Below are 57,030 nucleotides of genomic sequence, written 5' to 3'. Positions count from 1 at the left end.
CTCGACCGCCTCGTCACCCCGCTGCCCGACGAGCAGCTCGCCGACTCCGGCCAGGCCGGCGCACTCGACAGCCTGACGGACCGCGAGCGCGAGGTGCTCGTCCTCATGGCTCGTGGGCGGTCGAACCAGGAGGTCGCGAGCGATCTCTTCGTCGCGGAGGCGACCGTGAAGACGCACGTCGGGCGGATCCTGTCGAAGCTCGGGGCGCGCGACCGCGTCCAGGCGGTCGTCACGGCGTACGAGACGGGCCTGGTCCGTCCCGGGGAGTGATCCCGTGCGGGCGTCTCCCCCTGCAGGATGACGTGCTGGGTGCACCGACCACCCCGTGGCGGGACGCACGGACGGTTCCGGCGTCACTAGCGTGGGAAGCGCGCCGGAGACGGCGGCCCTCCTCCTGCGGGTCGCGTCTTCGGCGTCCAGCCCGCACGCACGCACCGTGCACCGTCGCCGCAGCACGCCTGCGCCGAGATCTTGGAGTCTCCCGTGGATACGACCGTCTACCAGTCCCCGACGCCGCCGAGCGGTGTGCCTGCCGTCCGCGCTCGTGCGCTGACGAAGCTCTACGGGAAGGGCGAGGGGACGGTCAAGGCCCTCGACGGGGTCGACGTGGACTTCGCGGCCGGGCACTTCACCGCGATCATGGGACCGTCGGGGTCCGGCAAGTCGACGCTCATGCATCTCCTGGCAGGGCTCGACACGGCGTCGTCCGGTCACGCGTTCATCGGCGACACGGACGTGACCGCGCTGTCGGACAACGAGCTCACCGCGCTGCGCCGGGACCGGGTCGGTTTCGTGTTCCAGTCGTTCAACCTCCTGCCGATGTTCACGGCCGAGCAGAACATCCTCCTGCCGCTCACCCTCGCGGGCGCGAAGGTGGACGCCGACGTCAAGGAGTGGCTCGCGACGCTCGTGAGCACCCTGGGCCTCGGTGACCGGCTCTCGCACCGCCCGGCCGAGCTCTCGGGTGGTCAGCAGCAGCGTGTCGCGATCGCGCGGGCGCTCATCGCCCGTCCCGAGGTGGTCTTCGCGGACGAGCCGACAGGAAACCTCGACTCCCGGTCCGGCGCCGAGGTCCTGAGCTTCCTGCGCCGCTCCGTGCGGGAGCTCGGCCGCACGATCATCATGGTGACGCACGACCCCGCCGCCGCGGCCTATGCCGACCGCGTCGTCCTCATCGCCGACGGCCGGATCGCGGGAGAGATCGACAACCCCACCCCGGAGTCGGTGCTCGCGGGCCTCGACGCGCTGCGGACGTTCGAGTCGACGGCCGGCACGCGCACCTCGCAGGTGACCGCCTGATGTTCACGCTCACCCTCGCGCAGATGCGACGGAGCGTCGGGCGGCTCACGGCCGCCGGGATCGCGATCGTCATCGGTACCGCCTTCGTCGCGGCGACGCTCCTCGCCGGGGACGTCCTCAAGCGGGCGAGCTTCGACTCGATCGCCGCCGCCTACGCCGACTCCGACCTCGTGCTCGTGGCCGGTGGAGAGGGAGGGTTCTACCCGGACAGCCTCTCGTCCGACGACCTCGACGACCTCCGCGCCGTCGAGGGCGTCACGGCCCTCGACGGCCTGGGGCGGACGTACACGACGTTCAAGAAGGGTGGCCAGCAGGCGAGCCTCCCCGTGATCGCGACGGGCAGCAACCCGTCGCTGCAGCCGCTCGTCGCCGCGAGCGGCCGGATGCCGGCCGCGTCGGGCGAGGTCGCCCTGCCGGAAGACACCGCCGAACGCCTCGACGTCAGCGTGGGGGACGAGGTCGGCCAGGCTCGCTCCTCCTACATCGAGGACGAGGACTCACCGGGCGACGGCATGTGGGCGGAGCAGACGGTCACCATGGTCGTCGTGGGCCTCCTCGACGACCCGAACGGGGCGTTCTCGATGGAGGGCGGCGCCGCAGTCATGGCGGAGGAGGACATCCTCGACGAGCTGGGCGGCTTCGACGGCTCCGTACCGACGTTCACCGGCGCCGTCGTCGCCCTCGACGCCGGAGCCGACCGTGAGCAGGTGCGCGCAGCGCTCACCGCCGTCGCGCCGGACGACTACGACGTCCTCACGAAGGACGAGGCGGCCGCCCGCAGCGTCGCGTCGCTCACCTCCGACGCGGACATCTTCACAGGCACGATCCTCGCGTTCGCGGCGATCGCGCTGCTCGTCGCAGCCCTCGTCATCGCGAACACCTTCCAGGTGCTCGTCGCCCAGCGCACCCGAACGCTCGCGCTCCTGCGCTGCGTCGGGGCGACGAAGGCGCAGCTGCGCCGCTCCGTGGTGCTCGAGGCGGCCATCCTCGGCGTCGTGGCGTCGGTGGTCGGTATCGTCCTCGGTTCCGCCCTCGTCCAGGTCGCGGTGACGGTGCTCAACCGCATGGACCTCGACATCCCCGTCCCGACCATGATCACCCCCACGCTCGCGTCCGTGCTCGTTCCGCTCGCCGTGGGAACGATCGTCACGGTCGTCGCGAGCCTCGTCCCGGCCCGCGCCGCGACACGTGTCGCACCGCTCGCCGCGCTGCGCCCCGCAGACGCCCCGACAGCCACGGGGACCGCCGGCAAGGTCCGCGTCGGGATCTCCCTCGTCCTCGTCCTCGGCGGTCTCGCGATCGGCGTCGGAGCGATGCTCGTCACCGACCGGCTCGCGGAGCTCGCGCTCCTCGCCGGTGTGCTCGGCGGGAGCATCTCGTTCGTCGGGATCCTGCTCAGCGCGGTGTACTGGGTACCGACGGTGGTCAGGCTCGCCGGTCGACCGCTCTCCCAGCGCGGTGCGAGCGCACAGCTCGCCGCGGCGAACACGACGCGCAACCCCCGCCGCACGGCCGCGACCAGCACCGCGCTGCTCATCGGCGTCACCCTCGTGGCGATGATGTCCGTCGCCGCAGCGACCGCCCGGTCCTCGCTCGACGGCACTCTCGACGACACGTACCCCGTCGACGTGTCCGTCGGCTCCGACTCCTACACGCCAGAAGGCGAGGCGGCCTTCCCGCTCAGCACCGCGCTCCTCGGAGAGCTCGCCGGCGTCGACGGCGTGGAGCACGTGACCAGCCTCGAGGCAGCACAGGTGTCGATCCGCTGGGACGGCCAGACCCTCGACCTCGAGACGCTCCGCGGCGTCACCCCGGACGATGCGCAGGCCGCCGTCCGCTCGCCGGAGTGGTTCGACGGGCTCGCCGACGGCACGGTCGTCGTCCCGCAGAGCTTCGCCGACGCGTACGCGATGCCGACAGGCACGACGCTCGAGATCACCGGGGCGAGCGGCACTCGCACCCTCGAGACGATGGTCTCCGACCTCCCGGGCTACGCGCTCGTCGTGACACCGACGACGCTCGCCGAGGTCGACGACGCCGCAGAGGTCACGCGGGCCTGGGTGCTGCTCTCCGACGTCGGCGAGGCCTCGACGACGATCGACGGCATCCGCGAGGCGCTGTCCGAGGACGCTGTGGAGATCTCCGGGGCCGCGCTCGAGCGGGCGACGATGCAACAGGTCATCGACACGATCCTCGCGGTCATCGTCGGTCTGCTGGCCATCGCCGTGCTCATCGCCCTCATCGGCGTGGCCAACACGCTGTCGTTGTCGGTGCTCGAGCGCCGACGGGAGTCGGCCACGCTGCGGGCCATCGGCTTGAGCAAGAGCCAGCTGCGCAGCACCCTGGCGATCGAAGGGATGCTCATCGCCGGTGTCGGCGCCGTCGCCGGCGTGGTCCTCGGGCTGGGGTACGGATGGATGGGCTCGGTCGTGGTGCTCGGCTCCTTCGCCGACATCCACCTCACCGTCCCGTGGGTGCAGCTGGCGATCCTCGTGGTCGTCGCCCTCGCCGCCGGCCTGCTCGCGTCGGTCCTGCCGGCCCGCAGCGCGGCACGCACCTCGCCCGTCGAGGCGCTCGCGGTGGAGTGAGACGTCGGCCCGGGCACGCGCTCACGCGCCTGTCCGGGCTGACGGACGGAGAGCCGGGGCGCCGGCCTGTGGACGGGGGACTTCTCCCCCGGCACCACGAGCCGCCGTACCGGCTCTCCGTCCGTCCACCCCACACTCACCACGTGCCCGCACCTCTTCTCTCCCCCTCCGACCGTCCGCCCGGTATCCCCGTGACCATCCACCCGGGCCAGGACCTCCACCTGCGGACCGGGCTGCCGCTCGGTGCCCTCCGAGGTGCCGTCGCCGTCGCGACCGGCCGCGTCGAGCTCCTCGACGCACGGCTCTACGTCGGAGACCGCGCTCTCGACGAGCACCACGTCGTGGGACACCCGCCGCTCGTCGCGGGCGCGCTCCTGCGGACCGCGCCCGCTGCCCCCGACCCGACGTCGAGCGCGCTCGAGGCGCCTCTCCATCTGGCGTACCTCGCCGGCCCGCGGGCCGGGTTCCTCCACCCCGTCGTCCCGGGAACAACCTCGCCCTCGACCGGAGCGGTCGTCCCGGGCGTGCGCGTCCGCGTCCGTGCTGGTCGCCGAGACCGCCACCATGTCCGTGTCCGTGTCCGACCAGAGCCGTCCTCACAGGTCACCGTCGTGCAGCGCACCGGGCACACCCGGCGGCTCCGACGCCTGCGGCTGCGACGCTGGACCCCGTGGAAGCCCGGCACGTCGCTCGAGGTGACCGATGCCGCCGGCCGGACGACGAGCCGGACCGAGCTCCGGGAGCGCCCGGCCCTCGCGGAGGTGACCTTCGGCGCCCTCAAGAGCTCCCTGGTCGACGACGCCACCGGTCGAGCGCCCACCCCGGACGCGACCCCCCGGTCCGCCGGCGCGCTGCTCACCACGGCCCTGCTCCCTGCGGTCGCCTCCGTCGCCCTCGCCGTGGCGCTGCGCAACCCGGTGTTCGCGGTCATGGCGCTCGTCGGTCCGCTCGTGGTGCTCGGCCCCGTCGTCGCTCGCCGACGGCGCGCACGGCTGTCCGGGTCCGTCTCCGGTTCCGGGACGCCGACCGCCTCCCGTGCGCAGCACACCGGTCGCCCCTGTCCTCGTGCAGGCCTCCGACCCGCGGACCTGCTGACGGCGGCGCGACCTCCTGGCACGAGGCGACGCCCCGGGGGTGCCCAGCACCGGTCGACGGTCCGTCGGGACGGTCGACCACACAGCGCTGCCCGGCGACCTCCGTGGAGGCTGCCTCGCCGTCGTCGGTCCCCGCCGCGCGGTCGTGTCCCACGTCGCTCGGACGGTCGTGGCCCTCCACGCCACGGGCCGTGCAGCGCGCATCGTCGTGCTGACGTCCCCCGGTCGGGCCGCTACCTGGTCGTGGGCACGGTGGATCCCCGGCACCGTCGCGTGCCTGGCGTCTGCCGAGCACCCCCTGCCGTCGGGGCCCGGGACGCTCCTCGTGGTCGACGCCGACCGGACACCCGAGCTCAACGCCCTGCTCGGCGGGTGGCACGCCGCCCACGGTGAGAGTGCCGCGCTCGTCGTCCTCGGCGAGGACGCCGGCTCCGTCCCCTCCTGGTGCTCGGCCGTCGCCGTCGTGACCCCAGAGACAGTGACCTGGACCTCACCTGGTCACGTCACCGAGCGCACGCCCTTCGAGGGAGTCGGCCCCGGATGGCTCGACGAGTACGCCCGCCGGGTCGGTGCCCTCACGAGCACCTCACGCTGGGCCCACCTCGACGACCCGGGCGAGGGGCGCAGCGGGACCCGCCCGCCCCACGACCAGGCGCCGCCCCGCTCCGCAGCGCTCCTCGACGCCCTCGGACACGTCCTCGACGGCGCAGTCCTCGACGCCCCGGGCAACGTCGACGACCGCACACCGTCTCCCTCCGACCCGCTCGTCACGGCGATCTCGAGACGATGGGCGTCCGGCGCACCGCACGACCTCCGCGCCACCGTGGGGGTCGGCAACGACGGACGCCCCGTGACGCTCGACCTCCTGGCCGACGGCCCGCACGCGCTCGTCGCGGGGACCACCGGAGCAGGCAAGTCCGAGCTCCTCCAGACGATCCTCCTCACCCTCGCGCTCCGCGCCTCCCCCGACGACCTCGCCATCGCGCTCGTCGACTACAAGGGCGGCGCAAGCTTCGGCGCGTGCGTCGACCTCCCGCACGTCGTCGGTCAGGTCACCGACCTCGACCCCGGCATCGTCGAGCGCGCGCTCGACGGCCTCCGGGCCGAGCTCCGCCGACGCGAGCGCCTCTTCGCGACGGTCGGCTCGACGAACCTCGACGACTACCGCGACGCTCCCGACCGCCCGGAGCAGCTGCCCCGGCTGCTCGTCGTCGTCGACGAGTTCCGCGCGATGGCCGACGACCACCCGCTCTTCATCCCCGGCCTCGTCCGGATCGCCGCCCAGGGCCGGTCGCTGGGCGTCCATCTCGTGCTCGCGACCCAGCGCCCCAGCGGCGCGATCACACCCGACATGCGGGCGAACATCTCCTTGCGGATCGCGCTCCGGGTCGCGGACGACGCAGACTCCGTCGACATCATCGGCTCGTCGGGCGCCGCCGCGATCCCGGCAGACACCCCGGGTCGAGCCCTGGTCCGTCGCGGTCTCGCCGCGCCCGAGACCGTCCAGACCTATCACGCCGGTGGCTCGACGAGCCTGCACGGCGGGACAGCCTGGGTGACACCGCGATGGGACGCCACCGACGGGTCCTCCTGGTCCTTCCCCGAGCCGTCCACCACCTCCGACGCCCCACCCTCCGACCCTGCGCGAACGGTCGTCGACGCTGCTCGTGCGGCTGCCCGAGCGCTCGCGGTGCGAGCACCCCGCGTCCCCTGGACACCCGAGCTGCCTGCCCGGATCGACCGGGATGCGCTGCCGTGGACGAGCGACACGACCTCCGCCCTCCTGCTCGGCACCGCCGATCACCCCGAGTCGCAGCGTCACGAGCCTGTCGCCTGGGACCCCGACGCGGGCCACCTCCTCGTCCTGGGCCGCGCCGGGACCGGACGCACGACCGCGCTGCGTACGGTCGCCCACGCGGCGCGCGCCACCGGCTGCATCGTCCACCTCGTCGGCCCGAGCGCACTCCTCCCGGGCCCGCGGTCGACCGTCGGCACCGTCACCGACCGGTCCGACCCGCGATGCCTCGCCCGGCTGCTCACGCTCCTGCTGACCACCACGCCGGAACCGGCGGACGACCCCGCGCGGCCGCCGAGGAAGCACGTGCTCGTCATCGACGGCCTCGAGGACGTCCAGCGCGCGCTCTCCACCGTGCACCGCGGCGCAGGAGCCGACCTCCTCACGTCCCTGCTGCGTGACGGCGTCTCCCGCGGGATCCATGTCGCGGTCTCCTCCGCCGGGGTCCCCTCGTCCGCCGTGTCGGCGCTCCTGCCCCAGCGTCTGATCTTCAGCGGACGAGAGAAGCACGACGACGTCTACCTCGGGATCCCGTCCGGTCTCGCGGGCCGGGGCGGCCTCCCCGGGCGGGCAGTCGTCGTCGGCCGAGGACCAGCGGTCCGCTGTCAGGTGGCCGTCACGCCACCGGGGCCCGTCCGGGAGTCGGGTCCTCGAGAAGCCACGGACGAGGACGCTGCCGACCCAGACCTCCTCCGGTGGACGATCGCGCCCGTGCCGCGCTCGGTGAGCCCGGCCGAGCTGACGAGCACCCCCCACGGGATCCTGCGTCTCGGGACGGGCGGGGATCGCGCGACGACCACAGGGCTGTCGCTGGGTCGCGGCTTCCTCGTCTGCGGCCCGCACGGCTCCGGCCGGTCGGCGACGCTCGCCCTCGTCGCGCGGTCGGTCTCGCCAGGGGTCCAGGTCGTCGCGGTCCTCAGCCGTGACCCGCACGTCGCGGCTGCCGCGGCGGAGGTGGGATGCGCCCTCGTCCTGTCGACGCACACACCGCGGTCGGCCACCGAGCTGGTCGAGGGACTGGCGCGCGCATGCGCCACGCATCGTTCTCTCCCTCAGGGCACGACGTCCGACCCGCCGCACCGTGTCGTCGTCGTCGACGACCTCGACGCTCTCGTCCAGACGTGCCCGGCGGCGGTCGACGCGGTCCAGCGCTACGTCGAGGAGACACCCGGGACGGCTGTCGTGGCCGCCGCGACGACCACCGCCGCAGCCGGGGCGTTCCGCGGCCTCCTCGCCGAGCTCCGTGCCGCGGGCCGCGGTATCGTCCTCGACCCGGGCACCCCCGGGAGCTCCGAGACCTTCGGTGTCGACCTCGGCTGGGCAGCCGAACCGGACGTCCATCTCCCTGGGCGAGGCGCCGTCGTCGACGGCCGTCGCAGCTGGATCGTCCAGCTCGCCCACGAGAGCGAGGAGGCTGGCTGACCGACGGCGCACGAGCCGCGGTCGCGAGGTCCGAACGGGCAAGGTCCGAACGTGCCAGGTCCTGCGGTCAGTCCTCGTCGGCGAACGGCAGCGTGTCCCGCCGGGTGTAGCGGGCGACGGCCGGGAGCACGAGCCCGACGAACGTCGCTCCCGCCACGCCCGCCACGACGGCAGGGAGCGCACGCAGGCCACCCTGGACGAGGCTCAGCGCGACGAGCAGCGCGAGGATCTGGAGGGTCATCGCCGGGCCTCGGACCCAGGACAGGCCGACGAGGAGACCCCGGGCGCAGGCTCCGAGGAGCCAGCCGACCAGGAGGGCAGCGACCGCGAGAGCGAGAGCCAGGCCCACGGCCCTGTCTCCGCCACCGAAGAGGTCGAGCACGCCGACGACCGCGAGACCGGCGAGGACGAGCGCCTCGACCCCGAGTGCGGTCGCGACCCACGTCACCGCTGCCGGACGCGGGGCTCCCGGACCGGATCGACCAGCAGGATCGTCGTCCGCCGGAGCGGTGGAAGGGTCGTCAGCCATGGTTGAGGCGAGAGTAGCGCACGGAGCCCGCCGCACGCCTCCGCGCCCAGGCCGGTCTCGACCGGGAAGCAGCCCGCCAGCACTCGAGAACGGCGGAATTCCGCAGTTCCGGTCGGGTGAAGCCGACGGCTTATACCCCAGTCGAGCGGACTTGATGACCAGCAATGTGACCAAGGCCTCACCGGTCATCTGCTAGAAACCTCGTCGTAACCCTTGTGCACCCCTCGGTCGGGGTGTGAACCTAGTTACCAGCAGTTACAACCACCCCCTGTGCGCGCCACCCGACTTTTTCGCGGGTCGGCGCCCCCTGCCTAGGAGATCCCATGGATTGGCGTCACCGCGCAGCATGCCTTGATGAAGACCCCGAGCTGTTCTTCCCGATCGGCAACACAGGTCCTGCGATCCTCCAGATCGACGAGGCGAAGGCCGTCTGCCGTCGTTGCGACGTCGTCGACACGTGCCTCAAGTGGGCCATCGAGTCCGGTCAGGATGCAGGCGTCTGGGGCGGACTGTCCGAGGACGAGCGACGCGCGCTCAAGCGTCGGACCGCTCGCGCACGCCGCGCCAGCTGACGCACCGCAACCGCAGAAGAGGCCCGTCCCGCAAGGGGCGGGCCTCTTCTGCGTCTTGTCTCCCGCCCAGTCCGTGCAGGACAGCTCCGTCGAGGCTGTCTCCGGTCAGGCAGGGTCGCGTCTGGTCAGGCGCGGACGCCACGCAGCTCGATCGAGACGGTCACGACCGTGCCGCCCTCGGCTCGCGCCGCCCACTCGATGGACCCCTGGAGCTCGTTCGTCACGAGGGTCCTGACGATCTGCGTGCCGAGCCCGCCGGTCGGCGTGGGCCCCGCCCCCATGCCGACGCCGTCGTCGGAGACCGTCACGAGCAGGTGCGTCCCGTCCCGCTGCGCGTTGATCTCGACCGTCCCGCCACCCACCTTCGTCAGTCCGTGCTCGACCGCGTTCGTCACGAGCTCGGTGAGGACGAGCGCCAGTGCCGTCGCGTCCTGCGCGGGCACGAGACCGAACGAGCCGCTCGCCACCGTGCGCACGCTGACGTCCGCCGACGCGACGTCGGCCGCGAGGCGCAGGGCACGGCCGACCATGACGTCGAACTCCACCTCTTCGTCGAGCGTCTGCGACAGGCTGTCGTGGACGAGGGCGATCGTCGCGACGCGTCGCATCGCCTCCTCGAGCGCCTCCTTGGCCTCCGGCAGCTTCATCCGGCGGGCCTGGAGACGCAGCAGGGCAGCGACGGTCTGGAGGTTGTTCTTCACCCGGTGGTGGATCTCCCGGATGGTGGCGTCCTTGGTGATGAGCTCGCGCTCGCGCCGACGCAGCTCCGAGACGTCGCGGCACATGAGGACGGCACCGATCCTCTGGCCGCGGTCCGTCAGCGGCACGGCGCGCACCGACAGGCACACCCCGCGCGACTCGATCTCCGTGCGCCACGGTGCGCGCCCCATGACGACGAGCGGCATCGACTCGTCGACCGGCATCTTGTGCTCGATGAGGTTCGCCGTGACCTCGATGAGGGACTCGCCGACGAGCGCGCCGATGACGCCGAGCCGGTGGAAGCAGCTGAGCGCGTTCGGGCTCGCGTAGAGCACCTCGCCCTCCGAGTTGAGGCGGATGAGACCGTCGCCGACGCGCGGCGCCCCACGCCTCGGGCCCGTCGCCGCATCAGGGTAGGGGAAGTCGCCGCACGCGACCATGCTCATGAGGTCGTCCGCGGCCTCGACGTAGTTGAGCTCCAGCCGACTCGGTGTCCTGCCGCTGCCGAGGTTCGTCTGGCGGGCCACGACAGCGATGGCATGACCCTTGTGCACCACGGGCACGGCCTCCTCGCGCACCGCGTAGGTGCCGAACCAGCGCGGCTCCCGGGAACGCTGCGTCGTCTCCTCCGCCATCGCCCTCTCGAGCTGGGGGCGCAAGCCCTCGGGAGCGAACGTCCCGACGATGTCGTCGTAGTGGACGGTCGCGCCCGTGCTCGGTCGGCACTGGGAGACCGCCACGTAGCCGCCGTCACCGGTCGGCAACCACAGCACGAGGTCGGCGAACGCGAGGTCCGAGATCTGCTGCCAGTCACCGACGAGCAGGTGGAGCCACTCCACGTCGGGCGCTGCGAGGCTGGCGTGCTTGGATACGAGATCACTCATGGTCGACACACCTCAGAGCCTACGCACCATCGGCGGGCACCGGACCCGACGCACCTCGAACGACGTTGGGTAGGCTCGTGTGACGAGACCGCCCGAAGGAGAATCCGATGCGCATCAGCATTGACCTGCAGTTCCCTGTGGCGACGGACGCGGTCGTCCGACTGGTCAACGACGAGGACTTCATCCGCTACCGGGCGCAGCGGACAGGCTCACGGATCGTCCAGGTGGACGTCACCTCAGGGGCGGACGGCAGCTTCACCTCCGCCGTGCGTCGGACGATCTCGAGCGACCTCATCCCTCCGCACGTGCGCCCGGTGGTCGGCAGCGAGCTCGAGATCCGCCAGACCGAGGCGTGGGCCGAGCCGCACGCCGGCCCGCAGGGCGACCGTCACGGCACCGTCGCCGTCGACATCACCGGTGCACCGGTGCGCATGACCGGGTCCATCCTGCTCTCGCCGTCCGACGACGGGTCCGTCATGACGTACTCGGGTGAGATCAAGAGCTCGCTCCCCCTCTTCGGAACTGCTGTGGAGAAGGCTGCCGCCGACGCGATCGAGCAGGCTCTCCTCGAAGAAGCTCGGTGCGCTGCGTCGTGGATCGCCGGCGACCGCGACATGTGACACGGGAGCGCTCGGGCGCTCGCTCTGCGTAACAATTTGGCATACGTCGACGCGAGCGCAGCCCTCCGACCTGCGGTTATAGGTTTTCCGCAAGCGTTTCACCGCTCTGCGCCGGACGGCTGCTTGACAGTGTGGGATCGCTCCCACGAGGATCACCACTAACGCATGGGAGCGCTCCCAAGAGACTGGGATCACACTCGTGCACGCTCGACGAGACGGACCCACCCCCGTGTCCGTCTCGTGAACTTCACTGACAGGAACCCGCGGCAGCGGTGCCGCACCCGTCGACAAAGGAGTCCTCGACATGACACGTAGCACCCGTACGCGCCGACTGACCACGGTGGTCGCCGGCGCATCCATCTTCGCCCTCACCCTCTCCGCATGCTCCGACAGCGACGCGGGTGGCGAGGACGCCGACGGCAAGATCACCCTCACCGTCGCGACGTTCAACAACTTCGGGTACACCGACGAGCTCCTCGCCGAGTACACGGCAGCGAACCCCGACATCACCGTCGAGCACGTCAAGGCCGCCGAGTCGGGCGACGCCCGCACCAACCTCACGACGCGTCTCGCCGCCGGTGGCGACGGCCTCGCGGACATCGAGGCCATCGAGATCGACTGGATGCCGGAGCTCACGCCGCTCGCGGACCGCTTCGAAGACCTCGACGCACCCGAGGTCGAGGGCCGCTACCTCGACTGGAAGCTCGAGCAGGGCATGGCCGAGGACAAGCTCATCGGGCTCGGCACGGACATCGGCCCGGAGGCCATCTGCTACCGCTCCGACCTCTTCGCCGCAGCCGGTCTGCCGACCGACCGCGCCGCGGTCGCCGAGCTCCTCGGTGGCGAGAACGCCACGTGGGAGAAGTACTTCGAGGTCGGTCGCACCTTCACGGCTGCCTCCGACTCCGCCTGGTACGACTCCGCCGTCGCCATCATGCAGGCCCAGGTCGGCCAGCTCGAGGCGGCGTACGAGGACCCGGAGACCGGAGAGGTCATGGACCTCGCCGAGAACACCGAGATCAAGGAGCGCTACGACACGATCCTCACGGAGTCCGCGGAGCTCTCCGCGAACCTCGCCATGTGGGGAGACGACTGGAAGGCCGGCTTCCAGAATAACGCGTTCGCCACGATGATCTGCCCGTCCTGGATGACCGGGTCCATCGAGTCCGAGGCCGGCGGCGTCGTCGGCTGGGACGTCGCTGACGTCTTCCCCGAGGGTGGTGGCAACTGGGGCGGGTCCTTCCTCACCGTCCCGTCGTCGGGCAAGAACGTCGACGAGGCCAAGAAGCTCGCCCTCTGGCTGACCGCTCCCGAGCAGCAGCTCAAGGCGTTCACCGAGGCCGGCAACTTCCCGAGCCAGGTCGAGGTCCAGACGGACGAGGCCCTGCTCGCCACGACGAACGACTTCTTCAACGACGCGCCGGTCGGCGAGATCTTCAAGGCTCGCGCCGAGGCCGTCAACCCGGTCCCGCCGTTCAAGGGCCAGGCGTACTTCTCGCTCCAGCAGATCGTCAACGACGCCCTCAACCGGGTCGACGTCGACGGCACCGACGATGCCGCGAGCTCATGGGACAAGGCGATCACGAGCTTCAACGAGCTGGGTCTCTGATCCTCGTCGGCTGAGCTGAGCACCACCTGAACGACACACATCGGGCGCCGCCGGACAAGCACCACCCGGCGGCGCCCGATGCATCACGCCCCTGCTCAACGACGCGGGCCCGGCCCGCGCATGCCAGAAGGAACCCCATGGCCGTCCTGTCGCCACCCAAGCCCTCGCGCGAGGTCGATCGCGCGCCGCGGCGCATCGCCTTCAGCCAGACGGCGGGCAAGTGGGATGTGAAGCTCTCTCCCTACCTCTACATCTCGCCGTTCTTCATCCTCTTCGCGATCACGGGGCTCTTCCCGCTCCTCTACACGGCGTACGTGTCGGTCTTCGACTGGCACCTCCTGTATGGCAAGGGCGACTTCGTCGGTATGCAGAACTACGCCGACGTCGTCGAGATGCCGAGCTTCTTCAAGGCGCTGCGCAACACCTTCTCGATCTTCCTGCTCTCGTCCGTCCCGCAGGTCGTCGCCGCGCTCATCCTCGCCGCTCTCCTCAGCGCGAACATCCGCGCGAAGACCTTCTGGCGCATGGGTGTCCTCATCCCCTACGTCGTCGCCCCCGTCGCCGTCGGCCTCATCTTCGGCCGGATGTTCGCCGACGAGTCCGGCATGATCAACGCGCTGCTGGCCACGGTCGGCATCGACGCGGTCCGCTGGCACGCCGAGGTCCTGCCCAGCCACTTCGCGATCGCGACGATGGTGAACTTCCGGTGGACCGGGTACAACACCCTCATCTTCCTCGCCGCGATGCAGGCCATCCCCCGCGAGCTCTACGAAGCCGCGATCCTCGACGGCGCCGGCCGGCTCCGGCAGTTCTTCTCGATCACGATCCCGCAGCTGCGCCCGACCCTCATCTTCGTCATCATCACCGCGACCATCGGTGGGCTGCAGATCTTCGACGAGCCCCGCATGTTCGACTCGACCGGCCGTGGCGGCTCGGACCAGCAGTGGATGACCGTCACGATGTTCCTCTACGAGCTCGGATGGGGGCCGCAGAAGAGCTTCGGCCGTGCCTCAGCCGTCGCGTGGATCCTCTTCCTCATCATCGTGGTCATCGGCCTCATCAACTTCATGATCACCAGAAGGATCTCGTCGACCGGCGAGACCGCCCCCAAGCAGCGCAAGCGCTCCAGCTCGAGCAACCGGAGGAAGCGATGAGCTCCATCCCCGTCATCGCCCAGACAGCAGGCAAGGGCGCAGCCCGCTCCGCGGCGCGTCGACGCGTCAAGCTCGCAGGTCCCGACCGCCGTCCCGGGTGGGTCACCTACGCGATCCTCAGCGTGGTCATCCTCATCTCGGCGTACCCGATCTACTACACGCTCCTCCTCGGGTCGACCGATCAGACGACCATCGCGGCGAACCCGGTGCCGAGCCTCATCCCGGACGGTCAGCTGTTCGAGAACTTCCAGCGCGTCTTCGAGTCGAACATCCCGCTCATGAAGGGCTTCGTCAACTCGGTGATCGTCGCTGTCATCCAGTCCGTCTCGGTGGTCGTCTTCTCGACGCTCGCCGGCTACTCCTTCGCGAAGCTCCGCTTCCGTGGCCGCGGCCCGCTCCTCGTCTTCGTCATCGCGACGATGGCGATCCCGGTCCAGCTCGGCATCGTGCCGCTGTTCATCGTCATGTCCGAGCTCGGCTGGTCCGGCAAGCTCATCGCCGTGATCGTCCCTGGGGCGGTGACCGCGTTCGGTGTGTTCTGGATGACGCAGTACCTCGAGAGCGCGCTGCCGTACGAGCTCATCGAGGCCGCACGTGTCGACGGGGCATCGATGATCCGGACCTTCTGGCACATCGCCATGCCCGCCGCACGACCCGCTGCGGCGATGCTCGCGCTCTTCACCTTCATCAGCAGCTGGACCATGTTCTTCTGGCCCTTCATCATCCTCGGGTCGAACAACCCGACCCTCCCGATGGTGATCCAGCTGCTCAACGCGAACTACTTCACGGACTACGCCCTCATCATGTCCGGGGTGCTTCTGTCCACGCTTCCGCTGATCTTCGTTTTCATCTTCGCGGGCCGCCACCTGGTCGCCGGCATCATGCAAGGAGCAGTCAAGGGATGACGTCCACCTCGAGCACCTCCGACCCCGCCGGCCCCCTCACCTTCCCCGAAGGATTCATCTGGGGAGCCGCCACGGCCGCCTTCCAGATCGAGGGCGCGGGCCACGTCGACGGACGTCGCGACTCCATCTGGGACACCTTCTGCACGGTCCCAGGAGCCGTCCTCGACGGTCACGACGGCGAGGTCGCGTGCGACCACTACAACCGGTACGACGCCGACACGTCGCTCATGCAGAGCATGAACATCGGCGCCTACCGCTTCTCGACCTCGTGGTCGCGCGTCCGCCCCGACGGCGTCGCCGGCCCCGGCGGCATCAACCCGAAGGGGATCGACTTCTACTCGCGCCTCGTCGACTCCCTCCTCGAGAAGAACATCCTTCCCTGGCTCACGCTCTACCACTGGGACCTGCCGCAGGCTCTCGAGGACAAGGGCGGCTGGGCGAACCGCGACACGGCGTACCTCTTCGCCGAGTACGCGGTGACGATGCACGAGGCTCTCGGGGACCGTGTCGGGGTGTGGACCACGCTCAACGAGCCGTGGTGCTCCTCGTTCCTCAGCTACACGGCCGGTGTGCACGCGCCGGGCCGCCAGTCGCGACCGGACGGCCTCGCGGCAGCACACCACCTCATGCTCGGGCACGGGCTCGCGACGCAGGAGCTGCGCTCGCGAGCAGCGGACGCCAACCTCGGGCTCACGCTGAACTTCACGGTCGCGGACCCCGTCGACCCCTCGAGCCCCGAGGACGTCGATGCCGCACGCCGCATCGACGCGCAGTTCAACCGCGTCTTCGCCGACCCCGTGTTCAAGGGTGCCTACCCGGTCGACCTCCTCCAGGACCTCGACGAGGTCGGTCTCGCCGACGGCTTCCTGTCCCTCGTCAAGGACGGCGACCTCGAGATCATCTCGACACCGATCGACACGCTCGGCGTGAACTATTACCACGGCGAGGCCGTGAGCAAGACCCCGCCGACCTCCGCCCTCGTCGGAGACGCGCCGGTCGAGCGCCCCACCTCGTCGCCCTACCCGGCGGCGGACGGTGTGTACGTCCACCCACGAGGCCTCCCCGTCACCGACATGGACTGGGAGATCCAGCCAGAAGGACTCACGCGCCTCCTGCTGCGCCTGCAGGAGGAGTACACGGGCCCGGCGGGCGCCCGGCTCTTCGTCACCGAGAACGGCTGCGCGTACGACGACGTCGCCGACGCGGACGACTACGTCGACGACCAGAACCGCCTGGACTTCTACGACGTCCACCTGCGGGCGACGCACGACGCCATCGCTCAGGGCGCCGACGTCGGCGGGTACTTCGCCTGGTCCCTCCTCGACAACTTCGAGTGGGCGTGGGGCTACCACAAGCGCTTCGGCATCGTCCGCGTGAACTACGAGACGCAGGAACGGACGATCAAGGCCAGCGGGGCATGGTATGCAGAGGTAGCACGCACGAACACGCTGAACGCCGCCGCGGACGTCACCCTGTAAGAGAGCAGCTCTGCTCGACACCGGTTGACGACGACGTCGGCCCTGAGGAGACCAATGAGTACGCACGTCCCCACGCTGGAGGAAGTGGCGCAGACGGCCGGAGTCTCACGCTCCACCGCCTCGCGCGCCATCAACGGCGGTTCTCGGGTCTCCCCAGAAGCACAAGCGGCAGTCGACGACGCGATCGCCCGGCTCGGGTACATCCCGAACCGGGCGGCGCGCTCGCTCGTCACCCGCCGGACGAACTCCATCGCGCTCGTCGTCCCCGAGCCGGACGAGCGGGTGCTCAGCGACCCGTTCTTCGCGGCGACGCTGCGCGGGATGAACGCGTCGCTCAAGGACACCGACCTCCAGCTCGTCCTGCTCATCGACAAGCCCGGCGAGAGCAGCGGGCGCATGGGTCGGTACCTGCGCAACGGCCACGTCGACGGGGCGATCGTCGTCTCGCACCACCGCAAGGACGACCTCGAGAGCGTCATCGACGTCTCCCGGCTGCCGGCGGTGTTCGTCGGTCGCCCGTTCAAGGTCTTCCCCGGACTGCGGTTCGTCGACGTCGACAACTTCGCCGGGGGTGTCCTCGCCACCCAGCACCTCGTCGACCGGGGCCGCACGAACATCGCGCACATCTCCGGACCGACCGACATGACGGCCGGCGAGGACCGTCAGGCCGGTTGGCGCCACGCGCTGACCGGCGCGGGGCTGCCCGAGGGGCCGCTCGCCGGCGGGGACTTCACCACCGCGGCCGGCATCGTGGCGATGGAGGCCATCCTGGCTGCCGACCCGACGGTCGACGCGGTCTTCGCCGCCTCCGACCTCATGGCCGTCGGGGCGCTGCGCGTCCTCGCGAAGCACGGGCGGTCCGTCCCTGACGATGTCGCGGTCGTCGGCTACGACGACCTCGGCGTCGCCGAAGGCACCGTCCCCGCACTCACGACGATCTGCAACCCGGTCGTCCGCATGGCCCGGTACGCCACGGACGAGCTCTTGGCGAGGCTCGGCGTCCTGCGCACGGGGGACCTCGACGACCCACCCGCCGACATCTCGTCCGTCGTCATGGACGACGGCCACATGGTGCTCGCCCCCGAGCTCGTGGAACGCTCCTCGACCTGAGCGCGAACAGTCGGCCTGCGTGCCTGCCCGGCCCGGGGCAGACTGGAGCGATGACCACACCATCTCCCACTCCCACCACGCCTCTGCCCGGAGGAGACATCCCCCTCCTGGGCTTCGGCACCTGGCAGTCCGAGGGCGACGACGCATACAGGTCCGTGCTGCACGCTCTCGAGACCGGCTACCGGCACATCGACACCGCGACGGCCTACGGCAACGAGGAGCAGGTCGGTCGCGCGATCGCCGACTCCGGCGTGCCGCGCGACGACATCTTCGTGACCACCAAGCTGCCGCCGGACAACGCCGGGAAAGAGCGTGAGACCCTCGAGGCATCGCTCCAGAAGCTCGGCCTCGCTGCCGTCGACCTCTGGCTCGTCCACTGGCCTCCCCACGCGAAGGCGAGCCCCGAGGTCTGGCAGCAGTTCCGCGAGCTGCGCGACGAGGGCTTGGCCCGGTCGATCGGCGTGAGCAACTACTCCCCCACGCAGATCGACGAGCTGACCGAGGCGACGGGCGAGACCCCGGCCATCAACCAGATCCCCTGGAGCCCCACCGACTACGACGCCACCCTCGCTGCCGAGCTCGGTGCACGCGGCGTCGTCCTCGAGGGCTACAGCCCGTTCAAGCGCACCGATCTCGACGACCCGGTGCTCGCCCAGGTCGCTGCTGCCCACGGGGTCGAGCCTGCGCACGTCGTGCTCCGCTGGCACATCGACCACGGCTTCGTCGTCATCCCGAAGTCCGTGACGCCCGAGCGGATCGCCTCGAACTTCCGCGCCCTCGAGATCACGCTCGGCGCGGAGGAGATCGCGCTCGTCGACGGCCTCGGCATCGCCACGGAGGTGGCGGAACGGTAGTTTGACCGTAGGCCGGACCAGGCCGAGCAGACCGCCCTCCGACAAGGAGCCCTAGTGACCACACGCACGGTGACATCCACCCCGCAGCCGCTCGCCACGTCAACGAGGCCGACTCCCGCGACGACCTCGCCCGCATGGGCGAACGCACTCGGCCAGCTCACCGGGGCCGTCGAGATCCTCGGGTACGGCGAGGGGCTGCACGAGATGCTCGCGACACCACGCCGCGAGATCAACGTCGCCGTCCCGCTCCGGCGCGACGACGGCCGGGTGGAGCTCTTCCACGGCTTCCGGGTCCAGCACAACATCTCCCGCGGACCGGGGAAGGGCGGTCTGCGCTACCACCCGAGCGTCGACATCGACGAGGTCCGTTCGCTGGCGATGCTCATGACGTGGAAGTGTGCGATCGTCGAGCTCCCCTACGGCGGTGCCAAGGGCGGGGTCGGGATCAACCCGCACGAGTACAGCCAGGCCGAGCTCGAGCGGGTGACCCGCCGCTACACGAGCGAGATCATGCCGATCATCGGCCCGGAGCACGACATCATGGCGCCCGACATGGGCACCAGCGAGCAGACCATGGCCTGGGTCATGGACACGTACTCCGTGAGCAAGGGCCACACGATCCCGGCGGTCGTCACGGGCAAGCCGCTCGCCGTCGGCGGGTCGCTCGGTCGTCCGACGGCGACGTCACGCGGAGTCGTCCACGTCACCCAGTCGGCGCTGGCCGAGGCGGGCGCCGAGCTCGCGGGAGCGACGGTCGCCATCCAGGGTTTCGGCAAGGTCGGGTCGCACGCCGCGGCGATCTTCGCCGACGAGGGTGCGCGCGTGGTCGCCGTCACCGACGAGTTCGGCGGGGTGCACAACCCTGCGGGACTCGACGTCACGCGGCTGTTCGAGCACGTCGGGGCGACAGGTTCGGTCGTCGGTTTCGACGACGCGGACCCCATCGACAACACACGCCTGCTCGCCCTGGAGGTCGACGTCCTCGTCCCCGCCGCAGTCGACGGGGTGGTCAACGCGCAGACCGCACCCCACGTCCGGGCAAGGTTCGTCGTCGAGGGCGCCAACGGTCCCACGACCTCGGAGGCGGACGCGATCCTCGCCGCGCAGGGCACCGTCGTCGTGCCGGACATCCTCGCCAACGCGGGTGGTGTCGTCGTCTCCTACTTCGAGTGGGTCCAGGCGAACCAGGCCTACTGGTGGACGCTCGCGGAGATCGAGGAGAAGCTCGCCGGTCGGATGCGCTCTGCGTACGCGGACGTCGCGGGGCTGGCTCAGCGCGAGGGGCTGACCCTGCGTGACGCGGCCCTCGTCATCGGGGTCAAGCGGGTCGCGGAAGCACACCAGATCCGCGGGCTCTATCCCTGACGGTCGCCGCGCCCCTGGCAGCCCACGGCAGCGCACCTACGCACGCTGATCGACCCGGTCGGGGCTCCCCGACCGGGTCGATCGTCACTGGTCGGACTGCGGCTGGCGGTCGGCCCAGGCGTGGAGGTCGGTCCGCGGCCCGGTGAAGAACGGCAGCTCCTCACGCACGTGACGCCGCGCCTCGGTGGCCCGCAGGTCACGCATGAGGTCGACGATGCGGTCGAGCTGCGCAGCCTCGAACGCGAGGATCCACTCGTAGTCGCCGAGCGCGAAGGCCGAGACCGTGTTGGCCCGCACGTCCTTGTAGCCCGCGGCAGCGATGCCGTGGTCACGGAGCATGGTGCCACGCTCCTCCGGAGGCAGCAGGTACCACTCGTAGGACCGCACGAACGGGTACACGCAGATGTAGTCGCCCGGAGCCTCGTCGGCCATGAACGCCGGGATGTGGCCGCGGTTGAACTCCGCCGGGCGGTGGAGCGCCGCCACGGACCACACGGGCTCGAGGTGGCGGCCGAGCTCGGAGGCACGCAGGCGCTGGTAAGCGCCCTGGACGGACTCGATCGTGGGGCCGTGCCACCACACCATGAGGTCTGCGTCCGAGCGCAGCCCACCGACGTCGTACCAGCCGCGCACCGTGAGCTCCGTCTCGGCGCCCGTCGCCTCGCCACCGACCGCGGCGAGAGCGTCGTCGACGAGCGCACGGCGCTCGTCCGCGTCCACCGGGAGCGTCTGGACTGTGGAGAACACCGACCACATCGCGTAGCGCACGGCCTGGTTGATGGGCTCGGTGCTGATCTCCTCGCCGGTGTCGGCGCGGTGGTGGGTGTGGCCGGTCTCGGTCATAGGTCTGCGTCCAGCTCTCGTCTAGGGCTCGGTCGGGTGTGGTCGGTCGCGATCAGGTGAGGAGACCCGCGCTGCACAGTGCGGGGACGCCGCTGTCCTCGCCGTCGCGGCGACGGCAGCAGCCGGGCCGGCAGACGGACGGGAACGCGCCGAGGGTCCCGACGGTACGCTGCTCGACGTCGTCGCCGCGCGCGATCGCGGCACGCTCGAGCACGAGGTCGACGAGACCGGACACGAACGGCGCGCGCGTGCTGACGGTCCCGGCACGCACGGCGCTCATGCCGAGCTCGGTCGCCGTGGCGAGCGCCTCGGTGTCGAGGTCGTAGGCGACCTCCATGTGGTCGGAGATGAAGCCGATCGGAGAGAGCACGACCGAGCGCTTGCCCTGCGCAGCCATCTCCTGGAGGAGGTCGTTGACGTCGGGCTCCAGCCATGGCTGGGTGGGCGGACCGGAACGTGAGCAGTACGCGAGGGTCCACGGGATCTCGCGTCCGAGCTCGGCACCGACCCGCTCCGCGACGACGGCCGCGAGGTCCAGGTGCTGCGCCGAGTACGTGGCGCCGGGGACGATCGACGCGGCCTCCATCGTGTCCGGGATGGAGTGCGTGACGAAGACGAGGTCCGCGGCGGCTGCCGCGTCGGTGCCGGCCTGCTCTGCGAGCGCCCGGAACGCGTCGACGACGGCGTCGATGTTCGCCTGGGCGAAGCCGGGGTGGTTGAAGTAGGAGCGCACCTTGTCGAACTGCACCCCCGTGGAGCCGTCGGGGCCGAGGTCGCCGAGACCGTCGAGGGTGAGCGCGAGGTCCTCGCGGTACTGACGGCACCCGGAGTACGAGGAGTACGCGCTCGTGACGAGCGCGACCGCGCGCTGGACGCCGGCGGCCTTGAGCTCCTCCACGGCGTCCTTCGTGTACGGTGCCCAGTTCCGGTTGCCCCACACGACGGGGAGGTCGATCCCGCGTGCCGCGAGCTCGGCCTCGAGGGCCGCCTTGAGCGCGAGATTCTGCTCGTTGATGGGGCTCTTGCCGCCGAAGCCGTAGTAGTGCTCGCCGACCTCCTCGAGCCGCGCGTCGGGGATCCCCTTGCCGGCGGTGACGTTCCGCAGGAACGGGACGACGTCCTCCGGCTTGTTCGGTCCCCCGAAGGAGAAGAGCAGGAGGGCGTCGTAGGGACGGGCTGCAGGAGCGGGCGCGGTGCTCAGGGACATGGCTGACATCCTCCCACCGCTACGCCGGGTCCACACGGCAAAGAGCGCGCTCGCAGATGTGACCTTGACCAGACACCGCGTCACCTCGATCGTTCGGCTCGTGCGAGCGGCTCGGCGCACGAGCACGCCCGGCGGTTCAGCGCCCGAGGCGCCGTTCCCGCGCGGAGTACGCGCGCAGCGCACGCAGGTAGTCGACCCTGCGGAAGTCCGGCCAGTACGCCTCGCAGAAGTAGAACTCCGAGTGCGCGCTCTGCCACAGCAAGAAGCCGCCGAGCCGCTGCTCCCCCGACGTCCGGATGACGAGCTCAGGGTCGGGCTGACCCTTCGTGTAGAGGTGCTCGGCGATGTCGTCGACGTCGATGTCGGCGGCGATCTCCTCGATCGTCGCGCCGTGCGAGGCGCGCTCGCGCAGGAAGTCACGGACGGCGTCGGCGATCTCGTGGCGCCCCCCGTACCCGATCGCCACGTTGACCTCGATGCCACCCACGGAGTCGGTCTGGGTCTGGGCGCGTCGGAGCGTCGCCGCGAGCGCGGGCGGGAGGAGGTCGAGGCGGCCGACGACGCGCAGGCGCCAGCGACCGCTGCTCGCGAGGGCACAGACCGAGTCCTCGATGATGTCGAGGAGGGCGTCGAGCTCTTCGGCTGCGCGGGACAGGTTGTCGGTGGAGAGCATCCAGAGGGTGACGACCTCGACGCCGAGCTCCTCGCTCCACCGGAGGAAGTCCTCGATCTTGTCGGCGCCACGCCGGTGGCCCGTGGCGGCGGGCTCGCCGAAGGACTTGGCCCAGCGGCGGTTGCCGTCGAGGATCACGCCCACGTGTCGGGGTGAGGTCTCACCGTCGAGCGAAGCAGCCAGCCGCTTCTCGTAGAGCCCGTAGAGCAGGTGGGGCATGCGCACGCGGGGTCCTCCGGGGTGGTCGGTGGGTTCTAACGCTACCGGAGGTGGACCGCTGCACCACAAGGTCTCCACACTGTCTGTGCGACCCCGTACCAGGACCTAGAACCTACGCTTTCGTAACCTACGCAGGCGTAAGTTATGGTCGTCCCCAACGCGTGCACGATCGACCGAGGAGCACCTATGGCCAGGACACCCGTGGCCGACGACGACCCGCACGAGACTGCGGCGAGCGCTGACGGCGCGCACCACACGACGGCCGTCGAGCACCTCGGCGAGGTCGCCTCTGCAGTCGCCGACGCCGTGAAGCCCCGTCTGCGGGGCTGGATCCATGCCGGCACCTTCCCGCTGGCCCTCGTGGGCTGCATCGCCCTCGCCATGACCGCCGAACCGGGCGCGCCGCGAGTCGCGTCGATCGTGTTCGGTATCAGCGCGATCCTGCTGTTCGGCACGAGCGCCGTCTATCACCTCGGCACGTGGTCGCCGAAGGTCGCAGGGATCCTGCGCCGGGCGGACCACTCGAACATCTTCCTCATCATCGCCGGGAGCTACACGCCCATGGCGGTGTACCTGCTCTCGGAGAGCAGGGCGCGCGTCCTGCTCATCATCGTGTGGACGGGCGCGATCCTCGGGCTCGCGGCACGGATCATCTGGCTGGGGGCACCCCGGTGGGTGTACGTCCCGATCTACCTGGCTCTCGGCTGGGTGGCCGTGGGGTACATGCCGGTGTTCTGGCAGGCGCAGGCGGGTCCCACCGCGGTCGTCCTCATCGCCATCGGCGGTCTGGCGTACACGCTCGGCGCGATCGTCTACGCCCTCAAGCGCCCGGACCCGAGCCCGCAGTGGTTCGGTTTCCACGAGGTCTTCCACGTGCTCACCGTCTTCGGCTTCGGCTTCCACTTCGCTGCGGTCGCGTACGCGGCGACGGCCGCCGCTGGCTGACCGCCGCCGAGCTACGCGTCGTGCGTCACGTCGGGCCGCGGGGGCGCGGGCAGCGGGACGACGCCGTAGCGGCGGTTCCGGAGCGACGGGTTCCGCTCCCGCTCGTCGGCGATCCCCTGGGCGTCGATGTCGGCCGAGGTGAACGCGCGATCCTCACCGAGCTCGATGCTCACGAGCCCGTCCGGGGCGACGAGGAGCGAGTGCCCGCTGACGCCCCGGCCGGCCTGACCGACGGCCACGACCGCGCACGTGTTCTCGATGGCACGCGCCTGCGCCAGGATGCGCCAGTGCTCGACCTTCCGCGGCCCGGACGCCCACGCGGCCGGCACGACGAGGACCTGCGCCCCCGCGTCCACCAGCCGTCGCGCCGCCTCGGGGAAACGCAGGTCGTAGCACGTCATGACACCGACACGGAGGTCGCCGACCTCGACGACGACGGGCGGCGCCGCGGGGTCCCCCGCAGCGAGACGGTCCGACTCCCGCTGCCCGAACGCGTCGTACAGGTGGACCTTGCGATAGACCGCGACGACCTCGCCGCCCCTGACCACGACCAGCGCGTTGCTCGCCTTCGTCGCACCACCCGGGCCGCGCTCCCCGTCAGTCCCGACCGCGGGCAGGACGGTCCCCGCGACGACGGTGACCGACGACCGTGCCGTGCGTTCGACGAGCAGCGAGACGAACGGGCCGTCGAGCGGTTCTGCGTGCTCGACGCCCACGCCCCGCGGGTCGTAGCCGCTCGCGTACTCCGGCAGGACGAGGAGGTCTGCGCGCACGCGCTCGGCCTCCGCGAGGGCCTGGCTCACGACCACCCGGTTGGCGGCGTGGTCGGGGCTGACCTCGAGCTGGGCGATCGTCACGCGCATCGGTCTCAGGCCTTCCCGGCACCACCGTCAGGACCGCCGTGCGGTCCGCTGCCGGTACCGTCGGCGGGACCGGCATCGCCCGGGCGACGGTCGTCGAAGGTCGCGTCGACGACCGACTCGTTGTGCGCCCGGTGGTTGACCCGTCGCAGCTTCCGCGTCATCGAGAGCACGAGGACGATCGTCGCGAGCGCCACGACGAAGATCGCGAGGAACCCGGGCAGACCGGGCGAGACCTCCACGGGGTCGAGATCCTCGCGCAGGGGCGACTGCGTGGAGGACGGCGACGGCTCGGGAGTCGTCGTCTCGGTGGGGAGCACCTGCATCCCGGTCCGGGCGTCCACGAGCATCGACAGGTCGAGGTCGGTCAGCAGCGCGGTCCCGCTCATGCGCGTGCCTCCTCAGCCAGGGTGACGCCTGCGAAGAGATCGTCCTCGGGCAGCGTGGTCGGGACCCGCGACTCGGCGAGCTCGTACTCCTCCACCGTCCATACCCCGACCTCGAGCTCTCGGGGCGTCGCGAAGAAGAAGCCGTCGGGGTCGATCTGCGTCGCGTGCGCACGCAGCGCCGCATCCCTGGCGGAGAAGAAGTCTGCGCACTCGATGCGCGTCGTCACCTCGCGCTCGGCGATCTCACGGGCAGCACGGGACTCGACCCAGTCACCGAAGGGCGACTCGAGGCCGGCCGCGAGGATCGCCTCGTGCATCGTCCGGATCCGACGCATGGAGAAGTCGTGGTTGTAGTAGAGCTTGAGGGGTTCCCACGGCTCGCCGTGGCCACGGTAGCGCTCCACGTCACCTGCGGTGTCGAACGCCTCCTTGGCCACGCGGTGGCACATGATGTGGTCCGGGTGCGGGTAGCCCCCGGACGGGTCGTATGTCGTGATGACGTGGGGGCGGAACGACCGGACCAGCTCGACGAGCGGCGTCGCCGCCACCTCGAGCGGTGTCGCCGCGAAGCAGCCGTCGGGCAGCGGCGGCAACGGGTCGCCCTCCGGGAGGCCGGAGTCGACGAAACCGAGCCAGTGGTGCTGGACCCCCAGCGCCTTCGCCGCGTTCGCCATCTCGACCGTGCGGACCTCGCGCATCTCGTCGAGGTCTGTGATCTCCCGGCCGAACTGCGGGTTGAGGATGCTGCCTCGCTCACCACCGGTGCAGCTGACGACGAGCACCTCGACGCCCTGCGCCGCGTACCGGGCGGTGGTTGCCGCTCCCTTGCTCGACTCGTCGTCCGGGTGCGCGTGGACGGCCATGAGCCGCAACGGCGAAGTGGTCACCGGTCCTCCTTCGATCTCCGTGGCCGCTCGGCCCCGGGCGGGCGCCGATTTCGGCTGTGCCGTGATCACGACAATAATCACCTGAAGACCATGATCCCCCAGCACGACGGCCGGGCTGCACCCGCCGGCGCCTGAGGCCACCGCCGGAAAGGCGCCTGCCGTGCCCGATCTCCCCGTCAGCCCCGAGCAGCACCCGTCCCCGACGACGTCCGTCCAGCCGCCGCAGGACCGCTACGGCACGACGCGCAGGCCCACGAACCCCGTCGTCCTGCGGGTCCTGCTGGCGGGCGTCGCGGTCGCCGTCCTCGCCCTGGTCGCGTGGATGGCGTTCGCGCAGGAAGGGAACGACGTCCGCGGGCGTGACGTCGGCTACTCCGTTACGAGCCCGGAGGTCGTGGAGATCACGTTCGACGTGGCGAAGCCGAAGGACGCGACGGTCGTCTGCACCCTGGAGGCGCTCAACAGCAGCTACGCCCAGGTCGGCACACGCGAGGTGACGATCGGCCCCTCGACTCTGGCCGAGGCCCGGTTCACCACAGAGATCGCCACCTCGGAGGAGGCGGTCACTGCCGTCGTGGAGAGCTGCCGGACCGTCGACTAGCACCTGGCGGGCGTTCCAGGTGCCGGTGCAGGCCACCTGGGTTAGCGTGAACGAACTGGCGTCAAGCAGCGGCGCGGGAACACAGCAGGATCAGCGCAGGAGAAGTGTGTGAACACCCGCTCGCCCGCAACTCTGACGGAGAGCGAGGCGCACTCCCGCGCGGTGACCCCCGGTCGCTCCCGGCTCGCCACCCTCCCTTCTGACCTCGGAGACCCGTCATGACCGCTCCATCCGTGCTCTCGCACGCAGCACCGTCTGCATCCTCCGCCGCACCGTCGGACGAAGCCGGGACCCTCGACAGCGGTCGGCCCCTCCCTCTGCCTGCGCCCCGCGGCGCGCTGAGCTCAGCTCTCGTGGCCCTCCTGCGTGGACCGGCCGACGACGGCCGGTCCGACACCTTCCGGGACGGCGCCGCACAGGTGCTCGCGGCCCGCGACGCAGGGACGCCGGTGAGCGAGGACGACGACCTCCAGATCACGCTGTTCTGCCTGTACGAGCTCCACTACCGCGGGATCGACGGGGTCGACGACCGGTGGGAGTGGTCGCCCGGGCTCATCGGGGCGCGCCACCTCGTCGAGAAGCTCTTCGAGAGCGAGCTGCGCGGACGCGTGAGCGTCCCGGACCTCCCGGATCCGTCCGCTCCGACGGTGGCAGCCGCGCTCTTCGCGCTCGCAGCCCAGGACTCCGGCCCGAGCCTGGCGCGCTTCGTCGCGAAGGAGGCGACCGACGACCAGCTGCGCGAGCTCCTCGTGCAGCGCTCCCTCTACCAGCTCAAGGAGGCGGACCCGCACACCTGGGCGATCCCACGCCTGGCCGGCGCACCGAAGGCTGCCCTCGTCGAGATCCAGACCGACGAGTACGGCGGCGGCCGGCCCACCAGCATGCACTCGGCCCTCTTCGCGACCGCCATGCGCGGCACCGGGCTCGACGACACTTACGGCACCTACGTCGACGTCGTGCCAGCGCCCACGCTGGCGTCGGTGAACATGATGTCGATGTTCGGGCTGCACCGGCGCCTGCGGGGCGCCATCGTCGGTCACCTGGCGGCGTTCGAGATGACCTCCTCGATCCCCAACCGCCTCTACGGCAACGGCTTCCGACGGCACGGCTACGACTCGACCGTGACGCGGTACTTCGACGAGCACGTCGAGGCCGACGCCGTCCACGAGCAGATCGCCGGCCGCGACCTCGCCGGCCGACTGGCCGAGCAGGACCCGGCGCTGCTCGCCGACATCATGTTCGGGGCCGCAGCGTGCCTCACGGTCGACGGGTGGGCTGCTGCGCACATGATCGACTCCTGGAAGGCCGGTGTCAGCTCCTTGCGCGCGCAGCCCTCCCGGCAGCCCGAGGCGGCGGTCGGTCCGTGACCTCGGCTCCAGGCACACCCACCGACCCGGTCCAGATCACGCTGTGCCCCGACGGGCCGCTCCTCGTCCGCGGCGCGGTGACGCTCCTCGGGCCGGACGGCGAACCGGTTCCCGTGCGCCGCTCCACCATGGCTCTGTGCCGCTGCGGGGCATCCGCGATCAAGCCGTTCTGCGACGGCACGCACAAGGTCAACGGCTTCACGACGGCCGACTGACCGCGCAACGTTGCTACACTGGTCTATTCGGACGCTGACCCGGTTGGCGATCTGACGGTGCGTGACGCGTCGTCCAGGTCCCAGCAGCAGCTGGCAAGGGCACTGGAACCGGGGAGAATGCGCCCCTGCACACCCCAGGGTGCGCAGGTCGCGGACACCGCGGTGACGCACACCCGCCAGCGGTCGGCGAGCGAGGACCCAGCACCACACACGATTCACGACGGGCACACCACCGTGCCCGAGCCATGGAAGGAGCGACCTGTGACCGAGACGAATGTCACCTGGCTGACCCAGGAGGCACACGACCGACTCCAGGCCGAGCTCGCGCACCTCAGCGGTGAGGGACGCGCGGAGATCACCGACCGCATCGCGGCCGCCCGCGACGAGGGCGACCTCAAGGAGAACGGCGGATACCACGCCGCACGCGAAGAGCAGGCGAAGAACGAGGCGCGCGTCCGCGAGCTCACGGAGAAGCTCCGCAGCGTGAAGATCGGCACCCCGCCGGACGACGGCGTCGTCGAGCCCGGCATGGTCGTCACGGCCGAGGTCGGCGGGGACGAGATGGTGTTCCTCCTCGGCTCGCGCGAGATCGCGGGCACGACCGACATCGACGTGTACTCGGAGAAGTCGCCCCTCGGTGCGGCGATCCACGGGAAGAAGATCGGCGCGAAGGTCACCTACGCGGCGCCCAACGGCGCGACGATCCCCGTCGTGGTGAAGAACGCCAAGCCCTACGAGGGCTGAGCGCTCGTCAGCACGCGGGTCTCTCGACCCACCCCGAACGGCTGTCCAGGAGATCCTGGACGGCCGTTCGTGCGTCCGGGGTCGTCAGCGCTCGGCGAGGGTGTAGCCCTCGTGGCGCAGGTGGTCGAGGAGCGCGGCGCAGTGCTCCGGTCCCTTCGTCTCGACCTGCATCGTCACCTCGACCTCGTCGATCGCGAGGTCGATACCTGTCCGTACGTGGTCGACGTGCATGATGTTGCCGCCGTGACGGGCCAGGTCCTGCAGCAACCCGGCCAGGGCCCCGGGCCGGTCGACGAGCCGCACGCGCACCTGGAGGTAGCGGCCGGCGGCCGCGAGGCCGTGGCGTACGACGCGCAGGAGCACGAGCGGGTCGATGTTGCCGCCGGAGAGCACCGCGACCACGGGCCCCTCGTACTCCTCGGGGTGTGCCATGAGCGCGGCCACGCCGGCCACGCCTGCAGGCTCGACGACGAGCTTGGCCCGCTCGGCCACGAAGAGCAGCGCCCGGGAGAGGTCCTCCTCGGACACCGTCCGGATCTCGGTCCCGAGCCGGCGGATGATCTCGAACGGCACCACTCCTGGGGTGCTCACGGCGATCCCGTCAGCCATCGTCGACATCGGCGCGAACTTCGTGGGGACACCCGCGGCGAGCGACACCTGATATCCCGAGGCGCGCGCAGCCTGCACACCGACCACGCGCACGTGCGGCGCGAGCTCGGCCATCGCCGCGACGATCCCGGCAGCCAGTCCCCCGCCACCGACCGGCACCACGACCGTGCGCACGTCCGGGACCTGCTCGAGGATCTCGAGCGCGACGGTCGCCTGGCCCGCGACGATGTCCTCGTGGTCGAACGGGTGGATGAGGACGGCACCCGTGCGCTCGGACTCCTCGCGCGCCGCGACGAGCACGTCGTCGACGCTCGTCCCGACGAGCCGCACCTCCGCGCCGTAGTCACGGGTGGCCGCGACCTTCGGGAGGGCGGCGTCGGTCGGCATGTAGACGATCGCCCGGATGCCCAGCAGCCGGGCAGCCAGAGCGACGCCCTGCGCGTGGTTCCCGGCACTCGCCGCGACCACCCCCCGAGCCTTCTCCTCGTCGCTCAGGCGAGCCATCCGGACGTAGGCGCCGCGGATCTTGAAGGAACCCGAGCGCTGGAGGTTCTCGCACTTGAGGTACGCAGGCGCGCCGACGATCGCGCTGAGAGCGTTGCTGGACTCGACGGGGGTCACGGTCGAGATGCCGTCGAGGAGGGCGGCGGCGGCCCGGATCTCGGCGATCCCCACCCGCAGGTCACTCATCGGTGCTCGACTCCTTCGTGCTGCTCGGGCCGCTCGGTGTCGTCGGGTCCTTGACGCTGCGCGACCGCAGCGCCATGAGGCGCTCGAGCGCGGCGCGGCCGGCTTCGGCGGTCGACGCGAGGCGCGGGGAGACGGCGCTCTCGTCGTCGCGCACGGGCGGGGCCCATCCCGAGTCGAGGCCGACGTGGCGCTCGGCGCTGGTGATCATGATGGCCCGGCGACCGCTCGGTCTCATGGTGATGTGGTCGTCGAAGCCGAGCTCAGGGAACTTGTCGTGCCCGTGGAAGTACAGGACGACCGTGTTGAGCACCGCGACGATCGGCACGGCGAACAGGGCGCCGACGATGCCGGCGACGAGCGTCCCGGTGGTCACGGCGAGAAGGACGGCCACGGGGTGCAGCGAGACTGCGTGCCCCATGAGCCAGGGCTGCAGCACGTTGCCCTCGATCTGCTGCACGAGGAGGACCACACCGGTCATGATGAGCGCGGCGACCCACCCGTTGGCGACGAGGGCGACGAGGATCGCCATCGACCCGGTGATGATGGCGCCGACGAACGGGATGAACGAGCCGATGAAGACCAGGACCCCGAGGGGCACGGCGAGCGGCACACCGATGATCGCCGCACCGATGCCGATGCCGACAGCGTCGATGAACGCGACGAGGATCTGCGTCCGCGCGTAGGACGAGAGGGTGACGAGCCCGCGACGCCCGGCCTGGTGCACCCGCTCGCGTGTGTGACGGGGCAGCAGGCCGACGATCCACGTCCAGATGCGACGGCCGTCGATGAGGAAGAACAACGTGCAGAAGAGGGCGATGATCGTCCCGGCGAGGACCTGGCCGACTGTCGTGGTGACGGACAGCGCACCGGAGACGAGGCTCGACGAGTTGCTCTGCGCCGCTCCGAGGAGCTCCTGCCAGTACGCGTCGATGGTCGCGCTGTCGATCGCGAGCGGCCCCTCGGAGAGCCAGCCGAGAAGCTGCTCGAAGCCTTCGACGGCCTGCGCGCTGAGGTCGCTGACGCCGCTGGCGATCTCACGTCCGGCGATGACGGCCAGTCCGGTCACACCACCGATGAGCGCGACGACGGCCGTCGCGGCGGCGAGGGGCACGGAGAAGTGCAGCCGGGTGCGCAGGAACCGGGTGAGCGGCTGGAGCAGCACGGTGAGCAGGAGCGCGACCGCCACGGGGATGATGATGACCTTGAGGTAGGAGATCACCGTGAGGATCACGACGATCCCCGCGACCACCGCGATGAGGCGCCAGGACCACGAGGCAGCGACCTGGACGCTCGTCGGCACCCCGACGTGGTCGACGGCCGCGGGTCGCGAGAGTGCGTGCGCCGAGGCACTGAGCTTCTCGCTGCTGACGCGGACGCTGTGCCCTGTGCTCTCGGACGGTGAGCCCTCCGTGGCCGGCGTCTCGCCGGGCACGCTCGGGTCCTGACGCTGGTCCGCGCCCATGTGTGGTTCCTCTCGATCCAGGTCGGCCGCAACGCGTCCGCCGCGGTCCGTCCCCAAGGCTACGGTGCACGCGGACCGGGAACACCCCAGGTCCGCGACGTGTTGACCCCTCGGGTGGCACGACCGCCCACGCGCCTGCGGGCGCGCGCACACATCAGGAGGCACCATGTTCGGCTCGTTGTTCGGCTCGTCCCTCAAGACGTCGATGGTCACGCCGGAGCGGGCGCTCTCCGGCCGGCCCGAACCCACCTACGCGGTGCCCGAGACGCACGTGGTGCTCGGCACGCCTCTCGCCGGCCTGTGGCCCACCGGGACACAGGTGATCTACCTCGGTCTCGGGTGCTTCTGGGGTGCGGAGAAGGAGTTCTGGCAGCTCCCGGGGGTCGTCACGACAGCGGTGGGCTACCAGGGCGGGTACACCCCGAACCCCTCGTACGAGGAGGTGTGCACCGCGATGACCGGTCACACCGAGATCGTCATGGTCGCGTACGACCCGGCTGTGGTGAGCAACACAGAGCTGCTGCGGACCTTCTGGGAGTCGCACGACCCCACGCAGGGCTTCCGCCAGGGCAACGACGTCGGGACGCAGTACCGGTCAGCCGTCTACTGGACCACGCCGGAGCAGCGCGACGCCGCGGAGAAGACTCTCGCCGCGTTCCAGACGAAGCTCGCGGAGCGCGGATACGGTGCGATCACGACGGACGTCCGCTCCGCCGAGGACGCCGGCCGGTTCTACTACGCGGAGGGCTACCACCAGCAGTACCTCGAGAAGAACCCGAGCGGCTACTGCCCGGTGCACTCCACGGGCGTGGCGTGCCCCGTCCCGTCCTGACGGTGAATCTCTAGACGCTGCCGTCGTCGAGGGCCACGACGGCCTTCACGACGGCTTCGTCGTACCTGGTCCTGTCGAACGTGAACGGACCGAAGCCCTCGTAGCTCCAGTCGTCCCGGAACGGTTGGCGGAACTCCGACCAGGTCACCGAATCGTCCGTGACGGTCACCCGCGCCTCGAGGGGCCAGCACCCGGCCTCGCCGCAGTCGCAACCGAGGAGCCAGAGGCGCCCAGGCCGGGGCCACTGGCACGCTTCCTCCCCGCGGAAGTACTCGGCGAGGTCACCGAAGCGGAAGTGCTCGGGCACGAGCCCGCTGTAGTCTCCGGCAGGCTCGTAGCCACGTGCTCGCTCGTACGTGGCGACGCGATCGACGAGGTCGATGCCCCCGACGACAACCTCGACCGACGTCGGCCAGTGCGGGTCGCTCGTGACCCGAAGCTCGATCTCGTGGCTCTGGCCGGCCATCGACGTCAGCGCTTGCCGCGCTTGCCGACGCTCGGTTTACCACCGCGCTTGGCGCCGAGCCGGGCGGCGGTCTTCCGCTCGAACGCGGCCTTTCGGTCGGCCGCGAGGCGTGCGGCGCTCGCCTTGGCCTGAGCCTTCGAGGGCGGCACCGAGGCACCCTTGGCGCCCTTGGCGGAGGCTCGGGCCTCCGGCGTCGAAGGCGCGGCGTCGGGTGTGGACCGGCCGCGGGAGCTGTTGGCGGTGCGTCCGCGGACGATCCCCACCATCTCCTCGACGAGGTCGGTGGAGCGCTCCTCGAGCCAGGCGAGGCCCACGCGGGACCCAGGCCCGTCCGTCACGGGACGGTAGGTGACGTCCTTGCGGTGGTGGAGCCGGGCCACGGACTGCGGCACGACGACCACGCCGACCCCCGCAGCCACGAGCTCGACGGCGTCGCCCGTGGTGGCCGGGCGGTCGTTCGCGGGCTGCCCGGGCAGCTCCGGCCACACGAGGCTGTCGTCGAGCGGGCGCAGGAGCACCTCGTCCTCGAGGTCGGCGGCGACGATCTCGCCGAACGCGGCGATCGCGTGCTCCTTGCCGACCACGACGACAGGCACCTCGGTGTAGAGCGGGATGACGTTCACGTCGTCACCCGTCACGGGCATCCGGAGCAGACCTGCGTCGGCCCGGTCCTCGCGCAGCGCCGCTCCGCCGTCGAGCGCGTCGACCGGGACGAGCACGAGGTCGACGTCTGGGAGTCGTTCGCGCCACACGCCGACCCACTTCGCCGGTGTCACACCCGGGGCGTAGGCGAGGCGGAAGGAGCGACGGTCGGAGGACGGGGCGTCGTCGGGGTCAGCTGGCACACAGTCAGGCTACCCGGGCGATGGCCGATATCCTTGAGCCATGACCTCGTCCAAGACGCCCCAGACCATGAAGCCCGCCACCGCGGCGAAGAAGCTGGGCGTGTACCTGCCTGCTGCGCCCGCGGAGTTCCAGGAGGGCGTGATCACCCGTGACCAGCTCAACGCACTCCAGACGGACCCGCCCGAGTGGCTCACCGAGCTGCGCCGCAACGGCCCACACCCACGACCGACGGTAGCGGCTCGCCTCGGCATCTCGATCGCCGGCCTCGCACGCGGTGGCGTGACCGAGCCGCTCACCACCGACGAGATCAACGAGCTGCGCGACGAGGAGCCGGACTGGCTCGTGCGCGAGCGAGCGATCCAGCTCGAGGTCCGTGCCGAGGAGGACCGCATCGCAGCCCGGGACGCCAAGATCGCGAAGAAGGCCGAGAGCTCCGAGCGCGACTGACCCGTCGGCCAGCCGCCCTGAAGCGGTCCTGCTGAGCCCTCGTCTGCTCAGGTCTCGTCGGCGTCGACCACGGCTCCGCGTGCGTCCATCCGCCACGACGGGTTGTGCGCGATCTCCCAGCGGTGGCCGTCCGGGTCCGCGAAGTAGCCGCTGAAGCCGCCCCACTCCCGGCGCTGGCCCGGCGCCACGAGCGTCGCACCCGCGGCGACCGCCTCCGCGAGGACGGCGAGCACGGCCTCAGGACCGGCGACGTTGTGCGCGAGAGTCATCGGTGCCGTGGCGGTCGCACCGACGATACCGATCTCCGCGCGCATGTGCTCCAGGTCCCAGAAGGACAGGACAAGGCCCGGCGCGAGGTCGAGCATGAGGACCTCGCCCGGCACGACGAGACGGGCCGGCCAGCCCAGACCGTCGACGTAGAAGCGCCGGGTGCGCTCGACGTCTGAGACACCGAGGGTGACGACCGTGAGCCTCGGCTCCATCAGAGACCCTCGACGTGCGCGACCGGGTCCGCCGCGCCCGGGTCCGCCGTGGGTGCCGTCGCGGCTGCGCCTGCGGCGTCGGCGTGGCCGAGCGACCGTCCCGGTGCCACCCGGTCGCGCACCAGCCGCTTGAGTACCGTGATCTCGGGGAAGCCTCCGTCGACCTTCCGGTTCCAGATCGTCTCCCCGTCGACGGCGATGCGGAACATGCCGCCCTTCGCCGGGACGAGGGCGACCTCCCCGAGGTCGTCGGGGAACGTCGTCAGCAGCTCTTGCGCCATCCACGCCGCGCGCATGAGCCAGCGGCACTGCGTGCAGTAGGTGATCGCGACCCGGGCCGTACCGCGAGCCTGCTCGTCCTGCGCCACCGTCAGGCCAGCGCCTGCTCGAGGTCTTCGAGGAGGTCGGCGATGTCCTCGATGCCGACGGAGACCCGCACGAGGTCGTCCGGAACCTCCAGCGCCGACCCTGCGACGGATGCGTGCGTCATCTTCGCCGGGTGCTCGATGAGCGACTCGACGCCGCCGAGCGACTCCGCGAGGAGGAACACCCGGGTGCGGTCGACGACGGCGAGAGCGGTATCGAGTGACCCCGTGCGGAAGGAGACCATGCCGCCGAACGCGGACATCTGACGCGCCGCGAGCGCGTGCTGCGGGTGCGAGGCCAGGCCCGGGTAGAGGACCGACGTGATCGTCGGGTGGCCCTCGAGGAACGCGGCCACGGCCGCGGCGTTCGCGCTGTGCCGCTCCATCCGCAGGCTGAGCGTCTTCAAGCCGCGCAGCGTGAGCCATGCGTCGAACGGCCCGGCCACGGCACCGGCGGCGTTCTGGTAGAAGCCGACGGCATCGGCGAGGGACTGCGAGCCGGTGGGGCCGGTCGCGCTGCCCGGGAGCACGGCGCCGGGCGCCGTGACGACCGCTCCCCCGACGACGTCGGAGTGCCCGCCGATGTACTTCGTCGTCGAGTGCACCACGGCGTCGGCACCGAGCGTGAGCGGCTGCTGGAGGGCGGGCGTCGCGAAGGTGTTGTCGACGACGAGGATCGCCCCCGCGGAGTGGGCGACGTCCGCGAGCACCGCGATGTCGCTCACGCCGAGGAGCGGGTTCGAGGGTGTCTCCACCCAGACCGCCGCTGTGCGGCCCGGCTGGATCGCCGCGGCGACCGCTGCTGGGTCGGACGTGTTCACCGGCGTGTGCTCCACGCCCCACGCCCCGAGGACGCGGTGGACGAGCCGGTAGGTGCCGCCGTACGCGTCGTCGGGCATGACGACGTGCCCGCCCGGGCGCAGGACCGCTCGCAGGAGGACGTCCTCTGCCGCCAGCCCCGACGCGAACGCGAACGCCCGGTCGCCCGACTCGACCGACGCGAGCGCCTCCTGGAGCGCGTCCCGGGTGGGGTTGCCCGAGCGGGAGTACTCGTACCCGCCCCGCAGCCCGCCGACCCCGTCCTGCTTGTACGTGGACACCTGGTAGATGGGCGTCACGACCGCACCGGTCGTGGCGTCCGGGTCCTGGCCCGCGTGGATCGCCCGGGTGGCCAGGCCCGCCGTGGACCAGTCGTGGGCCGCGGTGCCGGCAGCGTCGCTCGTGGGGTGCTCGGGAGGGTTCGTCACCCACCCAGGCTAACGCCTCAGTGCGCGAGGAACCCGAGGAGGTCGTGCCGCGTGAGGACGCCCACGGGCTTGCCGTCGTCGATGACCATGAGCGCGTCGTCGTCCTGCAGCGCGGCACGGACCGCCTCGACGGGCTCGCCGGCCCCGATGAGCGGGAGCCGCGTGGCCATGTGCTTCTCGACAGTGTCCGTGAGCGCAGCACCACCGGCGAACACCGCGTCGAGCAGCGCCCGCTCGCTCACCGAGCCGGCGACCTCGCCGATGACCACCGGCGGCTCCGCCAGGACGACGGGCATCTGGGAGACGCCGAACTCCCGGAGGATCTCGATCGCGTCGCGCACGGTCTCCACGGGATGGGTGTGGACGAGCGAGGGCAGGTTCCCCGTCTTGCCGCGGAGGATGTCGCCCGCCGTGATCCCTTCCTCGGCACCGATGAAGCCGTAGGAGCGCATCCAGGCGTCGGAGAAGATCTTCGACATGTAGCCGCGGCCGCCGTCGGGCAGCAGGACGACGATGACCGCCTCGGCGGCGGCCGCCGGGTCCTCCTCCTCGAGCCGGCGCGCCAGACGCAGCGCCGACACGACCGCCATGCCGCACGAGCCGCCGACGAGCAGCCCTTCCTCGCGGGCCAGCCGACGGGTCATCTCGAACGAGTCGGCGTCGGAGACGGCGATGATCTCGTGCGCGACCGTCGGGTCGTACGCCGCCGGCCAGAAGTCCTCGCCGACTCCCTCGACGAGGTACGGGCGCCCTGTCCCTCCCGAGTAGACGGACCCCTCCGGGTCGGAACCGACGATGTAGACCTCGCCGCCCGGTCGCTCCGCCGAGACGTCCCGCAGGTAGCGTCCCGTCCCGCTGATCGTGCCTCCGGTCCCGACGCCGGTGACGAAGTGCGTGACACGGCCGTCGGTGTCCGCCCAGATCTCCGGGCCGGTCGTCTCGTAGTGGCTCGCCGGACCGTTGAGGTTCGCGTACTGGTTGGGCTTCCAGGCTCCCGGGATCTCGGCGACGAGCCGGTCAGACACGGAGTAGTAGGAGCTCGGGTGCTCCGGTGCCACGGCGGTCGGGGTGACGACGACCTCGGCCCCGTAGGCCTTGAGCACGTCGCGCTTGTCGAGCGAGACCTTGTCCGGGCAGACGAACACGCACCGGTAGCCCTTGCGCTGCGCGACGAGCGCAAGACCCACACCCGTGTTCCCGGACGTGGGCTCGACGATCGTGCCGCCCGGACGCAGCTCACCGCTCGCCTCGGCCGCCTCGATCATCTTCAGCGCGATGCGGTCCTTGACCGAGCCGCCCGGGTTCACGTACTCGACCTTCGCGAGGATCGTCGCCGAGAGCCCCGCGGTCACCGCGCTCAGGCGGACGAGCGGGGTGTTGCCGACCAGCTCGCTGATGTGTTCCGCGTATCTCATGCCCTCACCGTATCGACCTGTCAGAGTCGGGGCACGACCATGGGGCCGTCGTCGGTCACCGTCACCTCGAGGCGCACGGCCCGGGCGCCGGAGTCGGGGACGAAGTACACGACGTGCTGGTCCCCTGCGCGCGCCGGAGGGATCTCCACGGGCGTGTAGCGCGGCGACGCGACGAGCTGCGCCTTGAGCGCCTCGCGCAGGTCCTCGGACGTGTGGATGGTGCCCTCCATCGAGTCGACGTCGCGGCTGGAGCCGTGCGTCACGGCACGCAGGTAGTCGTGGACCGCGCCGCTCGGCGACCCCTTGCCCTCACCGCTGTCGAGCGCAGGACGGCCTGCGTCGTCGTACAAGGGGTAGACCTCGTCGAGACGCACCTCGTCGGGACCGGTGGCAGAGGACCAGGAGATCGCGTACTCGGCTGACACGACGGTCGCGGGGGCGTCGTCGAACGCGTAGGTCGTGGTCATCACCACGCGGGCGACCGGGTCCTCGGAGACCGTCCCGACGACCCTCGCCTCCTCGGCCACGACGTCCACCGCGGTGGGTCGCTCCGCACCGCCCCACTCGTCGTCGAGGTACGCGGCATGAGCACTGACATAGGCGCGGGACTGGCTGCCGAGCGCGACGTGCTCGGTGATCTCGGCCGCAGCCTGCTCGGCCGGCACGTACGGGCCGAGGATCTGCGCGGGGGTCGACGGGTCCGAGACGGCGTAGCGCAGCTCGAGGTCTTCGAGAACGCGCTCGAGGCGCTGTGCCTGCTCGTCCGCGTCCTCCTGCGGAGCGCTCCCGGGGTCGAGGGGCGTGAGCGGGTCCGGCCCGGCGCACCCGGTGAGCAGGACCACGAGCGCGACGATGCCGACGATGCCCGCCAGCGGTGTCCGCGCTCGGGAGGCGCCTGGCGCGCGGGCGGAGTCGGTCGGTGTTCTCACGGTCCAAGACTCGCTGATCAGAGGGCTCGCAGGCATCACCCCTGAGGCTGACTTCGGCGCCCCGTCGCTCCGCCGCAGGGAGGAGCACCTGTCAACCTTTCTCGGGTGGGGCGCACGCGCGGGAGGCCGCCCTCCCGTCAGGGAGAGCGGCCTCACCGCGAGACGTGCTGGTGCGTCAGGAGGCGCCGACGATGTCGACGACGAAGACGAGCGTGGCACCGCCGGCGATCCCCGCCTGCGGGACGCCACGCTGGCCGTAGGCCAGCTCCGGCGGGATCGACAGGAGCACGCGTGAGCCGATGTTCTGCCCGACGAGCCCCTGGTCCCAGCCGCCGATGACGGCGCCGACCCCGATGGGGAAGTCGATCGTCGCACCGCGGTCGTAGGAGTTGTCGAACACTCCGCCGTCCCACGCCTGACCGAGGTAGTTCACGACGATGGTGCTGCCGGAGGCCACCTCGGCTCCGTCACCCTGCGACAGGACCTTGACGACGAGGCCCTCGGGCGCACCGCCGCTCGGGAACGTCAGCTGCGGCTTCTCGCCGAATGCGCCTGTCGCCTGGGGAAGGTCGATCGTCATAGGGATACCTCTCGTAGAAGGGTGTGGGCACCCGCTGGAGCGGGTGCCCACCATCAGATCATGCGGCCGGTCGGCTCGCTCAGTCGCTCTGGAAGATCGCGAGGATCCGGAGGAACTCGATGTACAGCCAGATGAGCGTGACGACGAGGCCGAACGCCGCGGTCCACGCGAACTTGGCGGGGACACCGTTGCGGACGCCGCGCTGGATGCTGTCGAAGTCGACGATGAGCGACGCAGACGCGAGGCCGACGGCGACGAGACCGATGATGATGCCGATCGGACCGTTGCGCAGTCCCCAGTCCTCGGCGCCGCCGAAGAGGATGACGACGAGGTTGACGAGCGAGAAGGCCATGTAGCCGACCATCGCGAACAGGAGCCACCGCGTGAACCGCGGCGTCACACGGACGCGGCCCGAGCGGAAGAGGAACAGGCACGCGGTGAAGGTCGCGAACGTCGCGACGACAGCCTGGAGGACGATGCCGTCCCACATCGCCTCGAAGTACGCGCTCAGGCCACCGAGGAACACACCCTGGGCGACCGCGTACGCGACGATGAGGGCCGGGCTCGGCTCCCGCTTGAATGCGTTGACGAGACCGAGGACGAGGCCGACGATCGCGCCGACGAAGAACAGCTCGGGGACCGTGAACCACGTGACGGCACCGACCGCGATGATGATCGCGAGCAGGCCGACGGTCTTGATGATGACGTCGTCGTAGGTCAGCCGACCCGTCTGTGCGGTCGTCGCAGAGGGGGCGTCGTACATGGACCCGAGCGTCGCGGCGTCGGGTGCAGCGCCGTACCCCATGGACTGACCGAACTGCGCGTTCTGCCCGCTCGCGGGGGTGCCGAGCTGGGACGGGTTCGCGTTCTGGCTGAACGCGGGGTTCTTCGAGAAAACTGGGCTTCCCACACATGCCTCCTGGTCGCGGTTCCGGTCCGACGCTCACGCGCCAGCCGAGGGGGTCTCGCTGGCCGGATCTTCAAACCCCTCAACTGTATCGAACGATCAACGCCCCGGCCTAGTTCCAGCACCCGGTGCGACCCGTCGCGATCCCGTGGCCTGCGACTGCGCCACCATGGCCCGCCGCTCGGCGACGTGGTCTACTGCTCACATGTCTGATGCCACCGACGTCATCATCGTGGGCGCGGGCCTCGCCGGGCTCGTCGCCGCGGCCGAGGCAGCCGACGCCGGGCGCTCCGTCGTCGTCCTCGACCAGGAGCCCGCCCAGTCCTTGGGCGGGCAGGCCTACTGGTCCTTCGGCGGTCTGTTCCTCGTCGACTCCCCCGAGCAGCGCCGCATGGGAGTCAAGGACTCGATCGAGCTCGCCAGCCAGGACTGGGCGGGCTCCGCAGGCTTCGACCGGCTCGAGGACGCCTGGCCGCGCCGCTGGGCCGACGCCTACCTGGACTTCGCCGCCGGCGAGAAGCGGCCCTGGCTGCACGCGATGGGGGTGCGGTTCTTCCCGGTCGTCGGGTGGGCCGAGCGCGGCGGGTACACGGCGCAGGGGCACGGGAACTCCGTCCCGCGCTTCCACATCACCTGGGGCACCGGTCCTGGCGTCCTCACACCGTTCGTGCGCCGGGTGCGGGAGCACGTCGACGCGGGCCGGATCGTGCTGCGGTTCCGGCACCGGGTCGACGCGCTCCTCACAGGTTCCGGGACCGTCACGGGAGTCACCGGGACCGTGCTCGAGCCGAGCGACGTCCGCCGCGGGGCACCGAGCTCCCGGGCACCGCTCCGGGACTTCACCCTCCGGGCAGCGGCGGTCCTCGTCACGAGCGGCGGGATCGGCGGCGACCACGACCTCGTCCGTGCGGCCTGGCCGGCCCGGCTCGGGACGCCACCAGCACACATGATCACCGGGGTGCCCGCCCACGTCGACGGACGCATGCTCGAGATCTCCCGCGCGGCCGGCGGCCGCATCATCAACGGCGACCGCATGTGGCACTACGTCGAGGGCATCACCAACTGGGACCCCGTGTGGCCCGGTCACGGCATCCGGATCCTCCCTGGGCCGTCGTCCCTCTGGCTCGACGCCACCGGCGAGCGACTGCCCGTCCCCCTCTTTCCCGGCTTCGACACCCTCGGGACGCTCGCGCACCTGCGCACGACCGGTCACGACTACAGCTGGTTCGTCCTCAACCAGGCGATCATCGAGAAGGAGTTCGCGCTCTCCGGGTCCGAGCAGAACCCCGATCTCACGGGGAAGAGTGTCCGTCAGGTGCTCGGGCGTCTCCGCAAGGGCGCGACCGCACCGGTCGAGGCGTTCAAGCGCGAGGGCGTGGACTTCGTCGTCGCCGACACCCTCGACGATCTCGCCGCCGGGATGAACCGCGTGACCGGTGACGGTCTCGTCTCCCCCGAGGCGCTCAGGGCCGTGGTCGAGGCACGCGACCGCGAGACCCTCAACGCCTTCACGAAAGACCTCCAGATCACCGCAGTCCGCGGCGCTCGCGCCTACCGCGGCGACCGGCTCGTCCGTGTCGCACCACCGGCACCGATCCTCGACCCCGCCGACGGTCCGCTCATCGCGGTCCGGCTGCACGTCATCACGCGCAAGACGCTCGGCGGCCTCGAGACCGACCTCGACGGCCGCGTGCTCGGCGACGACGGCCAGGCCGTGCCCGGCCTCTACGCCGCCGGTGAGGTCGCAGGGTTCGGAGGTGGCGGCATGCACGGGTACCGGTCCCTCGAAGGGACGTTCCTCGGCGGCTGCCTCTTCTCAGGCCGTCAGGCCGGACGCGCACTGGGCCGAGCGGCGACGTAGAGCAGCGGCAGGACATCACCCGGTGGCTGCCGCTCCCGGCCCGACCGGGCAGGACGCGCGCAAATACAGTGGAGCGATGACGAGCCCTCAGGTCGAGACGACGACCCGCCCCCCGTCCCTCGGGGTCACGGGGCGGGTGACCCAGATCCTGGGAAGCTCGCCCCGCAGCTTCGTCATCGCGCTGCAGGCACCCTTCGCCCTGACGTTCTTCGGCATCTCCGTCGCGGTGTCGGCCGCCGAGACCGCGCTGTTCCTGCGTCCGCTGTACCTCCTCGGCTTCGCTCTCGCCGTGGCCGCGACACTCCTGTGCGTCCTCGTCCCGTGGACGGACTCGCGGGCACCGGCCCTGGTGTTCGTCGGAGTGCTCGACCTCGCCGCCATCGGCCTCTGCCGTACCGCCACGAACGCCGAGCTCGGCGTCCTCGGGCTGCTCACCATCTTCCCGGCGATGTGGTTCGCCGGGCAGTACCTGTGGCGCGGAGTGGCGCTCGGGACGCTGGGTGCGCTCGCCGTTCTCCTCGTCCCAGAGCTCTTCGCCGACCAGGCGTTCGACCTCCGCTTCTGGATGCGCGCCCTCCTCCTGCCGTGGATCGTGCTCATGCTCGGGTGCACGGTCGCGGGCTTCACCGAGTTCGCCCAGCGGCAGGCCGCGACGCTGCGCGACGAGCAGAGCCGTCTCGCACGCTCTCTCGGCGCGAGCCGGAGCGCCTCTCTCCTGCTCGAGACCATCCTCAACACCGTCGACGTCGGTCTCTACAGCCTGGACTTCGACGGCACCCCGGTGCTCGCCAACCGCAAGTTCCGCGACCTCGCGCGCCTCATGGCGGCACCCGACGTCGATCCGTGGGACGCCACCGCAGCGTGGTGCGCACAGGAGGCCGGTGCCCTCATGTTCGAGATGGACGGAACCACCGCGCTCCCGGCAGACCAACGACCGACGTACCTCGCGTCTCACCAGGAGACGGTCACGGAACGGAAGATCTGGCTCGGTGACGACCCGCTCACGCGGCGCGCCGTGTCCGTGACGTCCCACGAGATCCTCGATCACGACGACCAGTCGCAGGGCATGATCGTCGCGGTGCACGACATCACCGAGATGGTCCGGGCGATGCGGACGAAGGACGACTTCGTGGCGACCGTCTCCCACGAGCTGCGCACCCCGCTCACGTCGATCATCGGCTACCTCGACCTCGTCGCCGACGGCGTGGAGGACGAGGAGTACGAGGTGCCCGAGGAGGTGCAGAGCCACCTGGCGGTCGTGTCCCGCAACGCCGAGCAGCTCCTCGTGCTCGTCTCGGACCTCCTCCTCACCGCGCAGGCCGAGTCAGGGACGCTCCGCTTCCGGATGAGCGACGTCCGGGTCGACCAGCTCGCGACGCGCGCGATCGACTCGTCCAGGCCGCGCGCCGAGGCCGCCGGGGTGACCCTCAAGCAGAACATCGAGGTCACGCCGCCCCAGCACGCGGACCACGCGCGCATCTCGCAGGTCATCGACAACCTCCTGTCGAACGCGATCAAGTACACCCAGCCCGGCGGCTCCGTGCGGGTGGTCGTCTCCGCGACCGCCGGCGCGACCGTCCTCACCATCTCCGACACGGGCATCGGCATGGACCCGCACGACCTCGCGTCGCTCTTCCAGAAGTTCTTCCGCGCGGAGTCGGCACGCTCCAACGCCATCCCGGGCGTGGGTCTCGGCCTGGTCATCACCAAGGCGATCGTCGACGGGCACCAGGGCACGATCGACGTGAAGAGCGTGCTCGGGGTCGGCAGCACCGTGACGGTGACGCTCCCCCGCCTCTAGGGCCGGGCGATCAGCTCTTCCACCTGGGCGCGCAGCTCGCGGGGGCGGAAGGGCTTGCTCAGGTGCAGCTCGGCGCCCGAGTCGCGGCCACGCTCGGGGTCGAGCTCGTGGCTGCGCGCCGACAGCATGAGGATCTGGACGTCGGCCGTGCCCGGGGCGAGCCGCAGGCGCCGCGCGACCTCGTACCCGTCGATGTCCGGCAGGCCGATGTCGAGGGTCACGAGGTCCGGGAGGATCTCCGCGACGAGGGCGACGCCGTCCGTGCCGTTCACCGCCGTGTGCACGACGATTCCCGCGCGCGCCAGGACGGACCGCACGAGCTCACGGATATCCGGGTCGTCCTCGATGACGACGACGGTGCGCGCCACTGGAGAGTTCATGCGACCACGCTACCTGGCTGCGGTCGCCCGGCCCGGATCTTCACCCGCCCCGGTGCGGTGGTGCCCCCACAGGGACTCGAACCCTGACTGTGCCGATTTTAAGTCGGATGCCTCTGCCGATTGGGCTATGGGGGCGATCGGCTGGTGCGACCCTACAACGACGGAAGGCGCACCCGTGGTGGGTGCGCCTCCTGTCGTCGGGCGGGTGGTGCTGTGGCCGGGGCCGGTCTGCTACTGGGCCGAGTCGTTCGCGTCGCCGGCCGGCGTCACGGCCGATGCCGCAGGGGCCGCGGCTGCTGCATCCGCCTTCGGTCGCTCGGGCGCCGGCGCAGAGGCCGCGCGGAACTCGGCACGCGGGTCGTGGATGGAGCCGAGCGAGACGACCTCGCGGCGCAGGAGCCACGTGCCGATCCAGTTCGTCGTGATGCGGATCTTGCGGCTCGCGGTCGGCATCGCGGCCACGTGGTACATGCGGTGCATGACCCACGCCGGGAACCCGCGGAGCTTGACCTTGCCGAAGAGGATCGCGACACCCTTGTGCAGGCCGAGGGAGGCCACGGTGCCGAGGTTCTTGTGGCTGTACTCCTTGACGTCCCCGCTGTGGAGCGTGGAGTAGAGGTTGTCGGCGAGCACCTTCGCCTCGCGGATGGCGTGCTGCGCGTTCGGGGGGCAGAACGCACCCGGGTTGAAGAGGTCGGGCACCGCGGCACAGTCGCCCGCGCCCCACGCGTCCGGGACGATCGTGCCGTCGGCGTCGGCCACCTGGAGCGTCGGCAGGACCATGAGGCGGCCCATCTTGTCGAGCGGCAGGTCGGAGGTGGCGAGGACCGGGTTGGCCCGGACGCCCGCCGTCCACACGATGGTGTCCGAGTCGAACTCGACGCCGGTCGAGGTGACGACGTGGCCGTCCACGCACGAGCTGAGGAACGTCGAGAGGTGGAACTCGATGCCGCGCTTCTTCATCTCGTCGAGGGCATAGTTCGCCATCTCGAGCGTGAGCTCGGGGAGGATACGGTCCGAGCCCTCGATCATGACGAAGCGGACGTCAGCCTGGTCGACCCCGGTGAGGTTCTTGATGGCCGCGCGGGCCATGTCCTCGGTCTCCGCGAGGGCCTCGATGCCGGCGAACCCACCACCGATGAACGTGAAGGTGAGCATCCGCTTGCGGAGGTCCGGGTCCCAGGTCGAGCTGGCGAGGTTGATGCGGTTGAGGATCTGGTTGCGCACGGCAACGGCTTCCTCGACATTCTTGAAGCCGATCGCCTCGTCAGCGAGCCCGGGGATCGGGAGCGTGCGGGCGACTGAGCCGAGACCGACGACGAGGTGGTCGTACGTGATCTCGTACGTGTCCCCCTCCTCCGGGGTGATCTCGATCTTGCGATCGCCGTGGTTGATGTTCGTCACCTTGCCCTGCAGGGTGTCGACGTTCTTCAGCGCGCGACGGTGCGGGGCGACGACGTCACGGTCCGAGATGGACCCCGCGGCGACCTCGGGCAGGAACGGCGCGTAGGTCATGTACGGGCGAGGGTCGACGACGACGATCGCTGCCTCACGACGACCGAGCCGCTTCCGGAGCCGACGGGCGGCGTAGAGGCCGACCGACCCGCCACCGAGCACGACGACGCGCGGGACCTTGCGCGGGCGAGGGGTGGCCGCGGCGGCGGGGGCTACGGTCTCCGTCGAGGCAGAGGAATCCGTGGTCGGGTCAGTGTGAGGCATGGATCCATCGTATTCCCGGGCCCTAAGTCCGGCGAAACGTCGGGCGCGTGATCCCCGGCACACCTACGGCACGGCGGGAACCGTCGTATCGGGGACCGGGGCGCCCTCGAGGTCGCCCGCAGGAGCGCCTGGCTGCTCCGCGGGCGCCGCAGGATCCGCCGCGGGCCCGGTCGTCGTGCCCCGTTCCTCGGTCGCCACGCCGTCCGTGCCCGAACCCGTGCCGGCGGGTTCCTCGGCGGCCGTCGACAGGGGCGCCAGCCGGTCCACGGGAGGGGCGGGAGGCGCGACGCCCGCACCCTCGGTCGGGACCCAGGCTCCCGCGTCCTGGTCCCACTCACCCTCCGAGTCGGTGAACGTAGCGAGCGGGAACGCGTTCCACACGTCGCGACCTTCGATGTCCGCGCGCGGCAGCCAGTACGCGGTCACCTCGTCCTCCGGGTCCCAGAAGCCGTCAGGGTCTGCGACGACGACCGGGCGCAGCTCGTCGTCGACGACCCGTGCGCCGTCGACAGGAAGGCCGTCAGGGCCGTAGACGAAGAGGTTCTGCACCCGGTCGCCGTCGAGGTACACGCCGTCCTCGACCGTCGCCGCCTCAACGGCGTACGTCGCGACGGTCGAGCCGTCACCACGCCCGTCCACGGCGCTCGCCGCGAACGGGAACGCCAGGATCGCGATGACGTTGAGCACGGTGACGGCACCCGCGAAGCGCTCGGGCGGCGACCAGATCCCACGCCCGTGCTGGACGCTCACGACCACGACAGCGACGAAGAGCAGGAAGGCGAGGAACCCGCGGGGACCGAGCCCGAACGGGATCCCGGCGATGCTCGCGACGACGAAGAAGAGGGCCCAGGCGCGGGCCACCCACCAGACCGGACGCAGCGAGACGAGGAAGTCGCGGACCGCAGGCCACCGCCGGTGGGACACGATGCCGTCCACGAGTGCCTCCGAGCTCGCCCGGAACGTGGCGAACGGAGACCTGCGACGTCGCAGCGAGCCTGGGGGCAGGGCCGGCGGAAGGCCGGCAGCGGATCGCAGCTCCTCGGCGTACGCCTCGGGGGAGCCGAAGCGGGCGGTGAGGTCGAGCACGGACGTGCGGCCTGCGTCCGCGGTGGTCGACAGCTTCTCCGTCGGCGCGCTCCCCGCGTCGGCCCGCTCGTCGACCGGGGGCGCCAACGGGATCTCTCCGGTGATCGGCCGGGTCGGGTCGTCCAGCGCCTCCGCGAGGTCGGCCTCGAGCCCGTCGGTGAGGTCGTCGACCTGCTCCGGGCTGAGGTCGCCGAGGTGCTTACGGACCGCTGCCGCGTACGCGGCGACGTGGTTGATGAGGACTGCGGTGGGCATCACGCTGCTCCTTCGTTCATGAGGAGGGCGGTCATCGCGCCCGCGAACTCGTTCCATTCCTTGCGCTGCACCGTGAGCATCCCGCGCCCCTGCGTGTTGATCCCGTAGTACTTGCGGTGCGGGCCCTCGTCGGAGGGCACCACGTAGCTCGTGAGCACCCCGGCCGAGTACAGCCGCCGGAGCGTGCCGTAGACGGAGGCGTCACCGACGTCCTCCAGCCCGGCCGCGCGCAACCGCCGCACGACGTCGTACCCGTACCCGTCGGCCTGCTCGAGCACGGCGAGCACCGCCGCGTCGAGCACGCCCTTGAGCAGCTGCGTCGTATCCATGGACCCTCCGTGAGCCTCGTCCTCGAGGTACCGGCGCGGCACCTCTGCGCTCGACGGGAGGACCCGCTCACGCACGTCACACGGTACTACGCGAACCGCACTACCGGCTACACCGACATACCGGGGAACGGTGAGAGAGCAGTGCCGGAGGGCACGGGTCTCTCGGGTCGTACGGGTCGGCTCAGCGGCCCGTCGGGCGAGCGCCCTGGACGAGGCTCCACGCGATGCCGTCGAGGATGTCGTGCTCGCTCGTGACCACGTCGACGAGCTCGCCCCCCGCGGCGGCCACCTCGTCGCGCACCCGGGCGACCACCTCGGACCAGACGAGCGCGCCCGCACCGATGACATCCACCCGACCCGGGTGCATGAACCCGAGCTCCGCCCGCTCCTCGCGCGTCCGCCGGAGCAGGTCCTCGCACGCGGCGAGAGTGCTCTCGACGCTGAGGACCGCTCCGTCGATGCGGGACCGGTCGTAGCGCTCGAGCCCGAGGGCGTGCGCCGTCACCGTGGTCACCGAACCGGCGAGGCCGACGAGCGTCGCAGCGCGACCGAGCGGCACGGTCCGTGCCGCGACGTCGAGCGCCGCACGCACGTCAGCGCGCGCGGCCGCGACCTCCTCCGGAGTCGGCGGGTCCGAGACGAGGTGCCGCTCCGTCATCCGCACACAGCCGATGTCCATCGAGAACGCCGCCTCCGGGACCGTCTCGCCGACGACGAGCTCCGTGGACCCGCCACCGAGGTCCACCACCGCGTACGGGGCGCCGTGCTCGGCGCCGAGGACACCCGTCGCACCGCGGAAGGACAGCGCCGCCTCCTCGTCGCCCGAGACGACCTCGGGCTCGACGCCGATCGCCGCGACGACACCGTCGACGAAGTCCTGGCGGTTCTCGGCGTCTCGGGACGCCGAGGTCGCGACGAAGCGGATGCTCTCGGCACCGAGCTCACGGCACACCGCGGCGTATCGCGCCGTGGCCTCGAGGGTGCGGGCCAACGCCTCGGGGGCGAGACGGCCGGTGCGGTCCACGCCCTGGCCGAGGCGGACGACCTCCATCTCGCGGTACACGTCGACGAGCACCCCCGCCGACGTGTCGATGTCTGCCACGAGGAGGCGGATCGAGTTGGTGCCGCAGTCGATCGCGGCCACCCTCACGGTGGCGGGCAGGAGTGCTGGTGCAGCAGGAGCTGAGGAAGCCGACGTCATGGACTCAGCCTGCCATGTCCAGGGCTCAGCAGGTGCAGCGGTCAGGGCGCCACGTCGGGCGGACGAGCGCGAGCGCCTCGTCGCCCAACGGGTTCACTCCCGGGCCCGCCGCGAGAGCATGACCGACGAGGACGTGCAAGCACTTCACCCGGATGGGCATCCCACCCGCCGAGATCCCGGCGATCTCCTCGACGTGCCCGAGCTCCTCGCGCTGGGCCAGGTAGTGCTCGTGCGCCGCCTGGTACGCGGCGGCGAGGTCCTCGTCGGCCGTGAGCCGCTCCGACATCTCCCGCATCACCCCGTTCGCCTCGAGAGTGCTCGCTGCGGCAACCGCACCAGGGCTCGTGAGGTAGAACGTCGTCGGGAACGGTGTGCCGTCGTCGAGCCGAGGGGCGGTGCGCACGACGAGCGGGCGGCCGCACACGCACCGGGCGGCGATGCCGACGACCCCGCGCGGCACGCGCCCCAGCTGTTCGGCGAGGACCTCGAGGTCACGGGCGGTGACGCCGGAGGCGGCCGGGTCGATCACAGGTTCATCCAATCAGCAGGGCGAGCAGCGAGCAGTCGACCACCATTCTCCCTGACCGCGGCGGCGCGCACGACACCCGCCTCGACCGCTCGGGCAGGGCTCAGGGCGCGTCGCCGGCGACCTGGACCGTCTCCCAGACCGTCGTGTACCAGGGTTGCTCCGCGTCGAGACCGTCGGTCACCGCACCGTCCTGCACCACCTGTCCCGTCTCGGGGTCCGTGGTCTCGACGACCGACTCCGGGTCGATGACGCGGTACGGGGTCTCGCCCGGGAACACGAAGGTCAACCGCTCGCGAGCCTGCGCGATGACGTACTTGTCGTCCGCCCACCGGTCGAGCTCGTTCGTCAGGTCGGCGTTCTGCGACCGCGTGTCGTCGACCTCCGCCCGCAGCGCCTGGAGGTCCTCCCGCTGCTTGAGGAACTGGACGGCTGTCGGCGTGACGAGCACGAAGGCCATGAGCGCCACGAGCACGAAGACCGCCGAGCGCACCGTGAAGACGCGCAACCAGCCCGTGGGCTCCGCACCGGTCCGCTTGCGCGGGCCCGGTGCTCCTGACCGGAGCACGGACGGTCGAGACGCACCCGCGCGCGGAGCGGCGGGACGAGAAGGACGCCGCGCACCGCCCCCAGACGCGGCGGGGGCTCCGCCGCTGGACGCGGCCTTGCCGCTCGACGCGGGCTTCGCGGCGCCCCCGGACTTCGCGCCGCCTCCTGCCTTCGCGGCGCTCCCGGGCTTCGGCGTCCCCCCCGGCTTCGCGGCTCCGCGACCGGACCGCGGCGTCGAGCGCGACGACCCCGCGCCGTTGGACGGGCGCGGTGCTGGAGGTCGGGACGCGGGAGGCACGCGCCGATTCTCTCCCGCCTGCGGGAGGGCACGCGACAAGACGCGCCGCCTCCACACGGCTCACACAAAGCGGCTCACACACAGCAGGCGGGTGCCCACCGGAGCTCTCCCGGTGGGCACCCGCCCGTCGCTGCTCAGTCGGTCAGGACCGGGTCACGCGTTCCAGCGCGGGAACGCGGTCGCACCGGCGTAGCGTGCCGAGTCGCCGAGGCTCTCCTCGATGCGCAGCAGCTGGTTGTACTTGTTGATGCGCTCGCCACGGGCGGGGGCACCGGTCTTGATCTGGCCACCGTTGACGGCGACGGACAGGTCGGCGATCGTCGTGTCCTCGGTCTCGCCCGAGCGGTGGGAGACCATCGCGGTGAAGCCCGCACGCTGCGCGAGCTGCACGGCGTCGAGGGTCTCCGTGAGGGTACCGATCTGGTTGAGCTTGACGAGGAGCGAGTTGGCCGAGCGCTCCTTGATGCCGCGGGCCAGACGCTCAGGGTTGGTGACGAAGAGGTCGTCACCGACGATCTGCACCTTGTCGCCGACGAGGGCGACGAGGTCGGACCAGCTGCTCCACTCGTCCTCGGACAGCGGGTCCTCGATGGAGACGAGGGGGTAGTCGGCGACGAGCTGGCTGTAGTACTCGACCATCTCGGCCGGGCTCGTGGCCTTGCCCTCGAACTGGTACGCGCCGTCCTTGAAGAACTCCGTCGCTGCGACGTCGAGCGCGAGGCCCACGTCGACGCCGGGCTTGAAGCCGGCCTTCTCGATGGCGACGAGGATGAGGTCGAGCGCGGCACGGTTGCTCGAGAGGTTCGGGGCGAAGCCGCCCTCGTCGCCGAGACCGGTGGACAGGCCCTCGCTCTTGAGGACGGACTTCAGGGAGTGGTAGACCTCGGCGCCGGTGCGCAGCGCCTCGCGGAACGTCGTCGCGCCGATCGGGGCGACCATGAACTCCTGGATGTCGACGTTGGAGTCGGCGTGCGACCCACCGTTGAGGATGTTCATCATCGGGACCGGGAGGACGTGGGCGTTCGGGCCACCGACGTAGCGGAAGAGCTCGAGACCGGCGGACTCGGCGGCCGCGTGGGCCACGGCGAGCGAGACACCGAGGATCGCGTTGGCGCCGAGCTTGCTCTTGTTGGGCGTCCCGTCGAGCTCGATGAGGGTCGCGTCGACCTCGCGCTGCTCCTCGGCCTCGAGGCCGATGAGCTCGGGAGCGATCTCCTCGTTGACGGCGTCGACAGCCTGCTGGACGCCCTTGCCGAGGTAGCGGCCCTTGTCGCCGTCACGGCGCTCGACGGCCTCGAACGCACCGGTGGATGCGCCGGACGGGACGCCTGCGCGCGCCGTCGAGCCGTCGTCGAGGACGACCTCGACCTCGACCGTGGGGTTTCCACGGGAATCGAGGATCTCGCGTGCGTACACAACTTCGATGCTGGCCACAGTTGCTCCTTCTCAGACTTGGGGGGTTACGACCCAAGCCTAGTGCGAAGCGCCGCGGGGCGGTCGGGATGTTCGACCTACGGTCGGTGGACAGCAGACGAACAGCTCCTCAGTACGCGCCCTTGTGCGCCGTGACCGCCTTGAGCGTGCGAGCCAGGATGAGGAAGTCGCTGAGGACGGTCCAGTTCTCGGTGTAGTAGACGTCCTTGCGCAGCCCCACCTTCCACTCGAGGTCGGACCGCCCGCTCACCTGCCACGGCCCCGTGATGCCGGGCTTGACACGCAGCCTGCGCGCCGCGTGACCGTCGTACTGCGCGACCTCGCAGGGAAGCTGGGGCCGCGGCCCCACGAGGCTCATGTCTCCGCGCAGGACGTTGAGGAACTGCGGGAGCTCGTCGACGCTGTAGCGGCGCATGTACCTGCCGAGGGGCGTCACGCGGGGGTCGTCGTGGATCTTGAAGAGCGGGCCGGCAGCCTCGTTGCGGTCCGCGAGGACGGCGACCTCCTTGTCGGCACCGACGCGCATCGACCGGAACTTGAGCATCATGAACGGCCGCCCGTCGAGCCCGATGCGCTCCTGCCGGTAGAACACGGGACCCGCGCTCGTCGCCTTGACGGCCACGGCCACGACGGTCAGCGGCAGGGCCAGGAGGACGAGCGCCACGAGAGCGAGCAGCCAGTCGAGGCTCGACTTCACGAGGTACTTCACCCCGGAGAAGCTCGCTGCGTCCACGTGCACGAGCGAGAGCCCCTCGGCGGGGCTCATGACGACCCGCGGTCCGGCGACGTCGACGAGCCCGGGGGCGACGATGAGCTCCGTGCCCGTGGTCTCGAGCTCCCAGCCGAGGTTCTGCACGACGCTCGCCGTGAGCGAGTCGCACCCGCCGACCGCGACGCTCTTGGCACCCGTCGCCCGGACTGCAGCCGGGACGTCGAGGACGTCGCCGAGGATGGGGACGCCTGCGACGAGCTCGCCGAGGCACCGGTCACCGTCGGGGATGCAGGCGCCGACCACCACGTACCCGGCACTCGGGTTGGCGGCGAGCTCGGTGATGAGGTCCTCGGTCCCCGTCCTCGACCCGGCGACGACGAGAGGCGACATGCACTCCCCCGCTTCGCGGTGACGACGCAGCCAGACGCGGGCGCGGTACCGGCCGGCGAGGAGGAGCGCCATGCCGACCGGCATGGCCAGCGCGACGTACCCGCGGGCGAGGTCGAAGCGCACGAGGTAGGAGATGACCGCGACCATCGCGAAGAACTTCCACGTCCCCTGGAACACCCGCCGGTACTCGGTGAGGCCGATCCCGACGATCCGCCGGTCGCGCGACTTCTCCAGCGTCAGGGCGAACAACCAGGCGGGACCGAGGACGAGCGTGATGAGGACGTAGGACGTCGTGGGGACGACCCTGTCGTCCCCGGGAAACCCGAGCGCCACGCGGGCGACGAACGCGACGGTGAGCGCCACCCCGACGAGGACCGCGTCGAGTATCGCGAGCCGCAGCCGGTGCAGGCGCGCCCACTCGACGGCCTCTGCTCCCGCAGCGACAGAACGGACGGTCCCCGACGGGCCGTCCTCGACCGCGCTCCCGGCCGCCACGGCGGAGTCGTCGGGCTCGGCGGGACGGTCGGCGTCGGCGTCGGCGGGGGTGGGTGCCAGGAGCGAGACCGGGAACATGGCCTGGGCGCCCGCGACGAGGGTAGCGGGCCGGTGCTCGGGGAGCAGGCGTCGCAGACGGTGCCGGGATGAGCTCGTCATCACCGGCACCTCGGACGAAGGACCCTGGGGCTGGACACGTGCCGATCGTAGAATCGCGACCCGTGCGCCGCGCCAGGGCTTTTCGGACAGATCACACCAGAATCACCCCGGGCCAGGAGACGGGCGCGGGGGCTAGCCCGTCACGTCACCCCCTCCTCACCCGCACTCGCCCCGAGCGGCGCACGACTGCCCACCTCAGCCGCCCTGACCTGCGCCTCCAGCTCGCGTGACGCGGCACGCAAGGCACCCTCGGCATCGACGCCGACCTCCTGGGCGTGCCGTACGAGTCCGAGCAGCGCCGCTCCGACCGCGGCGGCGTCGCCGCCGACGGCTCCCCCGACCGGGGCCGCCGGCGGGTCCGGCAGCAGGCCCGCGCGCCCGGCACGCGACAGGACCTTCTGTGCACGCGACAGAGCACCCTGCGCGAGGGGGATCCCGTCGAGGCACGACGTCCGGGACTTCTCCTGCTGCTTGATCGCGTCCCAGCGGGCCGTCAGGCCGGCGTCGTCGACGTACGACTCGTCGGCGAACACGTGCGGGTGGCGACGGACGAGCTTGGCCGTGAGGTCGCGGGCGACGTCGTCGATCCCGAACGGCTCGCCCTCGTGCTCCTGGGCGACCCTCGCGTTGAAGACGACCTGGAGCAAGAGGTCGCCGAGCTCCTCACGCATCCCGGCGCGGTCGTCGGCCTCGATCGTCTCGACGAGCTCGTAGGCCTCCTCGAGCGTGTGCTTCGCGAGCGACGCGTGGGTCTGCGCCGCGTCCCACGGGCACCCTCCCGGTGACCGGAGCCGGTCCATGACCTCGACGAGCTCGTCGAGCGGGTGGGCGTGGTCGGGGACGCTGACGGTGCGGTGCATCGACCCATCGAATCACGCGGGACGCAGGACGGCGGCCGGACCCGTCGGAACGGTCCCGGCCGCCGTCGTGGCGCGCGCCGCTGGGTCAGGCGCAGGGGTCGACCGTGCTCACCGTCCCGTCCTTGACCACGGCCGTCGTGCCGCTGAGCGTGTAGTTCGCCGACCCGTTGTTGTCCCAGGTACCCGAACCGTCGGTGAACGCGGCCGTGACGGTCGCGCCCGCCGTCGCGACGGTCGTCGACACCCAGCCGGTGCAGGCCGCCGACATCGCCTTGCCCGGCACGACCGTCCACCCACCCGTGCCCACCTTGTAGTGCACGTTGTAGGCCGACCACCCCTTGGTCGTGGAGTAGTAGATCGTCTGGTTCGTCGACGGCGTCGTCGCGGAGCACGGGTTCGTCGTCGTGACGGCCCCGTCCTTGACCACGGCCGTCGTGCCGCTGAGCGTGTAGTTCGCCGACCCGTTGTTGTCCCAGGTGCCCGAGCCGTTCGTGAACACCGCGGTCACCGTCGCACCACCGGTGGCGATCGTCGTCGAGACCCAGCCCGTGCACGCCGCCGACATCGCTCGGCCCGGCACAGCGGTCCAGGCGCCGGAGCCCACCTGGTAGTGGACGTTGTAGCCGGACCACCCCTTGTTCGTGGAGTAGTAGACCGTCTGGTTCGTCACCGGGTCGGGGTCGCCCGGCTCGACGGGCCCCCCGCTGAGCGCCCCCACGTGCAGCGCGAGCGCTCCGTATGCCGGGACGGTCGCCGTCAGCTGGCCGGAGCCGTTCACCGAGACCGTCTTGGCACACCCGTCACCGGCCACGACGTCGCAGTACGTGCCTGCGGGCAGCGAGGACTGGAACGTGCGCGTGACGGCGCTCGCCTCGTTGTTGATCGCGACGTAACCCTTGGACCCGCGACCGAACGCGATCTGGTTCGCACCGTTGTCCCACCAGCTCGTCACGGCCTCGGTGCCGACCGCCGTCCGGAACCCGACCATGTTCTTGATCTCCGGCCAGCGGTGCGCGCAGGTCCACGTCGCGGTGTTCGAGCAGCTCGCGTCGATCACCTGTCCGTCACCCTGCTGCGGCGCACCCGCGTCCTTGTCGGTGAAGGTGTAGCCCGAGTAGACCGACGGCCAGCCGTACGGGTGGGCGAGCATGAAGACGTTGGCGAGCTTGTACTTCGCTCCCCACGTGTAGTTCATGGTCTCGCCGTTGCGCTCGGTGTCGTGGTTGTCGACGAAGACCCCGGCACGGTCGGACGCGAGCAGACCGTTCGAGACGGTCCTGAGGTCGGCGATGCGGCCGTCGAAGCGGCTCTTGAGCGTGCGGGCGTAGTTGAACTCGTGGGAGTCGCCGCTGCCGAGGTACTCGGACGGCTGGACGGGCTCTCCCGCTGCGCCGATGACCTCGTGCACCCAGAAGACGTTCGGGTTGGTGAGCTTGCTCTTGATCGCCTCGAGGTCGGCTGCGGGGATGTGCTTCGCGGCGTCGATGCGGAAGCCCGCGACGCCGAGGCTGATCATGTCGTTGAGGTAGGCCGCGATCTCGGTGCGGACGTAGTCCGAGCCGGTCCGGAGATCTTGCAGCGAGACGAGGCGGCAGTTCTGCACCTGGTAGCGGTCGGCGTAGTTCGAGATGTTGGTCTTGCAGTCGTTGAAGTCGTTCGGGCCGTAGCCGCCGTCAGGACCGGGGAAGCTCTCGATGCCGTAGGGGGTCCCCGCCCAGCCGGTGCCGCTGCTCACGTCCGCGCCGGTCATGTGGTTGATGACCGTGTCCGCGATGACCTTGACACCCGCCGCGTCGCAGGCGTCGACCATCGCCTTGAACTCGGTCCGCGTGCCGAGCTTGGACTCGAGCCGGTAGCTCACCGGCTGGTAGGACGTCCACCAGGCTGCACCGCGGATGTGCTCCTGCGGCGGCGAGGTCTGGACGTACGCATAGCCCGCCGGTCCGAGCGTCGTGGTGCACTCGCTCGCGATGGAGTTCCACGTCCACTGGAACATGTTCACCGCGGTGTTCCCGCGGCCCGGGACCGTCGGGGCCGCAGCTGCGAGCCCCGGAGACGCGACCGCCGACTGGACGGTCGTCGCCGCGGGTGCTGCCGCGGCCGCCGGGGCGGACGGACCTGCGGCTCCCAGGAGTCCTGCAACTGCTAGCGCGCCCGCTGCGAGCAGCGCTGTGCTCTGCATGGACCATCGGCGTGCGGACCAGCGGGGCGATCCTCCGTGCGAGCGTGGGTCGGCCGTGAGCTGTCTCGTCATCGAGTTCCTCCATCGTCGGCGGAGCGCGCACGGTCTCAAGGGTCGAGGACCGAGCAGGCTCGGTGTCACGTCGTCGTGGCACCGTCGCGAATTGCGACAAAGACGGACACTATCCGCGTTGCAACAACCACGCAAGGGCTGCAAGGGATTGCAGCGCGCCGAGAGTGCCTTCTGACGGACATGCGGTCCGCACACCTGGAACCATCAGGGACCGACGCGCGTTGAGAGTGCGACCCTCACCACGAGATCCGGAGAATGATGGACGGCGACAGTACGAACCCCCTTGCGCAGCAGACCGACAGAGCCGCAGCAGGGGGGACGATCTGATGTGGGTCCTCACACTGCTCCTCGGTGTGCTCGTGGTCCTGGCGATCACCGCCGTGACCGGCTACTTCGTGGCCCAGGAGTTCGCCTACATGGCGGTCGACCGCTCGCGCCTCGGGGCGCGGGCGGCAGCAGGTGACGCCGGCGCCAAGCGCGCCCTGAGCGTCACGAAGCGGACGTCCTTCATGCTGTC

The 57,030-nt window shown here is 70.9% G+C and carries 54 protein-coding genes and 1 tRNA gene (2 of these 55 only partly in view); 24 read left to right on the top strand and 31 right to left on the bottom strand.

Annotated elements, in window-relative coordinates; all coding sequences use genetic code 11:
- The 5 genes from ABKW26_RS02190 to ABKW26_RS02170 all read left to right on the top strand — a co-directional run.
- On the top strand, window positions 1-270 hold the end of the coding sequence (locus ABKW26_RS02190; protein ID WP_348590777.1) for a response regulator transcription factor. The gene continues 495 nt to the left of window position 1, outside the view; 270 of the gene's 765 nt are visible here — the last part of the coding sequence; the start codon falls outside the window, past its left edge; its stop codon occupies window positions 268-270.
- A gap of 213 nt (window positions 271-483) precedes the next feature.
- Complete coding sequence (locus ABKW26_RS02185; protein ID WP_348590776.1) at window positions 484-1,299, top strand: ABC transporter ATP-binding protein; 816 nt, start codon at window positions 484-486, stop codon at window positions 1,297-1,299.
- On the top strand, window positions 1,299-3,887 hold the full coding sequence (locus ABKW26_RS02180; RefSeq protein ID WP_348590775.1) for an FtsX-like permease family protein: 2,589 nt from the start codon (window positions 1,299-1,301) through the stop codon (window positions 3,885-3,887). Before ABKW26_RS02185 ends, ABKW26_RS02180 begins: the two co-directional genes overlap by 1 nt.
- A 143-nt stretch (window positions 3,888-4,030) precedes the next feature.
- Entirely contained in the window at window positions 4,031-5,374 is a 1,344-nt protein-coding gene (locus tag ABKW26_RS02175) for a hypothetical protein (RefSeq protein WP_348590774.1), read from the top strand.
- A complete protein-coding gene (locus tag ABKW26_RS02170; RefSeq protein WP_348590773.1) occupies window positions 5,307-8,198 on the top strand; it encodes an FtsK/SpoIIIE domain-containing protein in 2,892 nt (963 codons plus the stop codon). The genes ABKW26_RS02175 and ABKW26_RS02170 overlap by 68 nt, the downstream gene beginning before the upstream one ends.
- Window positions 8,199-8,265: 67 nt before the next feature.
- Here ABKW26_RS02170 and ABKW26_RS02165 read toward each other — a convergent pair whose 3' ends face one another.
- The gene (locus ABKW26_RS02165) at window positions 8,266-8,727 is read right to left on the bottom strand and encodes a hypothetical protein (RefSeq protein ID WP_348590772.1); all 462 of its coding nucleotides are present in this window, start codon (window positions 8,725-8,727) and stop codon (window positions 8,266-8,268) included.
- Window positions 8,728-9,050: 323 nt separating this feature from the next.
- On the opposite strand from ABKW26_RS02165, the gene ABKW26_RS02160 reads away from it, so the two are divergent.
- Window positions 9,051-9,299, top strand: a complete 249-nt coding sequence (locus ABKW26_RS02160; RefSeq protein ID WP_093183738.1) for a WhiB family transcriptional regulator — start codon at window positions 9,051-9,053, stop codon at window positions 9,297-9,299.
- A 125-nt stretch (window positions 9,300-9,424) separates the two neighbouring features.
- Here the strand turns inward: ABKW26_RS02160 and ABKW26_RS02155 are convergent, their stop codons facing one another.
- Window positions 9,425-10,882, bottom strand: a complete 1,458-nt coding sequence (locus tag ABKW26_RS02155) for a histidine kinase N-terminal domain-containing protein (protein ID WP_348590771.1) — start codon at window positions 10,880-10,882, stop codon at window positions 9,425-9,427.
- Between the two features lie 107 nt (window positions 10,883-10,989).
- Here ABKW26_RS02155 and ABKW26_RS02150 point away from each other — a divergent pair, with 107 nt between their 5' ends.
- From ABKW26_RS02150 to ABKW26_RS02115, 8 genes are all read left to right on the top strand, one after another.
- The gene (locus tag ABKW26_RS02150; RefSeq protein WP_348590770.1) at window positions 10,990-11,502 is read left to right on the top strand and encodes a DUF2505 domain-containing protein; all 513 of its coding nucleotides are present in this window, start codon (window positions 10,990-10,992) and stop codon (window positions 11,500-11,502) included.
- A gap of 304 nt (window positions 11,503-11,806) precedes the next feature.
- Window positions 11,807-13,111 (top strand): extracellular solute-binding protein, encoded by a 1,305-nt coding sequence (locus ABKW26_RS02145; protein ID WP_348590769.1) that lies wholly within the window; start codon window positions 11,807-11,809, stop codon window positions 13,109-13,111.
- A gap of 137 nt (window positions 13,112-13,248) precedes the next feature.
- Complete coding sequence (locus ABKW26_RS02140; RefSeq protein WP_348590768.1) at window positions 13,249-14,265, top strand: sugar ABC transporter permease; 1,017 nt, start codon at window positions 13,249-13,251, stop codon at window positions 14,263-14,265.
- Window positions 14,262-15,170 carry a carbohydrate ABC transporter permease gene (locus ABKW26_RS02135; RefSeq protein ID WP_348590766.1) on the top strand — a complete coding sequence of 303 codons (909 nt, stop codon included), beginning with the start codon at window positions 14,262-14,264 and terminating at the stop codon, window positions 15,168-15,170. The genes ABKW26_RS02140 and ABKW26_RS02135 overlap by 4 nt, the downstream gene beginning before the upstream one ends.
- The gene (locus ABKW26_RS02130) at window positions 15,167-16,648 is read left to right on the top strand and encodes a GH1 family beta-glucosidase (protein ID WP_348590765.1); all 1,482 of its coding nucleotides are present in this window, start codon (window positions 15,167-15,169) and stop codon (window positions 16,646-16,648) included. Before ABKW26_RS02135 ends, ABKW26_RS02130 begins: the two co-directional genes overlap by 4 nt.
- Window positions 16,649-16,702: 54 nt before the next feature.
- The gene (locus ABKW26_RS02125) at window positions 16,703-17,758 is read left to right on the top strand and encodes a LacI family DNA-binding transcriptional regulator (RefSeq protein ID WP_348590764.1); all 1,056 of its coding nucleotides are present in this window, start codon (window positions 16,703-16,705) and stop codon (window positions 17,756-17,758) included.
- A gap of 50 nt (window positions 17,759-17,808) precedes the next feature.
- The gene (locus ABKW26_RS02120) at window positions 17,809-18,612 is read left to right on the top strand and encodes an aldo/keto reductase (RefSeq protein WP_348590763.1); all 804 of its coding nucleotides are present in this window, start codon (window positions 17,809-17,811) and stop codon (window positions 18,610-18,612) included.
- Window positions 18,613-18,786: 174 nt separating this feature from the next.
- Complete coding sequence (locus tag ABKW26_RS02115; protein ID WP_348590843.1) at window positions 18,787-19,977, top strand: Glu/Leu/Phe/Val dehydrogenase; 1,191 nt, start codon at window positions 18,787-18,789, stop codon at window positions 19,975-19,977.
- 84 nt (window positions 19,978-20,061) lie between these two features.
- Here ABKW26_RS02115 and hemQ read toward each other — a convergent pair whose 3' ends face one another.
- From hemQ to ABKW26_RS02100, 3 genes are all read right to left on the bottom strand, one after another.
- Complete coding sequence (hemQ, locus tag ABKW26_RS02110) at window positions 20,062-20,820, bottom strand: hydrogen peroxide-dependent heme synthase (protein WP_348590762.1); 759 nt, start codon at window positions 20,818-20,820, stop codon at window positions 20,062-20,064.
- Between the two features lie 52 nt (window positions 20,821-20,872).
- Window positions 20,873-22,027, bottom strand: a complete 1,155-nt coding sequence (locus ABKW26_RS02105) for a ferrochelatase (RefSeq protein ID WP_348590761.1) — start codon at window positions 22,025-22,027, stop codon at window positions 20,873-20,875.
- Window positions 22,028-22,163: 136 nt separating this feature from the next.
- Window positions 22,164-22,925, bottom strand: a complete 762-nt coding sequence (locus tag ABKW26_RS02100) for an isoprenyl transferase (RefSeq protein ID WP_348590760.1) — start codon at window positions 22,923-22,925, stop codon at window positions 22,164-22,166.
- A gap of 180 nt (window positions 22,926-23,105) precedes the next feature.
- Here ABKW26_RS02100 and ABKW26_RS02095 point away from each other — a divergent pair, with 180 nt between their 5' ends.
- Complete coding sequence (locus ABKW26_RS02095; protein ID WP_348590759.1) at window positions 23,106-23,864, top strand: hemolysin III family protein; 759 nt, start codon at window positions 23,106-23,108, stop codon at window positions 23,862-23,864.
- Between the two features lie 11 nt (window positions 23,865-23,875).
- Here ABKW26_RS02095 and ABKW26_RS02090 read toward each other — a convergent pair whose 3' ends face one another.
- From ABKW26_RS02090 to mca, 3 genes are read right to left on the bottom strand one after another with little or no spacing between them, the layout of a single operon-like run.
- A complete protein-coding gene (locus ABKW26_RS02090) occupies window positions 23,876-24,727 on the bottom strand; it encodes a carbon-nitrogen hydrolase family protein (RefSeq protein WP_348590758.1) in 852 nt (283 codons plus the stop codon).
- Window positions 24,728-24,732: 5 nt separating this feature from the next.
- Window positions 24,733-25,113, bottom strand: coding sequence for a hypothetical protein (locus ABKW26_RS02085; protein ID WP_348590757.1), 381 nt, complete (start codon window positions 25,111-25,113; stop codon window positions 24,733-24,735).
- Window positions 25,110-26,000: a mycothiol conjugate amidase Mca gene (gene mca, locus ABKW26_RS02080; protein ID WP_348590756.1), complete on the bottom strand. Its 891-nt coding sequence runs from the start codon at window positions 25,998-26,000 to the stop codon at window positions 25,110-25,112. The genes ABKW26_RS02085 and mca overlap by 4 nt, the downstream gene beginning before the upstream one ends.
- A gap of 160 nt (window positions 26,001-26,160) precedes the next feature.
- Here mca and ABKW26_RS02075 point away from each other — a divergent pair, with 160 nt between their 5' ends.
- From ABKW26_RS02075 to greA, 4 genes are all read left to right on the top strand, one after another.
- Complete coding sequence (locus tag ABKW26_RS02075) at window positions 26,161-26,601, top strand: DUF4307 domain-containing protein (protein WP_348590755.1); 441 nt, start codon at window positions 26,161-26,163, stop codon at window positions 26,599-26,601.
- A gap of 218 nt (window positions 26,602-26,819) precedes the next feature.
- Window positions 26,820-27,968 carry an iron-containing redox enzyme family protein gene (locus tag ABKW26_RS02070; protein WP_348590754.1) on the top strand — a complete coding sequence of 383 codons (1,149 nt, stop codon included), beginning with the start codon at window positions 26,820-26,822 and terminating at the stop codon, window positions 27,966-27,968.
- Window positions 27,965-28,183: a CDGSH iron-sulfur domain-containing protein gene (locus ABKW26_RS02065; RefSeq protein WP_348590753.1), complete on the top strand. Its 219-nt coding sequence runs from the start codon at window positions 27,965-27,967 to the stop codon at window positions 28,181-28,183. The genes ABKW26_RS02070 and ABKW26_RS02065 overlap by 4 nt, the downstream gene beginning before the upstream one ends.
- 261 nt (window positions 28,184-28,444) lie before the next feature.
- Complete coding sequence (gene greA, locus ABKW26_RS02060; protein WP_348590752.1) at window positions 28,445-28,927, top strand: transcription elongation factor GreA; 483 nt, start codon at window positions 28,445-28,447, stop codon at window positions 28,925-28,927.
- 84 nt (window positions 28,928-29,011) lie between these two features.
- Here greA and ilvA read toward each other — a convergent pair whose 3' ends face one another.
- The gene (gene ilvA / locus ABKW26_RS02055; RefSeq protein WP_348590751.1) at window positions 29,012-30,226 is read right to left on the bottom strand and encodes a threonine ammonia-lyase; all 1,215 of its coding nucleotides are present in this window, start codon (window positions 30,224-30,226) and stop codon (window positions 29,012-29,014) included.
- Entirely contained in the window at window positions 30,219-31,688 is a 1,470-nt protein-coding gene (locus ABKW26_RS02050; RefSeq protein ID WP_348590750.1) for an AI-2E family transporter, read from the bottom strand. The genes ilvA and ABKW26_RS02050 overlap by 8 nt, the downstream gene beginning before the upstream one ends.
- 166 nt (window positions 31,689-31,854) lie before the next feature.
- Between ABKW26_RS02050 and msrA the strand changes: the two genes are divergently transcribed.
- Window positions 31,855-32,520, top strand: a complete 666-nt coding sequence (gene msrA / locus ABKW26_RS02045) for a peptide-methionine (S)-S-oxide reductase MsrA (RefSeq protein ID WP_348590749.1) — start codon at window positions 31,855-31,857, stop codon at window positions 32,518-32,520.
- Window positions 32,521-32,530: 10 nt separating this feature from the next.
- On the opposite strand, the gene ABKW26_RS02040 is transcribed toward msrA, so the two are convergent.
- On the bottom strand, window positions 32,531-32,986 hold the full coding sequence (locus ABKW26_RS02040; RefSeq protein WP_348590748.1) for a hypothetical protein: 456 nt from the start codon (window positions 32,984-32,986) through the stop codon (window positions 32,531-32,533).
- Window positions 32,987-32,991: 5 nt separating this feature from the next.
- The gene (locus tag ABKW26_RS02035) at window positions 32,992-33,831 is read right to left on the bottom strand and encodes a LysR substrate-binding domain-containing protein (protein ID WP_348590747.1); all 840 of its coding nucleotides are present in this window, start codon (window positions 33,829-33,831) and stop codon (window positions 32,992-32,994) included.
- A 40-nt stretch (window positions 33,832-33,871) separates the two neighbouring features.
- On the opposite strand from ABKW26_RS02035, the gene ABKW26_RS02030 reads away from it, so the two are divergent.
- Window positions 33,872-34,279 carry a DUF5997 family protein gene (locus ABKW26_RS02030; protein ID WP_348590746.1) on the top strand — a complete coding sequence of 136 codons (408 nt, stop codon included), beginning with the start codon at window positions 33,872-33,874 and terminating at the stop codon, window positions 34,277-34,279.
- Window positions 34,280-34,326: 47 nt separating this feature from the next.
- Here ABKW26_RS02030 and ABKW26_RS02025 read toward each other — a convergent pair whose 3' ends face one another.
- From ABKW26_RS02025 to ABKW26_RS01995, 7 genes are all read right to left on the bottom strand, one after another.
- Window positions 34,327-34,761, bottom strand: a complete 435-nt coding sequence (locus ABKW26_RS02025; RefSeq protein WP_348590744.1) for a VOC family protein — start codon at window positions 34,759-34,761, stop codon at window positions 34,327-34,329.
- Window positions 34,761-35,129, bottom strand: coding sequence for a SelT/SelW/SelH family protein (locus ABKW26_RS02020; RefSeq protein ID WP_348590743.1), 369 nt, complete (start codon window positions 35,127-35,129; stop codon window positions 34,761-34,763). Before ABKW26_RS02020 ends, ABKW26_RS02025 begins: the two co-directional genes overlap by 1 nt.
- Before the next feature lie 2 nt (window positions 35,130-35,131).
- Window positions 35,132-36,373, bottom strand: a complete 1,242-nt coding sequence (locus ABKW26_RS02015) for a cystathionine gamma-synthase (protein ID WP_348590742.1) — start codon at window positions 36,371-36,373, stop codon at window positions 35,132-35,134.
- A gap of 17 nt (window positions 36,374-36,390) precedes the next feature.
- The gene (locus ABKW26_RS02010; protein WP_348590741.1) at window positions 36,391-37,788 is read right to left on the bottom strand and encodes a cystathionine beta-synthase; all 1,398 of its coding nucleotides are present in this window, start codon (window positions 37,786-37,788) and stop codon (window positions 36,391-36,393) included.
- A 20-nt stretch (window positions 37,789-37,808) separates the two neighbouring features.
- The gene (locus ABKW26_RS02005) at window positions 37,809-38,717 is read right to left on the bottom strand and encodes a hypothetical protein (protein WP_348590740.1); all 909 of its coding nucleotides are present in this window, start codon (window positions 38,715-38,717) and stop codon (window positions 37,809-37,811) included.
- A gap of 175 nt (window positions 38,718-38,892) precedes the next feature.
- The gene (locus ABKW26_RS02000) at window positions 38,893-39,297 is read right to left on the bottom strand and encodes an FKBP-type peptidyl-prolyl cis-trans isomerase (protein ID WP_348590739.1); all 405 of its coding nucleotides are present in this window, start codon (window positions 39,295-39,297) and stop codon (window positions 38,893-38,895) included.
- Between the two features lie 79 nt (window positions 39,298-39,376).
- Window positions 39,377-40,207 carry a Bax inhibitor-1/YccA family protein gene (locus tag ABKW26_RS01995; protein WP_348590738.1) on the bottom strand — a complete coding sequence of 277 codons (831 nt, stop codon included), beginning with the start codon at window positions 40,205-40,207 and terminating at the stop codon, window positions 39,377-39,379.
- A gap of 202 nt (window positions 40,208-40,409) precedes the next feature.
- On the opposite strand from ABKW26_RS01995, the gene ABKW26_RS01990 reads away from it, so the two are divergent.
- Both ABKW26_RS01990 and ABKW26_RS01985 read left to right on the top strand, forming a co-directional pair.
- A complete protein-coding gene (locus ABKW26_RS01990; protein WP_348590737.1) occupies window positions 40,410-42,065 on the top strand; it encodes an FAD-binding dehydrogenase in 1,656 nt (551 codons plus the stop codon).
- Between the two features lie 76 nt (window positions 42,066-42,141).
- Window positions 42,142-43,866: a HAMP domain-containing sensor histidine kinase gene (locus ABKW26_RS01985; protein ID WP_348590736.1), complete on the top strand. Its 1,725-nt coding sequence runs from the start codon at window positions 42,142-42,144 to the stop codon at window positions 43,864-43,866.
- Here ABKW26_RS01985 and ABKW26_RS01980 read toward each other — a convergent pair.
- The 12 genes from ABKW26_RS01980 to ABKW26_RS01925 all read right to left on the bottom strand — a co-directional run bounded on the left by ABKW26_RS01980 (window position 43,863) and on the right by ABKW26_RS01925 (window position 56,513).
- Entirely contained in the window at window positions 43,863-44,246 is a 384-nt protein-coding gene (locus ABKW26_RS01980; protein ID WP_348590735.1) for a response regulator, read from the bottom strand. The two genes, ABKW26_RS01985 and ABKW26_RS01980, sit on opposite strands and share 4 nt — an antisense overlap.
- Window positions 44,247-44,304: 58 nt before the next feature.
- Window positions 44,305-44,381 (bottom strand) — tRNA-Leu (locus ABKW26_RS01975).
- 96 nt (window positions 44,382-44,477) lie between these two features.
- Complete coding sequence (locus tag ABKW26_RS01970; protein ID WP_348590734.1) at window positions 44,478-45,965, bottom strand: FAD-dependent oxidoreductase; 1,488 nt, start codon at window positions 45,963-45,965, stop codon at window positions 44,478-44,480.
- 63 nt (window positions 45,966-46,028) lie between these two features.
- Window positions 46,029-47,306 (bottom strand): hypothetical protein, encoded by a 1,278-nt coding sequence (locus ABKW26_RS01965; RefSeq protein ID WP_348590733.1) that lies wholly within the window; start codon window positions 47,304-47,306, stop codon window positions 46,029-46,031.
- Window positions 47,306-47,635, bottom strand: a complete 330-nt coding sequence (locus tag ABKW26_RS01960; protein ID WP_348590732.1) for a PadR family transcriptional regulator — start codon at window positions 47,633-47,635, stop codon at window positions 47,306-47,308. Before ABKW26_RS01960 ends, ABKW26_RS01965 begins: the two co-directional genes overlap by 1 nt.
- A 181-nt stretch (window positions 47,636-47,816) precedes the next feature.
- On the bottom strand, window positions 47,817-48,836 hold the full coding sequence (locus tag ABKW26_RS01955) for a Ppx/GppA phosphatase family protein (RefSeq protein WP_348590731.1): 1,020 nt from the start codon (window positions 48,834-48,836) through the stop codon (window positions 47,817-47,819).
- 25 nt (window positions 48,837-48,861) lie between these two features.
- A complete protein-coding gene (locus ABKW26_RS01950) occupies window positions 48,862-49,365 on the bottom strand; it encodes a DUF501 domain-containing protein (RefSeq protein WP_348590730.1) in 504 nt (167 codons plus the stop codon).
- A gap of 100 nt (window positions 49,366-49,465) precedes the next feature.
- Window positions 49,466-50,209: a septum formation initiator family protein gene (locus ABKW26_RS01945; RefSeq protein ID WP_348590728.1), complete on the bottom strand. Its 744-nt coding sequence runs from the start codon at window positions 50,207-50,209 to the stop codon at window positions 49,466-49,468.
- Window positions 50,210-50,362: 153 nt separating this feature from the next.
- Window positions 50,363-51,643, bottom strand: coding sequence for a phosphopyruvate hydratase (gene eno / locus ABKW26_RS01940; RefSeq protein WP_348590727.1), 1,281 nt, complete (start codon window positions 51,641-51,643; stop codon window positions 50,363-50,365).
- A 109-nt stretch (window positions 51,644-51,752) separates the two neighbouring features.
- Window positions 51,753-53,399: a sugar transferase gene (locus ABKW26_RS01935; protein WP_348590726.1), complete on the bottom strand. Its 1,647-nt coding sequence runs from the start codon at window positions 53,397-53,399 to the stop codon at window positions 51,753-51,755.
- A gap of 140 nt (window positions 53,400-53,539) precedes the next feature.
- On the bottom strand, window positions 53,540-54,259 hold the full coding sequence (locus tag ABKW26_RS01930; RefSeq protein ID WP_348590725.1) for a MazG family protein: 720 nt from the start codon (window positions 54,257-54,259) through the stop codon (window positions 53,540-53,542).
- 85 nt (window positions 54,260-54,344) lie between these two features.
- Window positions 54,345-56,513 (bottom strand): carbohydrate binding domain-containing protein, encoded by a 2,169-nt coding sequence (locus ABKW26_RS01925; RefSeq protein WP_348590724.1) that lies wholly within the window; start codon window positions 56,511-56,513, stop codon window positions 54,345-54,347.
- A 326-nt stretch (window positions 56,514-56,839) separates the two neighbouring features.
- On the opposite strand from ABKW26_RS01925, the gene ABKW26_RS01920 reads away from it, so the two are divergent.
- Window positions 56,840-57,030: the 5' portion of a hemolysin family protein gene (locus ABKW26_RS01920; RefSeq protein ID WP_348590723.1), read on the top strand. The gene runs 1,231 nt beyond the window's last position; the window shows 191 of its 1,422 coding nt (coding positions 1-191); it begins with the start codon at window positions 56,840-56,842; its stop codon lies off the right edge, out of view.

The organism is Sanguibacter sp. 25GB23B1, from assembly GCF_040012415.1.
Lineage (GTDB): Bacteria > Actinomycetota > Actinomycetes > Actinomycetales > Cellulomonadaceae > Sanguibacter.
This window is presented reverse-complemented; position numbering and strand designations above follow the sequence as displayed.

Bases quoted from the DNA above. Each gene is read 5' to 3' on its own strand.
- ABKW26_RS02160 (WP_093183738.1), top strand. From the start codon at position 9,051: ATGGATTGGCGTCACCGCGCAGCATGCCTTGATGAAGACCCCGAGCTG.
- ABKW26_RS02125 (WP_348590764.1), top strand. From the start codon at position 16,703: ATGAGTACGCACGTCCCCACGCTGGAGGAAGTGGCGCAGACGGCCGGA.
- ABKW26_RS02090 (WP_348590758.1), bottom strand. From the start codon at position 24,727: ATGCGCGTGACGATCGCCCAGCTCGAGGTCAGCCCCGACCACGCCGCC.
- ABKW26_RS01980 (WP_348590735.1), bottom strand. From the start codon at position 44,246: ATGAACTCTCCAGTGGCGCGCACCGTCGTCGTCATCGAGGACGACCCG.
- msrA (WP_348590749.1), top strand. From the start codon at position 31,855: ATGTTCGGCTCGTTGTTCGGCTCGTCCCTCAAGACGTCGATGGTCACG.
- ABKW26_RS02095 (WP_348590759.1), top strand. From the start codon at position 23,106: ATGGCCAGGACACCCGTGGCCGACGACGACCCGCACGAGACTGCGGCG.
- ABKW26_RS02180 (WP_348590775.1), top strand. From the start codon at position 1,299: ATGTTCACGCTCACCCTCGCGCAGATGCGACGGAGCGTCGGGCGGCTC.
- ABKW26_RS02120 (WP_348590763.1), top strand. From the start codon at position 17,809: ATGACCACACCATCTCCCACTCCCACCACGCCTCTGCCCGGAGGAGAC.
- ABKW26_RS02070 (WP_348590754.1), top strand. From the start codon at position 26,820: ATGACCGCTCCATCCGTGCTCTCGCACGCAGCACCGTCTGCATCCTCC.
- ABKW26_RS02155 (WP_348590771.1), bottom strand. From the start codon at position 10,882: ATGAGTGATCTCGTATCCAAGCACGCCAGCCTCGCAGCGCCCGACGTG.
- ABKW26_RS02130 (WP_348590765.1), top strand. From the start codon at position 15,167: ATGACGTCCACCTCGAGCACCTCCGACCCCGCCGGCCCCCTCACCTTC.
- ABKW26_RS02030 (WP_348590746.1), top strand. From the start codon at position 33,872: ATGACCTCGTCCAAGACGCCCCAGACCATGAAGCCCGCCACCGCGGCG.
- ABKW26_RS01935 (WP_348590726.1), bottom strand. From the start codon at position 53,399: ATGACGAGCTCATCCCGGCACCGTCTGCGACGCCTGCTCCCCGAGCAC.
- ABKW26_RS02150 (WP_348590770.1), top strand. From the start codon at position 10,990: ATGCGCATCAGCATTGACCTGCAGTTCCCTGTGGCGACGGACGCGGTC.
- ilvA (WP_348590751.1), bottom strand. From the start codon at position 30,226: ATGAGTGACCTGCGGGTGGGGATCGCCGAGATCCGGGCCGCCGCCGCC.
- ABKW26_RS02145 (WP_348590769.1), top strand. From the start codon at position 11,807: ATGACACGTAGCACCCGTACGCGCCGACTGACCACGGTGGTCGCCGGC.
- ABKW26_RS01930 (WP_348590725.1), bottom strand. From the start codon at position 54,259: ATGCACCGCACCGTCAGCGTCCCCGACCACGCCCACCCGCTCGACGAG.
- ABKW26_RS02165 (WP_348590772.1), bottom strand. From the start codon at position 8,727: ATGGCTGACGACCCTTCCACCGCTCCGGCGGACGACGATCCTGCTGGT.
- ABKW26_RS02000 (WP_348590739.1), bottom strand. From the start codon at position 39,297: ATGACGATCGACCTTCCCCAGGCGACAGGCGCATTCGGCGAGAAGCCG.
- ABKW26_RS02025 (WP_348590744.1), bottom strand. From the start codon at position 34,761: ATGGAGCCGAGGCTCACGGTCGTCACCCTCGGTGTCTCAGACGTCGAG.
- ABKW26_RS02135 (WP_348590766.1), top strand. From the start codon at position 14,262: ATGAGCTCCATCCCCGTCATCGCCCAGACAGCAGGCAAGGGCGCAGCC.
- ABKW26_RS02010 (WP_348590741.1), bottom strand. From the start codon at position 37,788: ATGAGATACGCGGAACACATCAGCGAGCTGGTCGGCAACACCCCGCTC.
- ABKW26_RS02040 (WP_348590748.1), bottom strand. From the start codon at position 32,986: ATGGCCGGCCAGAGCCACGAGATCGAGCTTCGGGTCACGAGCGACCCG.
- ABKW26_RS01990 (WP_348590737.1), top strand. From the start codon at position 40,410: ATGTCTGATGCCACCGACGTCATCATCGTGGGCGCGGGCCTCGCCGGG.
- ABKW26_RS02050 (WP_348590750.1), bottom strand. From the start codon at position 31,688: ATGGGCGCGGACCAGCGTCAGGACCCGAGCGTGCCCGGCGAGACGCCG.
- ABKW26_RS01985 (WP_348590736.1), top strand. From the start codon at position 42,142: ATGACGAGCCCTCAGGTCGAGACGACGACCCGCCCCCCGTCCCTCGGG.
- ABKW26_RS01925 (WP_348590724.1), bottom strand. From the start codon at position 56,513: ATGACGAGACAGCTCACGGCCGACCCACGCTCGCACGGAGGATCGCCC.
- ABKW26_RS01970 (WP_348590734.1), bottom strand. From the start codon at position 45,965: ATGCCTCACACTGACCCGACCACGGATTCCTCTGCCTCGACGGAGACC.
- ABKW26_RS01955 (WP_348590731.1), bottom strand. From the start codon at position 48,836: ATGACGTCGGCTTCCTCAGCTCCTGCTGCACCAGCACTCCTGCCCGCC.
- ABKW26_RS01965 (WP_348590733.1), bottom strand. From the start codon at position 47,306: ATGCCCACCGCAGTCCTCATCAACCACGTCGCCGCGTACGCGGCAGCG.
- ABKW26_RS02085 (WP_348590757.1), bottom strand. From the start codon at position 25,113: ATGAGCGGGACCGCGCTGCTGACCGACCTCGACCTGTCGATGCTCGTG.
- ABKW26_RS01960 (WP_348590732.1), bottom strand. From the start codon at position 47,635: ATGGATACGACGCAGCTGCTCAAGGGCGTGCTCGACGCGGCGGTGCTC.
- ABKW26_RS02140 (WP_348590768.1), top strand. From the start codon at position 13,249: ATGGCCGTCCTGTCGCCACCCAAGCCCTCGCGCGAGGTCGATCGCGCG.
- hemQ (WP_348590762.1), bottom strand. From the start codon at position 20,820: ATGACCGAGACCGGCCACACCCACCACCGCGCCGACACCGGCGAGGAG.
- ABKW26_RS02105 (WP_348590761.1), bottom strand. From the start codon at position 22,027: ATGTCCCTGAGCACCGCGCCCGCTCCTGCAGCCCGTCCCTACGACGCC.